This is a genomic window from Serratia sp. 22264, assembly GCF_052045345.1.
GTDB classification, from domain to species: Bacteria; Pseudomonadota; Gammaproteobacteria; order Enterobacterales; family Enterobacteriaceae; genus Serratia; species Serratia plymuthica.
Window position 1 is genome coordinate 283,955 of sequence record NZ_JBQEOY010000005.1, and the last position, 46,868, is coordinate 330,822.

Here is a 46,868-nt window from a genome sequence, read left to right on the forward strand (position 1 = left end):
ACGTGACCAGATGCTGTTGCCCGCCTGCCACTGTTGCGCCAGGGTGACTTTGTATTGGCCGTTGCGATCGCCGGTGCGCTGGGATTTCACGTTGTCGTAACCGGCTTCCAGCAAGGTGCTCATGATTGGCGTCCATTTGTACATCGGGCGCACGCCCACGGTGTACCAGGTGGTGCCGTTGTTGTTGTCGCGATCGATATCCTGGAACATGCCGACGTACATCAGCGCCCATTTATCGTTGAAGTCGATGGCGCCATGATCCAGCACGCGGATCAACTTGCCGTTATTGTCGATGGTGGCGCCCTGATTGCGGCCGTTGTTTTGCGAAGTCATCGAGTCGGTGGCGTATTGCAGCACGAACTTGTTGTAGCCGCTCAGGATGCTCTGGGTATGTTCCGCAGTGAACATCCAGCCGTCTTTGCTGGCGCCATCAGCCAGGCTGTAACCGTCCTGCACATTGGCTCGACCGTAGTCCACGCCGAGTTCCAGCGTGCCGCCCGGGTTCAGCTCCAGACCGGCCAGGCGCACGTCGAAGGTATCGTTGACGGTTGGGCGTTGATCCCACTCATTATCCAGGTAGCCGTAGGAGCCACCGGATTCGGAGTTGCGGGTCACGGCGGCAGACAGCTTGCCGAAGCCCAGATCGATGTTTTCCAGACCGGCGCCCGGGCCAGAGATATCCCAGTAGTAGAAGTCGATCATATGAACATCATGACGCTGATAGAAGCGCTTACCGGCCCACATGGTGGAACCAGGCAGCCATTCGATCAGGTTTTTACCCTGCACGTTCACTTCACGGAAGCCCGGAGTCACGTCTTCCCAGTCGGAACGTTGTGAAACGGAATAAGCCAGGTTGGTATCGAAGTAGAAGCTTTTATCCCCTTCTTTCCACACTTCCTGACCCAGCTTCAATTCAGCGTAGGTTTCACATTCGTTACCGAGACGGTATTTGCTCGAGGCGCCGGTGGCCTGGAAGCACTGTTGCTCACCGCCGCTGCCGGTCCAGCCGATGCCGGAACGTGCATAGCCTTTAAAATCAACGGCCATTGCCTGGGTGGTCAGCACACCTGCGGCGATTGCCAGTGCCAGAGGAAGTTTGCGCAGAGTAGTCATCATTATTCTCCTGTTATACAGACTGTGATGCTTTAAACGCCCGGCTCCTGGTGCAGCCGTTTACATGCCGTACCGTCTTCACGGAACAGATGGCAGCGGTGAGGCGGCAGGCCTATAGCGAATGTTGCACCTTCTTCTACCAGCACCACGTCGTTCTGGCGGTAAACCAGGTTCTGACGAATTGCCGGGATTTGGATGTGGATTTGCGTCTCGTTACCGAGTTGCTCCACCACCTGTACGTCCCCTGAAAGCTGAACTTCAGAGGCATTGCTGGGCAGCAGATGTTCCGGGCGGATGCCCAGAGACATGTTCGCGCCGGCCTGAACCTGCGTACCTTCCACCGGCAGCCATACCAGCTGGCGGTTAGGCAGTTCGACCTGCACCTGTTGCGGCTCTGCGGCGGTCACTTTGACCGGCAGGAAATTCATTTTTGGCGAGCCGATAAAACCGGCGACAAAGCGGTTGGCCGGATAGTGATACAGCTCCAGCGGCTTGCCGACCTGGGCAACTCGCCCGGCGTCCAGCACCACGATCTTGTCGGCCAGCGTCATCGCTTCCACCTGATCGTGAGTGACGTAAATCATGGTGCGCTGCAGGCGTTTATGCAGGCGGGAAATCTCGATGCGCATCTGCACCCGCAGCGCGGCGTCGAGGTTCGACAGCGGCTCGTCGAGCAGGAACACATCGGGTTCCGCCACCAGCGTACGGCCGATCGCTACCCGCTGACGCTGCCCGCCGGACAGCGCTTTGGGGCGCCTGTCGAGCAAGTGAGCCAGTTGCAACACTTCCGACACCTGATTCACCCGCTGGCTGATCTCCGCTTTCTTGGCGCCCGCCAGCTTCAGACCGAACGACATGTTGTCGGCGACGGACAGATGCGGGTACAGGGCATAAGACTGGAACACCATGCCGATGCCGCGCTCAGACGGCGGCACTTCATTCATGCGTTTATCGCCGATCAGCAGGTCACCGGAGGTAATGTCCTCCAGCCCGGCGATCATGCGCAGCAGCGTCGATTTGCCGCAGCCCGATGGCCCGACAAACACCACAAACTCACCGTCATCGATGGTCAGATTGACGTCTTTGGAAATCACAGCTTCGCCGAAGGCCTTATAAACGCTGCGCAGTGTGACGCTAGCCATGCGTTACTCCCCTGCTTTCGCAGTTAACATTTCGTGTAAAAATGGCGGACGCAAAACCCGCCAAAACCCATTGATGACCCTCTTGCTGCGCGCCGTGCTGCCATGCCAGTGGCAAGGTCGCCTCAGACGGCGCGGCCGCCTGAGTATAAGGCTGCAGATTAATCAGCGCTTCAAGGCATTGATCCTGATGGGTAATAAGTAAACGAATCACACCGTTCTTTTGGCTGACTGCGCTCAGCTCACCGCGCTGGATCACCGGCAAGCGACGCAGCGCCAAAAGCGACTGGCAGTAACGTAAAGTGGATTGGCTGTCATGCTGTTGACGACTAATCGCCAGTGCGCGGTGCTCTATCGCTACCTGCTGATACCAATGGATCTCACCGGCAGTCACCTGTTCCGGCGCCTCGTGCCACGGCATCGGCGTTTGCGCGCCAAGCGGATCCTGCAGGCCGGCGGCGTGCGGCAGGCCAAGTTCCTCGCCCTGATACAAGCAGACAGGCGCAGGCAACATCGCCAGCAGCGTCAAAAACGCATCGGCGGAGCGTAAATTCCCCTGTCCCCAATGGCTGACCACCCGTGGCTGGTCGGCATCGCCGGTGCTCCACAGGCTGTCCGCCAGCGTGGCGCGGCGAGCATGCAATACCTCAACCAGCCGCTCGATGCTGAAGGGCATGACCTCCAGCGCCAACGGGCTGCGGACGTAATGCTGCCGGGCGACAGAGTGCCGGACAGGGCTTTGCCCGTCGCAGTACCACAACCCCAGCCCCTGAGCGGCGACCGCAGCCGCGGCTTGCGCCGACAGCTCATACGGCAATACCAGCCCATCGATCGACAGCGTATTCAGATAAGGCAGCGCCGAAACCATGCCGTGTACGTCACCCACGCCGTCCCCGTTTCCATCACGGAAACTGACCGGATGGATCCGGTACAAGGTGGGTTGAGCGACGGTAGGCATTAGCGACATAAATCCGGTTCCCTGCTGCACGTGACGATGGAAAATCAATGTGGCCGATAGTGCGGGAATCCCCACAGGGGGTAATCATCCGTAACAAGATTTTTCATGGGGGAGGAGATGGGAGGATGAGAGAACGACCGTCGCGGCGAGAAGTTCAACGCTAAAAGCAAATCTGTGATCCGTTTGGCAAAAATCGTCACCCTATTTTGTGTCTTCCCCCACAGAATAGGGCGCAACGTTAACTGGATCACACTCCGCAGGCGTGGGGCGTAGAGGGGGGGAGGATGAGAATGTGTCGCTTTGTGACCCACTATTACTGCGAAACCTCTCTCCTTGATTTACGTGCCCACAAAAAAGAAGGATTGGATTATGACTCGCAGCTTTACCACCGCCCGTACGCTGGTGCTTTCCGCTCTGACCACCTTGGTGCTTTCCTCTTCCGCCTTCGCCAAGATCGAGGAAGGGAAACTGGTTATCTGGATCAACGGCGATAAAGGCTATAACGGCCTGGCCGAAGTCGGCAAAAAGTTTGAGAAAGACACCGGCATCAAAGTCACCATTGAGCACCCGGACAAACTGGAAGAAAAATATCCGCAGGTAGCCGCCACCGGCGACGGCCCGGATATCATCTTCTGGGCTCATGACCGCTTTGGCGGCTACGCGCAGTCCGGCCTGCTGGCCGAGATCCACCCTTCCAAAGCCTTCCAGGACAAGCTGTTCCCGTTCACCTGGGACGCGGTGCGTTATGACGGCAAGCTGATTGGCTACCCGATCGCGGTAGAAGCGCTGTCGCTGATTTATAACAAAGATCTGATCAAAGACGCGCCTAAAACCTGGGAAGAGATCCCGGCGCTGGACAAAGAGCTGCGCGCCAAAGGCAAGAGCGCCATCATGTGGAACCTGCAAGAACCCTACTTCACCTGGCCGATTATTGCCGCCGACGGCGGTTATGCCTTCAAGTATGAGAACGGCAAGTACAACATCAAGGATGTCGGCGTCGCCAACGCCGGTTCGCAGGCCGGCCTGCAGTTCATCGTCGATCTGGTGAAAAACAAACACATCAATGCCGACACCGATTACTCGATTGCCGAAGCGGCGTTCAACAAAGGCCAGACCGCAATGACCATTAACGGTCCTTGGGCGTGGGCAAACATCGAGCAAAGCAAAATCAATTACGGCGTAACCCTGCTGCCGACCTTCAAAGGCAAGGCGTCCAAACCCTTCGTCGGCGTGCTGACCGCCGGGATCAACGCCGCCAGCCCGAACAAAGAGCTGGCGACCGAATTCCTGGAAAACTACCTGCTGACCAACGAAGGCTTGGCGGACGTCAATAAAGACAAACCGCTGGGTGCCGTGGCGCTGAAGTCATATCAGGAACAACTGGCGAAAGATCCGAAGATTGCCGCCACCATGGCAAACTCGCAAACCGGCGAAATCATGCCGAATATCCCGCAGATGAGCGCCTTCTGGTACGCCGAACGCAGTGCGGTGATCAACGCCGTCAGCGGCCGCCAGACGGTGAAAGCCGCGCTGGACGACGTGAAAACCCGTATTACCAAGTAACAAACGACGCTGTGCGGGATTAGCATCCCCAAAATAATTGGAGTTACACCGCGACGGCAAGTACGCACATCCCCGGGAGCATAGATAGCTATGTGACCGGGGTGAGCGGACGCAGCCCACAAAGGTGTAACTTCAAGTATGAAGGGGAGAAGCGCCCCGCTGTTGATCTACAGAAAGGAACGCCCTATGCAATTAGCTCACGCCGGGTCGCCTGCGCGCAAGAAGTCGAAGTGGTGGCAGAGTGACGTACTGAAATGGCTGGTGATCGGCCTGTTCAGTCTGGTTACCTGCTACCTGATTGTGTTGATGTATGCACAGGGTGAATACCTGTTTGCCATTCTGACGCTGATTCTGGTCAGTGCCGGGCTTTACGTCTTCGCCAACCGCCGCGCTTACGCCTGGCGCTACGTCTATCCGGGCATCGCCGGCATGGGGCTGTTTGTCCTGTTTCCGCTGATTTGCACCATCGCCATCGCCTTTACCAACTACAGCAGCACCAACCAGCTCACCTTTGAGCGCGCCCAGTCGGTTCTGATGCAACGTCAGTTCCAGACCGGCAAGACCTTTACCTTCGGCCTGTATCCGGCGGAAAACCAACAATGGCGTCTGCAGTTAACCCACCCTGACAGCGGCCAACAGCTGATTTCCGGGCCGTTCAGCTTTAACGCCAACGCGCCGCAAACGCTGAAACTGACGGCGGAAAACGCCGAGCCGACAGGCGAACGCGCCACACTGCGGGTGATTACTCAGAACCGCCAGGCCCTGAGCCAACTGGTAGCGCAGTTACCGGAAGGCGGCGAGCTGCGCATGAGTTCACTGCGCCAGTTTTCCGGCACCTCTCCGCTGTACCTGCTGGATAAAGACAGCAAGGTGCTGACCGACCAACAGACCCATATTCAATACCGGCCGAACCCGGACATTGGTTTCTATCAGGCACTGACTGCCGACGGCAACTGGGCCAAAGAAACCCTTAGCCCGGGATATACCGTCACCATCGGCTGGAAAAACTTCCTGCGCGTTTTGCAGGATGAAGGCATCAAAAAACCCTTTGTGTCGATCTTTATCTGGACCATCGTGTTCTCGGTGATGACCGTGATCCTCACCGTGGCCGTGGGCATGGTGCTGGCCTGCGTGGTGCAGTGGGAAGCGCTGAAAGGCAAAGCGGTGTACCGCGTCATGCTGATACTGCCCTACGCGGTGCCGTCGTTTATTTCGATTCTGATTTTCAAGGGGTTGTTTAACCAAAGCTTCGGTGAAATCAACATGATGCTCAGCCACCTGTTCGGCATCAAGCCGGCCTGGTTCAGCGATCCTATTACCGCCAAAAGCATGATTCTGATCGTCAACACCTGGCTGGGTTATCCGTACATGATGATCCTGTGCATGGGGCTGTTGAAAGCGATCCCCGACGATCTGTACGAAGCCTCGGCAATGGACGGCGCCACCCCGATGCAGAACTTTTTCCGCATCACTCTCCCGCTGTTGATCAAGCCGCTGACGCCGCTGATGATTGCCAGTTTCGCCTTTAACTTTAACAACTTCGTCTTGATTCAGCTGTTGACCAACGGCGGGCCGGACATGATCGGTACTACCACGCCGGCCGGTTATACCGACCTGCTGGTCAGCTACACCTACCGCATCGCCTTTGAAGGCGGCGGCGGGCAGGACTTTGGTCTGGCGGCCGCGATTGCCACGCTGATCTTCCTGCTGGTAGGTGCCCTGGCGATCCTGAACCTTAAAGCCAGCAAGATGAACTTCGACTAGGGAGAAAAATAATGGCTATGGTCCAACCCAAATCCCAGCGCCTGCGCCTGTGGATGACTCACACCCTGATGCTGTGCTTTATTGCCCTGATTATGTTCCCGCTGCTGATGGTGGTGACGATTTCACTGCGCTCCGGCAACTTTGCTACCGGCAGCCTGATACCGGAACAGATTTCGTGGGATCACTGGCGCTTGGCGCTCGGCATGAGCGTGACGCACGCCGATGGCAGCGTCACCCCGCCGCCGTTCCCGGTGCTGCTGTGGTTGTGGAACTCGATTAAGATCGCGGTGATCACCGCCATCGGCATCGTCACGCTGTCCACCACCTGCGCCTATGCCTTTGCCCGCATGCGCTTTCGCGGTAAAAGTACGTTATTGAAAAGCATGCTGATTTTCCAGATGTTCCCGGCGGTGCTGTCGCTGGTGGCGCTGTATGCGTTGTTCGATCGCCTGGGCCAGTACATTCCGTTTATCGGCCTGAACACCCACGGCGGGGTGATCTTCGCCTATATGGGCGGCATTGCGCTGCACGTCTGGACCATCAAGGGCTACTTCGAAACCATCGACAATTCGCTGGAGGAAGCGGCAGCGCTGGATGGCGCCAGCCCGTGGCAGGCCTTCCGCCTGGTGCTGCTGCCGCTGTCGGTGCCGATTTTGGCGGTGGTGTTTATTCTGTCGTTTATCGCCGCGATTACCGAGGTGCCGGTGGCGTCTTTGCTGCTGCGCGACGTCAACAGCTACACGCTGGCGGTAGGGATGCAGCAATATCTGAACCCGCAAAACTATTTATGGGGCGACTTTGCCGCTGCGGCGGTGTTGTCGGCCATTCCAATTACCGCCGTATTCCTGCTGGCTCAGCGCTGGTTGGTGGGTGGCCTGACGGCCGGCGGGGTGAAAGGTTAAGGTTTTTGCCACTGCAATGCGCTTGATGTACTTCAGTTCTTTCCGATCAATACCTGTGTCTTCGGCGGCCCTAGGGGCCGCCATTTTTATAGCATACCCAAAATAATTGGAGTTGCAGCAAGGCGGCAAACGTGTAAATCCCCAGGAGCTTACTCAGGTAAGTGACTGGGGTGCACACGTGCAGCTAACGCTGCTGCAGCTTCAAGTATGAAGGGTATTTATTCGCGTTTTAAGCGGTCGGTGTTAGCCAAATAGAGAGTCACGACCAACAGCAATATCGCTCCGGCATAAATCAATGTATCGAATGGGTTTTTATGATCCACTATGATCAAACGAATAATCGCGGTAATGCCGATATAGATGAAATAGCGCAGCGGAAAATGATATCCCGATTCAAAATACTTGACGATCAAGGCGATGAACTCAAAATACAGGAAGTAAATCACGATGCCTTCGATCAACAGATAAGACGATGATTCCTCGCTGTTTACAAACAAGACTTTCGCCAAGTGAATAGTTTCTTTCACCAAAAAAACGATCAGGATCGCCGCCAGCAGCAGCAGCCCGACGTTCAGCACCCGCTGTAACCCCTTCGCAATCATTATCGAGCGCGATGTTTTCGCCATAAGAACCCCCCTTAAATACCGCTAAAATTATCCGCGCATCCTAACATAGGCATTATCTTAAAATTTATATCCTCAATGAAATCTCATTAAACTCAATTTAATTCAAAAGGTTACATTAGGACATTTCTGGTTGATATATTTGTAGCAAATTGAAATGTCAACTATGATGGGACATAGATCTTTACATAAAACTAATAACCTCGAATTAACAAGGGAATTCTTTATGCGCGCTAAACTTAACGGACTGGTCGCGGCGGGCCTGTTTACCTGTGCATTAACCGGCCACGCCGCCGGCCTGGTCACTCCTGATAACGATCTGCGTAACGATCTTGCCTGGTTGTCCGATCGCGGCGTGATTAACGTCAGCTTGTCCACCTGGCCGTTGAGCCAGGAAGAAATCAGCTCGGTTATTTCACAAGCCAAGCCGGTAACCAGTACCGAGAAAAGCGTCATTGACCGTGTTCAGCGCCGTGTCGATGCCCTGAAAGCCAATATTCGCGTCAGCGGTTACGCCTCTACCGACAAACCCGGCACCCCACAGGGCTTCGGCCAGAATGAATATGCTGATGACCGCCTGACTATCGGCGCAGGTGCCAACGGCGAGTTCTGGGACGTGCGCGTCCAGGGTTCTGTCGAGGGCGATCAACGCGTCAGCGACGGTTCAAAATTCAACCTGAATGGCTCCTACGGTGCAGTAAAAATCTGGAACCAATGGCTGTCCTTCGGTGAAGTCTCCCAATGGTGGGGCCCAGGTTACGACGGCAGCCTGATTCGCTCCGACGCCGCTCGCCCGGTGGCCGGCTTTATGCTGCAACGCGCCGACCAGTCTCCGTTTGAAACGCCTTGGCTGTCTTGGATTGGCCGCTGGCAGTACCAGCTGACCGCAGGCCAGCTGTCGCAATATGCTGCAGTTCCCCATACCAAGTTGATTGGCGGTCGTTTCACCATGATGCCGACCGACTTCGTGGAGTTGGGCGCCTCGCGCATCATGCAATGGGGTGGTGAAGGCCGGCCTCAGTCCTGGAGTTCTTTCTGGAATGCGTTTGCCGGCAAGGATAACGATGACTCTGGCAACGGCAACGATCCGGGCAACCAGCTTGCCGGCTTCGATTTCAAGCTGAAAATGCAGCCGCTGATTGGCCTGCCGGTAAGCTTGTATGGTCAGTTGGTGGGTGAAGATGAAGCAGGTATGTTGCCTTCACAAAACACCTATTTACTGGGGCTGGAAGGGCACCCTGAATGGGGCACGACCACCATCAACTGGTCTATCGAAGGGGCTGATACCCGCGCCGATATGAACCGCAAAAACTATGTGTATAACCATTACATCTACAAAGGCGGCTACTATCAGCAGGGTTATCCGCTGGGCCACGCGATGGGCGGCGATGGCCAAATGTTGTCCGGCCGTGTAGAGCTGGTGCTGGATGACAGCCAACGCTGGAGCACCCGTTTGGTGTACGCCAAAGTGAACCCGAACAGCCAGTCAATCAACCAGGCGTTCCCGAAATCCGACACGCTGAAAGGCATTCAGCTCGGCTGGGGTTATACCCTGGATTCCCAGCTCAAGTTTGATACCAGCCTGTGGTATACCGATAACAATGCCAGCAAAGCCGATGACGTGGGCGCAGGCATCAGCTTCGAAGTGCCTATCAATCTGTAAGCATCAGCATCCAGATGTAAAAAAACCCGCCGCGGCGGGTTTTTTGTTGGCATCAATCGGATACAGCTATTAACGCCATTCTTTAAAGCGGTTGATCAGCGCGTTGGTTGAGCTGTCGTGGCTGCTGACTTTCTCGTTACCCGCCAGCTCCGGCAGGATGCGGTTAGCCAGCTGTTTGCCCAGCTCTACGCCCCACTGGTCGAAAGTGAAGATGTTCAGGATCGCGCCCTGGGTGAAGATTTTGTGTTCATACAGCGCAATCAGGCTGCCCAGGCTGAACGGCGTGATCTCACGCAGCAGGATGGAGTTGGTCGGGCGGTTGCCTTCAAACACCTTGAACGGCGCCACGTGTTTGACTTCTTCCGCAGTCTTGCCCTGGGCGGCGAACTCTTCTTCCACCACTTCCAACGACTTGCCGAACGCCAGCGCCTCGGTCTGCGCGAAGAAGTTCGACAGCAATTTAGCGTGGTGGTCGCTCAGCGGGTTGTGGCTGATGGCCGGCGCGATAAAGTCGCAAGGAATCAGCTTGGTGCCCTGGTGAATCAGTTGGTAGAACGCGTGCTGGCCATTGGTGCCCGGCTCGCCCCAGATGATTGGGCCCGTCTGGTAATCCACCGGATTGCCGTTACGGTCTACGTATTTACCGTTCGATTCCATATTGCCTTGCTGGAAGTAAGCGGCAAAACGGTGCATGTACTGGTCGTACGGCAAAATCGCTTCAGTCTCTGCGCCGAAGAAATTGTTGTACCAGATGCCGATCAGCGCCAGCAGTACCGGCAGGTTTTGCTCCGCCGGCGTTTGCGCGAAGTGTTTGTCCATCTCGTGCGCGCCGCTCAGCAGCTGTTCGAAATTCTCATAGCCCAACGACAACGCGATAGACAGGCCAATCGCCGACCACAGCGAGTAACGGCCGCCGACCCAGTCCCAGAACTCGAACATATTGGCTGTATCAATACCAAACTCACCTACCGCCTTGCTGTTGGTGGACAGTGCCGCAAAGTGTTTCGCCACGTGCTTTTGATCGCCGGCGGTGTTCAGGAACCAGTCGCGCGCACTGTGAGCGTTGGTCATGGTTTCCTGAGTGGTGAAGGTTTTGGACGCCACCAGGAACAACGTGGTTTCCGGGTTCAGCGGTTTGAGCGTTTCGGCGATATGGGTGCCGTCAACGTTGGAGACAAAATGCATATTCAGGTGATTTTTGTAAGGACGCAGCGCTTCGGTCGCCATATAAGGGCCGAGATCCGAACCGCCGATACCGATATTCACCACGTCGGTAATCGCTTTGCCGGTGTAACCTTTCCAGTCGCCGCCAATCACGCGGTCGCAGAACTGTTTCATCTTGGCCAGCACCGCGTTCACTTCCGGCATCACGTCTTTGCCGTCAACGATAATCGGGCTGTTGCTGCGGTTGCGCAGGGCAACGTGCAGTACCGCACGGTCTTCGGTACGGTTGATTTTCTCGCCGGCAAACATCGATTTGATCGCGCTTTGCAGATCGGTCTCTTTCGCCAGTGCCTGCAGCTTCTCCAGCGTTTCTGCGGTAATGCGGTTTTTTGAGTAGTCCACCAGCATCTGATCGTTGAAGGTGGCCGAGAAGCGGGAGAAGCGCTCTTTGTCCTGAGCGAACAGATCGCTGATCCGGACGTCTTTCATCTGTTCAAAATGTTGCTGCAGGGCTTGCCAAGCAGCGGTTTGACTAGGATTGATATTTTTCATAGCAACACTCTTAGGCTTGAGAATAAATGTGACGTGGTTGCCCGATTGTAGCCTGTTCGACCGTGATTATGATCTCTTTTCTTGCGATAGGCGCTAACTGTCAAACGTCCCCTGCATCGTTTCAGCCATTCCCCTATACTTTTGGATAACAGCCTGTTATCGGGGTTGCCGAACTGTCACTGAAATGTGCCATTGTTGCTGATAACCAATTCGAGAAGGACCTCCGCCATGGAATTATCTGCCCCACTGATGTTGGTTGTCATCGGGTTAAGTTCACTGCTGGCGCAATGGCTGGCCTGGCTGTTGAGACTGCCGGCCATTTTGCCGCTGCTGCTGTTTGGCATCGTGCTGGGGCCGGCGGTGCATCTGGTCCAGCCGGACGCGCTGTTCGGCGATCTGCTGTTCCCGCTGGTGTCGCTGTCGGTGGCGATCATTTTATTTGAAGGCGCGCTGACGCTGCGGGTAGAGGAGATACGCGGCTTGGGCGGCGTGGTGCGTAACCTGGTGACCATCGGCATGCTGATGACCTTCCTGGTGATCGGCGTCGCCTGCTGGTGGCTACTGGACTTTCCGCCCGAGCTGGCAGCGCTGATCGGCGCGGTTACGGTGGTGACCGGGCCTACGGTGATAGCCCCGCTGATGCGCGTGGTGCGGCCCAATGCCAATATCAACCAGGTGCTGCGCTGGGAAGGGATAGTGATCGACCCGGTTGGCGCTATCTTCACCCTGTTGGTATTTGAATTTATCGTGCTGAAGCAGCATTCGGAGTCCTATACCCACCTGTTCTGGACGCTGGGTATCACCGTCGCCGTCGGCCTGGCGATCGGCGCGCTGTTCGGTTATCTGCTGGGGCTGGCGCTGCGCCGCGTCTGGCTGCCGCGCTACCTGCAAAACCTGGCGGTACTGGCGATCATGTTGACCGCCTTTGGCGTGTCCAACGCCATTGCCGACGAATCCGGCCTGTTGACCGTGACGGTGATGGGCATTTGGCTGGCCAATATGCGCGATGTGGATACCAGCGACATTCTGGCATTCAAGGAAGAGCTGTCGGCTATCCTGATTTCTGCGCTGTTTATCATTCTGGCGGCGCGGCTGGATATTCATGCGCTGTGGAACATGGGCTGGCCGCTGTTGGGCCTGCTGCTGGCGGTACAGTTTATCGCCCGGCCGCTGTGCATTGCGGTGTCGACCTGGCGTTCTTCACTGCATTGGCGCGATCGCCTGCTGCTGTGCTGGATCGCCCCACGCGGCATCGTCGCCGCCGCAGTCAGTTCGCTGTTTGCCCTGACATTGCAACGCAGCGGTTATCAGGGCGCCGATCGGCTGGTGACCGTGGTGTTCGCCGTCATCATCGGCACCGTGGTGTTGCAGAGCCTGACCAGCGGCATGATGGCGCGCTGGCTGCGAGTACAGCAGCAAAAACCGCGTGGCGTGCTGATCGTCGGTGCCAACAGCGTGGCGCGCATGCTGGCGCAGGCGTTGATAAAAATGAACATCCCGGTGCTTGTCACCGACAGCAGTTGGGAATATTACCGCCAGGCGCGGATGGAGGGCATTCCCGCCTATTATGGGCATGCTTACTCCGAACATGCCGAGAACTACCTCGATCTGAGCGATACCGCGCAGGTGTTGGCGCTCTCGCCCAATCGCCATCAGAATGCGCTGGCGGTGTACCACTTCGGCCATATCTTCGGTGACGAACAGGTCTTCGCCATCCGCTCCGGCGCACCGCTGAAAGGGCGTGGCAACAGCGCGGAAAGCTCGCGCTTCCGCCGGCACGAAATCCTGTTCAATCAAGAGGCTACCTACGGCCGGTTAAGCAGCCTGATCGCCAAAGGCGCCACCATCAAAGCCACCAAGCTGAACGAAAACTTTGGCTGGCTGGAATATCTGGAAAAACATCAGGGCGTTATTCCGCTGTTGTGTCAACGCGAGGACGGCAAGCTGCAACCGATAGGCACCGGTTTTGTCCCCGCCATACCCTGCACGCTGATAGCGCTAGTGCAAATTGAAAATACCTCAACGTCTGACCGTTGACACAAGCGCAATAACCGGCTATTCCTATCAGCCTACTTGCGCACCCGGTGCGCAAGCCAGAAGAGGCGCGTCGCCCAGGTAGAGTGTCAGAGGAGCCGTTTTCCCATGACGGCACTTGAGGGGGAGCGACGCCGAGGTAGGGTGATGTACGGCATTCATCGTATCGGCTACAGGGGCTGAATCCCCTGGGTTGTCACCAAAGTTTGCCCCGCAGGGGCAATCAGCAAGGTGGGGCGCTTCTGGGTGTATCGTAGTTTCAACCTCTACGTCTGCCCCCTGTTTATCGCTCTCCCCTTGTGCCAAGGCTATGGAAAAAAGTGCTCTCAAAATAGGGCAACCCTGACACGAGGTTTTACATGAACCAAGCAGCACCCCAAAATTCTACCGTTGTGGCTAAATTCGGCGGCACCAGCGTCGCCGACTATGCAGCCATGAACCGCAGCGCCGACGTCGTGCTCGCCAATCCGCAAGTGCGCCTGGTGGTCCTGTCCGCTTCGGCGGGCGTCACCAATCTGCTGGTCGCGCTGGCTGAAGGCTGCGATGGCGACAAACGCAGCGCCCGGCTCGATGAAATCCGCCGCATCCAGTACGCCATTCTCGACAGCCTCGACAAGCCGGCGGTGATCCGCGACGAAATCGACCGCATGCTGGAAAACATCGCCATGCTGTCCGAAGCGGCAGCGCTGGCGACCTCTACGGCGCTGACCGACGAGCTGGTCAGCCACGGCGAACTGATGTCCACCCTGCTTTTCGTTGAGATCCTGCGGAGCCGCAACGTGCAGGCTGAGTGGTTTGACGTGCGCAAAGTGATGCACACCGACGATCATTTCGGCCGCGCCACGCCGGACAGCGCCGCATTGCACGAACTCACCCAAACCCTGCTCAAGCCGCGCCTGCAGGAAGCGCTGGTGGTCACTCAAGGCTTTATCGGCAGCGAACCGAAGGGCCGCACCACCACGCTGGGCCGCGGCGGCAGCGATTACACGGCCGCCCTGTTGGGCGAAGCGCTGAACGTCAGCCGGGTAGATATCTGGACCGACGTGCCGGGCATCTACACCACCGACCCGCGCGTTGTCCCTACGGCGAAGCGCATCGACAGAATCACCTTTGAAGAAGCGGCTGAAATGGCCACCTTCGGCGCGAAAGTGCTGCACCCGGCGACCCTGCTGCCGGCAGTACGCAGCGATATTCCGGTGTTTGTCGGTTCCAGCAAAGATCCGTCCGCCGGCGGCACCCTGGTGTGCAATACCACCAAAAACCCGCCGCTGTTCCGTGCATTGGCATTGCGCCGCAAGCAAACCCTGCTAACGCTGCACAGCCTCAATATGCTGCACGCACGCGGTTTCCTGGCCGAAGTGTTCAGCATTCTGGCGCGCCACAATATTTCGGTGGATTTGATCACCACCTCCGAAGTCAGCGTGGCGCTGACCATGGACACCACCGGCTCCACCTCCACCGGCGGCAGCCTGCTGACCACCTCGCTACTGACCGAGTTGTCGTCGCTGTGTCGGGTAGAAGTGGAGGAGAACCTGGCGCTGGTGGCGATAATCGGCAACAAGCTTTCCCAGGCCTGCGGCGTGGGCAAAGAGGTGTTCGGCGTGCTTGACCCGTTCAATATCCGCATGATCTGCTACGGTGCCAGCAGCTACAACCTGTGCTTCCTGGTACCGGGCGATGACGCCGAACAGGTAGTACGTACTCTGCACCACAATCTGTTCGAATAACCGGATCTCATCCCATTGCGGGCGCAGCAGGCTGCGCCCCTACTTCTAAAAAAGGCCGTTCATCATTCGCAGGGGTCCTGCACGCTGAACCCGCAAAAAACACAACGCCATCCCACAGTTCTCTTTTTGGCTAAGGAAAACCACATTCATGCTGGCATTACTAACCCGATTATTCCCCCTGTGGGCGGTGCTGCTCGCCGCCGCCGCCTACGCTACGCCCACCACTTTCACCGGTATTGGCCCGTACGTCAGCCCGCTGCTGATGCTGATCATGTTCGCCATGGGCGTCACGCTGCGGCTGGATGACTTCAAGCGCGTGCTGTCTCGCCCCGCGCCGGTGGCTGCGGGCATCTTTCTGCATTACCTGATCATGCCGCTGGCGGCCTGGTTGCTGGCGATGCTGTTCCATATGCCACCGGATCTTTCCGCCGGTATGGTGCTGGTCGGCAGCGTCGCCAGCGGTACCGCTTCCAACGTGATGATCTATCTGGCAAAAGGAGACGTTGCGCTGTCGGTGACCATTTCGGCGGTCTCCACGCTGGTGGGCGTATTCGCCACGCCGCTGCTGACCCGCCTGTATGTCGATACCGAAATCAGCGTCGATGTCATGGGCATGCTGCTGAGCATCCTGCAGATCGTCGTGATCCCGATTGGTCTCGGCCTGATCGTGCATCACACCTTTACCAAAACCGTCAAACGCGTTGAGCCGTTCCTGCCGGCGCTGTCGATGGTCTGCATCCTGGCGATCATCAGCGCGGTGGTCGCAGGCAGCCAGAGCCACATCGCCTCCGTCGGGCTGGTGGTGATCATCGCGGTGATCCTGCATAACGGCATCGGGCTGCTGAGCGGCTACTGGGGCGGCAAGCTGTTCGGCTTCGACGAATCCACCTGCCGCACGCTGGCTATTGAAGTCGGCATGCAGAACTCCGGGCTGGCGGCGACGCTGGGCAAGATTTACTTCTCACCGCTGGCCGCGCTGCCAGGTGCCCTGTTCTCCGTGTGGCATAATCTCTCCGGCTCTCTGCTGGCAGGTTACTGGTCCGGGCGACCAATCAAGAAAAAATAATCTCACTCCGGGGCGCAGCCATTTGCGCCCCGCTCCACTTCTGCGAAATTTCGTATTTCCTCCCGGTTGGATTGTCATAATTATCCCCATCCCTTATTATCCCCCGACAAAATAAAATTCAGATTCTTCTTAATTCTGCCGATAACCGGGAGTAAGAGCGAAAAAGAAAAAACCCAACAAGTGGGTCTTATTACCTCATTTGGGGTAATTGACGGGCATGCATCGAAAAATAAAAACAAGCAGCCTAATTATTATTGGAAAGAATAAAAACCCACCTTCTTATTTGCCCAGAGCAATAAAAGAACCCCGCAATGTGATTGTCGCTCGCTGTTTCGGGCCGGCCGCCGGCCGTCCGTTATTGACCTCATGGATTGAGCAGGCTGCCCCCGGCGGCTTCTCATAATGGATTACAATGATTAAAAAAACTGCCGCCCTGGCGCTGCTGTTCAGCACCGCACTCCCCGCCGCTACCCTGCCCGAAATGGGCGATTTTTCACCGATGAGCGAATCACGTCGCGCCCTGCAAGACAGCACGCGTGAAGTGAATCAGCAGATAGAACAGCGCCGTTATCAGCAGCTCAAGCAGCAACAATTGTTGGCGGAACCTGCGCCTGCAGCCCCGACGCTACCGCATTCTGCGCAGTGCCTGCCGATCGCCGGCGTGTATTTACAGGGGATCACCCTGCTGTCTGCGAAGGATTTGGCGGCGCTGAGCGCACTGCCGCAACGCTGTATCAGCAGCAATGACATTAACCGACTGACGCGTGAATTAACCCGCTTATACGTTGATAAAGGCTACATCACCGCGCGCGTGCAATTTATTCGCCCTAATGCCGATGGCGAATTAGGGCTGCGGGTCACCGAAGGGTTTATCGAAAAAATAGAGGGCGGCGACCGCTGGGTGAATAGCCAATTATTATTCCCCGGGCTCGAAGGCAAGCCCTTGAAATTAACTCAGCTCGATCAGGGATTGGATCAGGCCAATCGTTTGCAATCAAACAAAACCCGGCTGGATATATTGCCCGGCACCCAAACGGGCGGTTCTATTATTCGCCTGAATAACCAGCACGCCAAGCCCTGGCAACTGACCGCCACGGCGGACAATTATGGACAAAAAACGACCGGTCAGTGGCTGGCGCGCACGACCGCCACGCTGGACAGCCCATTCGGCCTGTCGGATTTCGTCAGCCTGAACGCCACCAGCACGCTGACAAACCCGGCGCAGCGCTATAACCGCGCCTACACCCTGCTCTATTCCCTGCCCTATGGCGCTTTCACCTTCAGCGGATTCGCCAGCTATTCGGAATACGTGAACCATCAACAGCTGACGTTCAACCGCTATAAGCTGCACGGCCAGACTCAGCAATACGGCCTGCGCGGCGACTATGTTTTTTACCGCGACCGCGATCAGATCAACACCCTCAACGGCCAGCTCACCCATAAACGCATCGATAACTATTTCGACACCGTGCGCATCGGCCTCAATAGCCCAACGCTCAGCCTGTTTGAGCTGGGGATCAACCACCTGCAGATCCTGCCCACCGGCCTGATCAGCGCCAACCTCAGTGTGGAGCAGGGATTACCCTGGTTTGGCGCGGATCGCCACGCCGCTGCCGGGCTACCCGACGCTCAATTCACCAAGGGCAAACTGTTTGCCAACCTCAGCCAACGTGTGCAGCTTGCCGGTTCAACTTATCAGCTCAGCAACCTGCTGTATGGGCAATACAGCCGCGACAGCCTGCCTGGCGTGGAATGGCTCAGCCTGACCGACCGCAGTGCGATCCGCGGGTTCAGCCGCAGCACGCTGTCCGGCGACAACGGTTGGTATCTGCAAAATACCCTGTCGCGCAGCGTCAACCTGGGCCAGAGCACCCTTACCCCGCGCGTCGGCGCCGACGTCGGCCGGGTCCTGCCGCGCGACAACCGGCCATCAGGCTGGCAAAGCAGCGCCGGTCTGAGTACCGGTGCCACTCTGCGTTACCGGCGGGCAATTCTCGACATAGAAGCCAGCCGTGGCTGGATCCTCTCCGGGCACCCGATGCCCGATGATCCGATCCAGCTACTGGCACGCTTCTCATACACCTTTTAGTCAGCGCTTTTTTGCACAACCACAGCGATATAGGGAGATACATGGATGAAAAACAATAACTTCAGGCTTTCCGCAGCGGGCAAGCTGGCCGCGTCACTGGCGATTATTCTCGCCTCGTACGGCGCCGGCTACGCGGGGGAGATCGTGGCGGCCAACGGGGCTAATGGCCCCGGCGTTTCAACCGCCGCCACCGGCGCGCAGGTAATCGACATCGTGACGCCCAACGATCACGGACTGTCGCATAACCAGTATCAGGACTTTAACGTCAATCAACCCGGCGCCGTGCTGAATAACTCACGCGACGCAGGGCTGTCGCAGCTGGCCGGCCAACTGGGCGCCAACCCAAATTTGAATGGCCAGGCAGCCAGCGTGATCCTCAATGAAGTGATCAGCCGCAACCCGTCACTGTTGCACGGCCAACAGGAAATCTTCGGTATGGCGGCCGACTACGTACTGGCGAATCCGAATGGTATCAGCTGCGACGGCTGCGGCTTTATCAATACCAGCCGTTCATCGCTGGTGGTGGGTAACCCGTTGGTGGAAAACGGCATGCTGCAAGGCTACAGTACGCTGGGCAACCGCAATGTCTTGAGTCTTGAAGGTAAGCTGAACGCCGGTGGCGTGCTGGATCTGATCGCGCCGAAAATCGACAGCCGTGGCGAGGTGATCATCGCACCGGCATTCGATAAAAAAACCGGAAAAATGGTGTCGGATATTAATGCCATCAGCGGCAATAACCGCCTATCGCGCGATGCGCGAGTGCTCAGCAGCGAGCAGCCGCTGAGCGCGCTGGACAGCTACTACCTCGGCAGCATGCAGGCCGGGCGCATCAACATCATCAACACCGCGGCGGGCAGCGGCGTGAAGCTGGCAGGCAGCCTGCGGGGCAGCGACGAAATCAGCGTGAAAGCCTATGACATTCGCGCCGAGAGCAAGATCAGCAACGCAAGCACCCAGCATGACAGCAATGAGAACTACCAAAACTATCGCGGCGGCATCTACATCAACGACCGCAGCACCAACCAGAAACTGACCCGTACCGAGCTGGCGGGCAAAAATATCAGCCTGCTGGCCGATAACAGCAACCACCTGAGCGCCACCGATATTCGCGGCGATGAGATAAAGCTGCAAGGCGCCAGCCTGACGTTAGACGGCCAACAACTGAAGCAAACCCAGGGTCAGACCAACGACCGATGGTTCTATTCCTCGCAGTACGACGTTACGCGGGAAAATGAGCAGCTCCAGCAGGTTGGCAGCACCATTACCGCGACCAAAAACGCCACGCTGACTGCCACGGTGCAAGATGTGAAGTTGCTCGGCGCCACGGTTACAGCAGGCGACGCGCTAAAAATCGAAGCCAGGCGCGATGTGCAGATCGCCGGGTTGGTCGAGCGGGACAAAACCAGCGAACGCGGTTACCAGCGCAACCACACTTCCAGCCTGCGCACCGGCAATTGGAGCAACAGCAACGCAACCGAGAGCCTGAAGACCAGCGATTTGCGCGCCGGCGGTGAACTGGATCTGACGGCCGGCAATAACCTGGTCACTCAAGGAGCCAAGGTCCATACGAAGGGCAACCTTACGATAAACGCCAAAGAACGGATCAACATCGACGTACAAAAGACCGTCAATACGAAAACGGTTAGCGACAATACAACCTCATGGGGCGGGATCGGCGGCGGCAATAATCAAGACAACAGCAACCGTCGCGAGATCAGCAACGCCTCCGAACTGACCGCCGATGGCGTGTTGAGGCTCAACGGCAAACAGGGCGTGACCATTACCGGCAGCAAAGCGAGAGGCAAACAGGGCGGCTTCGTCGAAGCCACCGCCGGTGGCCTGCGTATTGATAACGCCCTCAGCACCACCGTGGACAAGATTGATGCCCGCACGGGCACCGTTTTCAACATCACCAGCAGCTCGCAGAAATCCAACAACAGCCACCAACAGACTATCGGCAGTGAGCTGGTTTCCGATACCAATCTGCAGTTGGTCAGCCATAAAGATACCGACGTGGTAGGCAGCCAGGTGAGCAGCGTCGGCAAACTGGACGTCCGCTCCGGCGGCAATATCAACGTCAAGGCCGCCGAACAGCAGCAAAACATCGACGAACAGAAAACAGCGCTCGCCATCAACGGCTATGCCAACGAGAAAAGCGATAAGCAATACCGTGCAGGTCTGCGCATCGAACATACCCGCGACAGCGAGAAAACCACCCGCACCGAGAACCAGGCCGCCATGCTGAGCGGCGGCAGCGTGGCGCTGAACGCAGATAAAGACGTGACCTTCAGCGGTTCCAAACTGGTCGCCACCCAGGGCGATGCCAGCATCAGCGGCGATAATGTCGCTTTTCTGGCGGCCGATAACAAAACCGCCTCTGACACCGAAAAAACCAACATCGGCGGCGGCGTCTATTACACGGGCGGCATCGACAAACTCGGTTCCGGCATCGAGGGGGGCTATGAGAACAGCAAAACCCATGCAGAAAGCAGCAAAGCCGTCACCTCCGGTACCCATGTCGCAGGCAACCTGACCATTACCGCTAAAAATCGGCTCACCCAGCAGGGCGCGCAGCATCAGGTAGGTGGGAAATATCAGGAAAACGTCGCCAACGTCTCCCATCTTGAGGCCACTAACAGCGAGAGCAGCACTACCCGCAAAACAGACGTCGGCGTGGATATCGGCGCTAACGTCGATTACAGCGCTGTCACCCGCCCGGCCGAACGCGCGGTGGGCAAAGTTGCCCAGTTGGATGCCAACGGCGTAATTAACGAAATCGGCGGTATCGGCGCGCCGAATGTCGGGCTGGATATCGGCGCCAAGGGCGGCAGCAGTGAAACACGCACCGGCGATTCAAAGGCGGTAGTCAGCAAAATTACCGCCGGGGAGATAGAGGTGTCCGCCACCGGCGAGGTCCACGATCGCGGTACCCAATATCAGGCGACTCAAGGTGCAGTCACGCTGACGGCGGACAGCCATCGCAGTGAGGCGGCGGAAAACCGCCAACAGGAAAACCACAGCGAAACTCACGGCAGCGCCGGCTTACGCGTCTATACCACCACCGGCAGCGATTTGACTGTGGACGCCAAAGGCGAAGGCGGCAGCAAACGCAGTGAAAGTTCGGCCAGCCAGGCGGTCACCGGCAGCATCGGCGCCGCCAAGGGTATCGACATCCGGGTTAAAAAGGACGCCGTTTATCAGGGCACCGCGCTGGACGCCGGTGACGGCAAAGTGCGGGTGAAAGCCGAAGAGGGCAACATCCGTTTTGATCAGGCCACCGATACCCACCATGAGAGCCACAGTGGCTTCACGGTCAAGGCCTCGGCCAAAGGCGGCTCCACGCCAGAAACCAAAAACGTTGGCGTCGGGTTAGGCGGTGGTCGCAGCCAGGGTGAAAGCGACGGCAGTAGCGCACACGTCAGCAACATCGGCGGTAAACAGGGCGTGGAGCTGGATGCAGGCCGCGATCTGTCGCTGCAAGGCAGCGTGCTGACCAGCGACGGTGACGTTACGCTCAAGGCGGGCAATCAGGTTGCACTGACGGCGACGGACGCCCACCAGAGGCGTAAAGATGACAGCCTGTCGGGCAATGTCGATCTCGGTGGCAACAGCACCGACTCCGCCAAAAAGAGCGGCGGCGGCATCTCCCTTGGCGGCGCATTTGATATCGCCAAGGTGGATGAATCCTCCACCACCCATCAGGGCGGCAAGATCACCAGCGGCGGTGCCGTGAAGATTACCGCCGGCGGCACGGAGAGTAACGCGTTGCATTTACAGGGGGCTGAAGTCACCGGTAATAGCACCACGCTCGAAGCAAAAAACGGCGGTATCGTGCTGGAGTCGGTGCAAAACCAGGAGCAGAAAAACAATCTGAACCTGGGGCTGAAGGCCAACGCCAAAGGCGGTCAATCCTTCAACAAGGATGCCAACGGCCAGGTTGACGCCACCAGCGGCAGCGACACTCACACCCTGGGTGCCGGCGTGAAGGTCGGCGTGGATAAACTGGAGAAAACCACTCAGGGCAATACCCTGATTAACGCCGGGAAAGTGACGCTCAACAGTGGTAAAGACACCCAGTTGGCCGGCGCCAGGGTGGACGCCGATCGGGTGCAGGGCAAGATCGATGGCGATCTGCGCGTCGAAAGCCGCAAAGACAGCGAAAGCAGCGTGAAGGTCGATGTGGATGTCGGTCTGAGCCACACCAACGATCCGACCAGCAGCATAACCAGCAAACTGTCGAAAGTGGGTACCCCGCACTACGCGGGTAAGGTGAAGGAGAAGCTGGAGGGCGGCATCAACAAGGTCGCTGACGCCACCACCGACAAGTACAACAGCGTAGCTCGTCGCCTCGATCCTAAGCAGGACACCACCGGCGCGGTCAGCTTCAGCAAGGCTGAGGGTAAGGTCACCCTGCCGGAAACGCTGGTCGGGGAAAAAGAGAAAGGCCCTTTGTGGGATCGCGGCGCTCGCTTCCTGGGCAACAAGTCCAAAGAAGCCCTGACCGGCCCTGCCGGGCTGCAAGGGCAATTCAAGGTGAACGCCGATGTGGTCGATAACGATGCGGTTGGCGTGCAGTCCGCCATCAGCGGGAAAAATGGCGTTGCGCTGAACGTGCAAGGCGAAACCCACCTGACCGGCGGTGAGATCCGCAGCCGGCAGGGCCAGGTAGCGCTGGGTAACGGCAAGGTGGAACAGCAGGACGTGGCGGGCAACCGCTATCAGGGCGGCGGGCACCTTGATGCGGCGGCGTCTGCCGGCGCGCTGCTCGGTATCGCCGGTAAAAGCGTCGTCAAACTGGAAACGCCGGTTGGCGGCTACATCAATAATCAGGCCGCCGATGCCAAGGCGGGGATCTTTTCGGGTAAATAAACCGCGGTAAATAAACCTGGCACTGCCCCCGGCTTAACCGGGGGCAGTTTTTTACAGGGTGCTCGGCGTATCGTCCCACTCACGCTCATCATCGCGTTCGTCCTGATCCAGCACGTTATACGCCACGGCGCAAAACAGCGAGTTCAGGCGTTTCATATCCCCCAACAGCCCCAGATGCAGCGAACTGGTTTCGATGCTTTGCACGTTTTGCTGATGCAGACGATCGACGTGCGCATGCGCGTAGCGGCGATCCAGAATGCGGAAACGGTGTTTGGAGCGTCGCAGCCGTTTGGCGCTGGTAAGATCGCCGGACAGGAACACCGACAGGCTCAGGCGCAGGTTGCCGACCAGCCGCTCATGCAGCGTATCCAGCTCCGCCAACCCTTCCGCCGAGAACGCCCGCCGCGCCGCGTGCGATTTCGCCGCCACATCGCCGGTCATGCGCTCAATGATGTCCCCGGCCTGCTCCAGGTTCAGCGCCATTTCGATGATTTCCGCCCAACGGCGCGAATCCTCTTCGCCCAAATCCTCTTTCTGGATCTGCGCCAGATACAGCTTGATGGCGGTATACAGCACGTCGACATCGTCGTCCAACCGGCGCACCTCTTTATCCTGCCCATTCTTGCCGTGCAGCACTTCGCGGTGCAGGATCATCATATGCTCCACCACGTCGCCCATGCGCAGGGTTTCACGCGCCGCATTGGCCAACGCCAGCGTCGGCGTATCCAACGCGCTGGCGTCCAGATGCCGCGGCCGCAGGCGGGGATCGTCGGCCGCCACATCGGCGATCAGGGTTTCGCATAAACGCGCCATCGGCCCGGCCAGCGGGATCAGTATCAGGCAGCGGATCAGGTTGTAGAAGACGTGAAAATAGATCACCAGTTCTTCGTTTTCGCCCGGCAATCGAGTCATTACCTCTGCCAGATAAGAGACAAACGGCAGCACCAGCACGCAGCCTATCAGCTTGAACAGCAGGCTGCCGAGCGCCACCCGACGGCCGGCGGCGTTCTGGCCGCTGGTATTGATGACCGCCAACAGGCCACTGCCGAGATTGGCGCCAATCACCAGACACAGCGCCACTTTCAGCGAGATCACGCCGGATGCGGTCAGGGTGGCGGTCAGCAACACTGCCGCCAGGCTGGAATAGCTGACGATGGCGAACAGCGCGCCGGTAAGGGCATCCAGCATCACGTCGCCGGTCAGCGACGAGAACAGCACTTTCACACCCGCCGCCTGGGTTATGGGCGTCGCGGCGGCCACGATCAACTCCAGCGCCAGTACGATCAGCCCGAGGCCGATGCACACGCGCCCCATTTGGCCAACCCGGGTTTGCTTGCGGCTGAGGAACAGGAAAACGCCGACCAAAATCAACAGCGGCGACAACCAGGAAAGATCGAAGGTCAGCACCCGTGCCATCAAGGCGGTACCGACGTCGGCACCCAGCATGATCACCAGCGCAGGCGCCAGCCCCACCAGCCCTTGCGCGACGAAAGAGGTGACCAGCAGCGCGGTGGCGTTGCTGCTTTGCACCAGCGCGGTTACGCCGATACCGGAGACGAACGCCAGCGGTTTTTTCTCGACGCTGTCGCTCAATACCCGGCGCAGGTTAGCGCCGTAAACCCGCATAATCCCGGTGCGCACGATGTGGGTACCCCACACTAGCAACGCCACGGAGGAAAGCAGGTGAAGAAGGGTCAACACGGAAAATACGCTCCATTAACGCCCGGCAGGAAAAATCAAATCCATACCCTATGAATTTCGGGCTGCAGGACGGCGGCAAGCGGGTCAATCCCCAGGAGCTTACCCAAGTAAGTGACTGGGGTGAGACCGCACGGCCAACACACCTGCTGCTTGAAAGGTGACGGGTATGGCAGGCTATCCTGCCTGCCGGGCGGTAGTCGGGCAGGACAGCGGTAACAGGCTGCAGACCGCATATTGGAGGGTTAACGCAACGGCAGGCATTACCCTGGAGTTATCATTGATTGCCGCAGCGAAGTCATGCAACTTCCCGTAATGTAACAGTTTCCAAGTGTAGCCCAATTTTGCTGCCGTCGGGCCGCAAATCCTCGACCGACCGGTTGAGCGCGTCAACCAGCAGCTCGACGCCACGAACCTGGACACGGTAGCGTACCACATTCCCCAGCAGGCTATGGCTGAGGATCACCCCCTCGATCCCCTGCCCGGCCGGCAGCAGTGCGATGGATTCAGGGCGTATCGCCACCTTGCCGGCGTAGCTGCGGCCGGTGAGTGCGCTCGCCTGTTCGGCGCTCAGCAAGTTGTAGTTACCGATAAACCCGGCGGCGAAGACGTTAGCCGGCTGGGTGTACAGGGTTTCCGCATCGCCGCTCTGCACGATTTGGCCCTTGTTCATCAGCACGATGCGATCCGACAACGTCAGCGCCTCTTCCTGATCGTGGGTGACGAAGATTGCCGTCAGATTCAGTTCACGCTGGATACGGCGAATCTGCTCGCGCAGGTGCTTGCGGATACGTGCATCCAGCGCCGACAGCGGCTCGTCGAGCAGCAGCAGACGCGGGCGGGTCACCAGCGATCGCGCCAGCGCTACCCGCTGACACTGCCCGCCGGACAGTTGATGCGGGTAACGCTTCGCCAGTTCGGTCAACTCCACCAGCGCCAGCACTTCCTGTACCCGCTGCTGGATCTGCCCGGCCGCCAGTTTCTGCATTTTCAGGCCAAACGCCACGTTGCCTTCAACGGTCATGTTCGGGAACAGCGCATAGCTCTGGAACACCATACCGATGCCGCGCTTTTGCGGCGGCACCGGCACCAGATCCTGGCCCTGCAGCAAGATTTGCCCGCTGTCGACCGACGTCAGCCCCGCCAGACAACGCAGCAGCGTGGATTTACCGCAGCCGCTCGGCCCGAGCAGCGTGACGAACTCGCCCTCCTCGGCGGTGAAATCGATATCCTGAAACACCTGGGTCTGGCCGTAGTGTTTGTTGAGGCGGGTGACGGTGAGATATGCCATGCGTTAACCCTTATTTTTATTCAGCAAATTCGCCAACCAGGTGACAATCAGCACCACGGCGAAATAAGAAATGACCAGTGCGCTGGTGAAGTGGCCGCTGCCGTTGCGCATGTTATAGAGATAAACCTGCAGCGTTTCATACTGGCTGCCCACCAGCAGGTTGGCGAAGACGAATTCGCCAATCAGGAACGAGAACGACAGCAGTACCGCAATCATCCCGCCCTTGCGCAGGTTCGGCAGCACCACCAGCAGCGCCGCCTGCCAGGTGCTGGCGCCCAATAGGTGTGCCGCATCCATCAGATCGCGCAGGTTGATCGCCTGCATGTTGTTGCTGATGGCGCGGTAAATAAACGGCAGAGCAATAGAGAAGTAGCAGCCGATCAGGATCCAGGGCGTACCGAGCAGCGGCAGCGGATCGGCGGCGAACAGCTGCATCAGCCCGACCGCCGACACCACCGGCGGTACGGCGAACGGCAACAGGATCAGCACGTTCATCACCGCGTCCAGTTTGGGAAAATAGTACGCAATCACGAACATCATCGGCAAAATCACCACCACCGCCAGCACCAGGGTGCCGAAACAGATCAGCAATGAGTGCCACAGCGCCAGCAGGAAACGGGGATCGCTCCACAACGCCGTCACCCACTTCAGGGTAAAACCGTCCGGCAGGATGGTGGCGCCCCACTGAGTGGCCAGCGCGTAAATCAGCGTCGCCGCCAGCGGTAGCAGCAGGATCAGCAACAGCAGACTGGTCACCACGCGGTGGTAGCCGGTTTCAAAACGGGACATGGCCGCCCTCCGCAACATTATGAGCGCGCATTCAGGTAACTCCTGCGCAACAGCCATTGGTGGATCAGGGTAATGAACGCCATCATCGCCACCAACAGCATCGCCAGCGCGCTGGCCAGGTTCGGGTCGAGGGAAATATCCCCCGCCACCAGCGACGAAATACGTATCGGTATCACGTTGAAATTGCCGGTGGTCAACGCATATACCGTGGCATAGGCGCCCAGCGCGTTAGCTAGCAGGATGACAAAGGTGCCCATCAGCGCCGGCGCCAGCACCGGCAGGCCGATATGCCGCCAGTAGCGCCACGGGCTGGCGCCGAGCAGCGATGCCGACTCGCGCCAGTCCTCACGCAGCGCGTCGAACGCCGGGTACAACAGCAATACGCCCAGCGGGATTTGGAAGTAGGTGTAAAGCACGATCAGCCCGGTTTTGGAGTAAAGATTAAAACTCTCCATCAGGCCGTACTTGCGCAGCAGCAACGTCAGGCAGCCGTTCAACCCCAACAGGATGACAAAGGCGAAGGCCAGCGGCACCCCGGCAAAGTTGCTGGTCATATTGGTAAACGACATCACAAAATCGTGGAACCGCGTCTGGCCCAATTGACGCAGCGAGTAACTGCCGACCAGGGCAATCAGCAGCCCGTAAACGCTCGACCAGAGGGAAATCTCCAGCGAGAACTGAAACGCCTGCAAATAGAACGGCGAGGTCAGGACGTCAACGTAATTGCCCAGCCCCCAACCGCTGGTCTGGCTGAAAAAACTGCTGACCGCAATCCACACCAGCGGCGCGATTTGAAACGCGCCGAACAGCAGAATAAACGGCAGCAGGCACAGCGCGGCAATCCACTTAGCTTTCATGTTCACCCTTATGCCAACAGCGCACGGCAGCGCGGCTTGTCGTGCGCCACCTGCAGCACCTCGCACAGCGTGCCGCACAGGTCGGTTTGCTGCGGATTGGCGTCGTTCTGGCTGAAAGCCGCACCGAACACGAACAGCGGCACCTGTCGCTCCTCCGGCAATACACCACCGTGGCTGCGGTCGTCATTCATGCCGTGATCGGCCGTCACCATCACCTGATATCCGGCCCTTAACCAGTCGCCCAGATAGCGCGACAGCACGCCGTCGGCATTGCGCGCCGCGTTACGGTACTGCGATGAAGACAGGCCGAAGCGGTGCCCGGCATCGTCGATGTTCATCGGATGGATCAGCAGAAAATCGGGCTGATGACGGCGGCGCAGGCTTTCGGCGTCGTCAAACAGATGGGAGTCCGGGTAGCGGTCGTCGTAATAAAAATGGCCGTGCTGAATGGGCAGTTCGGCATCGTCGGTATGGCGATCGCGCGCGGCGTCGAACGGGGTACGGTTATACAGCTCACTGAACCAATGGTAGGCGGCCGCAGCGGTAGTCAACCCTGCGGCGCGCGCATAGTGAAACACGCTTTGTTGATGCGAGAGGCGCGATACCTGGTTATGCACCACGCCGCTCTCCACCGGCGGCACGCCGGTGAGGATGCATTCATACAGCGGCCGAGAGAGCGAAGGCAGCTCGCTCTCCAGCTGATACAACCGTCCGCGCCCTGCCGCACACTCGGCCTGCAGATACCCCATGGCATCATGCGCCACCTGATAGTTCAGGCCGTCCAGCAGTACGAGGATCGTTTTCATGATGGTTTAACTCACTGCTGCATAAACATAATGACGTTTTCCTGCCACTGGCGCGGCAGCGTTTTGGCGCTTTGCTCCCAGGCCGCCGGATCGGCGATCGGGTGGGCGTTTTTATACTGTTCGGCCGGCAACAGCTTGGCTTTTACGTCGTCCGGCAGCGTCAGGTGTTCCGCACGGATCGGGCGAGCATAGCCGCGTGCCAGGTTGATCTGACCGGCGTCGGAGAAGATGTATTCACGCGCCAGCTTGGCGGCGTTTGGGTGTTTGGCGAATTTGTTGATGATGGTGGTGTAGCCTGACGTGATTGAGCCGTCGGACGGGATCAACACTTCAAAACGGGTTTTGTCGATCTGGTCGCGGTAGTTCAGGCCGTTAAAGTCCCACACCACGCCGACCTGCACTTCGCCTTTTTCCAGCGAGGCGATCACCGGGTTGCTCAGGCTCAGGCGCCCTGCCTTGGCCAACTTGCCGAAGAACTCCAGACCCGGCTTCAGGTTTTTCTCGTTGCCGCCCATGGCGTAAGTGGCCGCCAGCACGCCGCTTGCCGCCTGCGAGGCGGTACCGACGTCACCGATGGTGACCTGATAAGTGCCTTTCAGCAGATCGGCCCAGCTGTGCGGGATCTCTTTCACCTGCTGTTTGTTGATAATGAAGGCGATGGTGCCGGTATAGGCCAGTGCCCAATGGCCATCCTTGTCTTTCGCCCAGCCAGGCACCTGCTCCCAGGTGGACGGCTTATAAGGTTGGGTTACCCCTTTTTGCACCGCGATGGGGCCGAATGCCGCGCCCACGTCACCGATATCCGCCGTGGCATTGCCCTTTTCCGCGTCGAACTTGGCGATTTCCTGCGCCGAGCTCATGTCGGTATCGAGATGCTTCAAGCCGTACTTGCTCTGCAGATCCTGCCAGGTGTCTTTCCAGTTGGCCCAGCTGTCCGGCATGCCGACGCTGTTGACTTCACCTTCCTTCTTGGCGGCCTGCTCCAACGCAGCCAGATCGGGATCAGCGGCCCAGCTCATCTGGCTGGTCAGTACAATGGCACTGGTTAACACAGAAGCGCACAAACGTTTCATAACAGATGCTCCAGGTGGTAGTGTGGGAGTGTCTGGACTAGTCCAGCAAGAACCAAGCCAATCTAACGGACGAATGTGATAATTATATGTCAGCCCAAAAAAGCAGCAGTTTTATCTCATTTACGCCTCAAGAGGCCGCCCGCTGGTCTACCTTAACGGGAGCAATACGCACTGAAATGGGGCATTTGTGGCATGAGTGAAGTATCGACTACCGTGTCGACCATCTGTCAGGCGTTGAACGCCCGTATTGTCGCGGGGGAATTTAATACTGGCGGCAAACTGCCTTCCGAACGCGCCCTGAGCGAGCAGTTTTCCACCACCCGCATTACGCTGCAGGAAGCGCTCGGCCAGTTGGAGGCGCAAGGGGTGATTTACCGTCAGGTGAGGCGCGGCTGGTTTATCTCACCGCCGCGGTTGGTGTACAACCCGTTGCAGCGCAGCCACTTCCACGCCATGGCCCAGCAGCAGGGGCGCGACGCCCACACCCTGGTGATCGACAGTGGCCACGTGCAGGCCGACGCCGCCCTGGCGCGGCGGCTGGAGCTGCCGGAGGGCGCAGAGGTTTACCGCATCCGCCGGCTACGCTTTATCGACGGGCGTGCAGTGCTGTATTGCGAGCACTACCTCAACCCGGCCTACTTCGCCGGTATCCTGGATGCCGATTTGACGCAGTCGCTGACCTCGCTGTACGCAGAGCGCTACGGTATCCGTTATGGCCGGGTGCGCTTCGATATGCTGCCGACCCTGTTACCGCAAGAGGCAGCCACGATGCTGAAGGTCACCTACGGCAGCCCGTCGCTGTTTATTACCCGGGTGAACCGGGATCAACACGATCGGGTGATTGATTGCGATTTGGAGTATTGGCGCTACGACGCGCTGCACATTGATGTCGAGGCGGTGGCGAACGACGAGGGATAAGAAGGGGCCAACATGTTGGCCCCTTACGAGAGGAACTGGCTGACAAGGGCGCCGTGTGCAGCGCCCCTGCGTCATCAGTCGGCGTCGTAGCCCAGGTTAGGCGCCAGCCAGCGTTCAACTTCGCTGGTGCTCATGCCTTTGCGCGCCGCATAGTCTTCCACCTGATCGCGCTGGATCTGCGCCACCGCAAAGTACTTGCTCTCCGGATGGCTGAAGTACCAGCCCGACACCGCCGCTCCCGGCCACATGGCGAAGGATTCGGTCAGCTCCATGCCGGTGTGGCGGTTAACGTCCAGCAGGCGCCAGATCTCCGCTTTCTCGGTATGCTCCGGGCAGGCCGGGTAGCCCGGCGCCGGGCGGATGCCCTGGTAATTCTCGCGTATCAGCTCTTCGTTGCTCAGGTTCTCGTCAGCGGCAAAGCCCCAGTGCAATTTACGCACCTGCTCATGCAGGTACTCGGCGAAAGCTTCCGCCAGGCGATCGGACAACGCCTTGATCATGATTTTATTGTAATCGTCATGCTGCGCATCATAGGCCGCCGCCAGCTCATCCTCTTCCAGACCGCCGGTCACGGCGAAAGCACCGAAATAGTCGGCCTTGCCGCTGCTTTTCGGCGCGACGAAGTCCGCCAGGCAGTAGTTCGGGAAGTCGGTTTTCTCGGTCTGCTGGCGCAGGTGACGGCTGACCACCAGCACCTCGTCGCGGTTTTCGTCGCGATACACCTCGATGTCGTCGCCGACGCGGTTGGCCGGGAACAGGCCGTAGACGCCGCGCGGGTTGAGGCTGCCGTTGGCGGCCAGCATATCCAGCATCTGGTTGGCATCGGCGAACAGGCGCTTGGCCTCCTCACCCACCACCTCGTCTTCCAGAATCCGCGGGTATTTACCTGCCAGCGACCAGGTCATAAAGAACGGTGTCCAGTCGATGTACTGGCGCAGCGTCTCGATGCCGGCCTCCACCGCATGTACCCCAAGCTGCTTCGGCACCGGCGGCCGGTAGTTTTCCCAATCCAGCGCCATGGCGTTATCACGCGCTTTCTGCAGGCTGACCGGCGGGGTGCGCGGTTTTTTGCGCGCATGCTGGATACGCACGGTTTCGTATTCTTTGCGGGTACGCGCCACAAAATCGTCGCGCTGAGTATCGGACAGCAACGCCGACACTACGCCCACGGTGCGGGAGGCATTTTGCACGTAGGTGGTCGAGCCGCTGTAGTTCTGTTCAATCTTCACCGCGGTATGCGCTTTGGAAGTGGTCGCGCCGCCAATCAGCAGCGGCAGGGTAAAGCCCTGGCGCTCCATCTCTTTCGCCACGTTGACCATTTCATCCAGCGACGGGGTGATCAGCCCTGACAAGCCGATGATGTCCACGTTCTGTTCGCGTGCGGTTTTCAGGATTTTCTCCGTCGGCACCATCACGCCCAGATCGACGATTTCGTAATTGTTGCACTGCAACACCACGCCGACGATGTTTTTGCCGATGTCATGCACGTCGCCCTTCACCGTCGCCAGCAGGATTTTGCCCGCCGTGGTGCCTTTCTGCTTGCTGGCCTCGATGTAGGGTTCCAGATAGGCCACCGCCTGCTTCATCACGCGGGCGGACTTCACCACCTGCGGCAGGAACATCTTGCCTTCGCCGAACAGGTCGCCGACCACGTTCATCCCCGCCATCAGCGGCCCTTCGATCACTTCGATCGGGCGTTCCGCACGCTGGCGGGCCTCTTCGGTATCCAGCTCGATAAACTCGGTAATGCCTTTCACCAGCGAGTATTCCAGCCGCTTTTCCACCGGCCAGCCGCGCCATTCCGCCTGCTGCACCGCCACTTCGTTGTCTTTGCTGCCGCGATATTTTTCCGCCAGATCCAACAGGCGTTCGGTACCATCGTCACGGCGGTTGAGGATCACGTCCTCCACCGCGTTACGCAGTTCGTCACTCAGATCGTCGTAGATCGCCAGTTGCCCGGCGTTGACGATGCCCATGTCCATCCCGTTGCGGATCGCGTGGTACAGGAAGACCGCGTGGATCGCTTCGCGCACCGGATCGTTGCCGCGGAACGAGAACGACACATTGGACACCCCGCCGGAGATCATCGCGTACGGCAGGTGGGTTTTGATGTCGGCGCAGGCCTCGATAAAGTCGACGGCATAGTTGTTATGATCTTCGATACCGGTGGCGACGGCAAAGATGTTCGGGTCAAAAATAATGTCTTCCGGCGGGAAGCCGACGCGTTCGGTCAGAATTTTATAGGCGCGGCGACAGATCTCGAACTTGCGCTCGCGGGTATCGGCCTGGCCAACCTCGTCAAACGCCATGACCACCACCGCCGCGCCGTAGCGGCGCACCAGTTTGGCATGGTGAATAAAGGCCTCTTCGCCTTCTTTCATCGAGATGGAGTTAACGATGCCTTTGCCCTGAATGCACTTCAGGCCTTTTTCGATCACCGACCATTTGGAGGAGTCGATCATGATCGGCACCCGGGCGATGTCCGGCTCGCCGGCAATCAGGCTGAGAAAACGCACCATCGCCGCTTCGGCGTCCAGCATCCCTTCATCCATGTTGATATCTATTATCTGCGCGCCGCTTTCCACCTGTTGGCGCGCCACGGCCAAGGCTTCGTTATATTTTTCTTCTTTAATCAGCCGTTTGAAGCGCGCAGAGCCGGTGACGTTGGTCCGTTCACCGACGTTGACGAACAGCGTTTTGGCGTCGATATTCAGCGGTTCAAGGCCGGCCAAACGGCAGGCTACCGGGATATCCGGCAAGGGGCGCGGCGGTACGCCCGCCACCACATCGACCATTGCGGCGATATGCTCCGGCGTGGTGCCGCAACAACCGCCGATAATATTGAGGAAACCGGCATGCGCCCACTCGCCCACCTGTTTCGCCATCTCTTGCGCGTCCAGATCGTACTCACCGAAAGCGTTGGGCAAACCGGCGTTAGGGTGTGCGGTGACGTAGGTTTCCGAGATGCGCGACAGCTCGGCAACGTATTGACGCAGCTCGTCCGGCCCCAACGCACAGTTCAGGCCAAAACTCAGCGGCTTGACGTGGCGCATCGAGTTATAGAAGGCTTCGGTGGTTTGGCCGGACAGGGTTCGGCCGGAGGCGTCGGTGATGGTGCCGGAGATCATGATCGGCAACTCCACGCCCAACGCTTCGAATTCGGTTTCCACCGCAAAGGCGGCCGCTTTGGCGTTCAGGGTATCGAAAATGGTTTCGATCATGATCAGATCGACGCCGCCTTCCACCAGCGCGCGCGTTGATTCGCGGTAAGCTTCCACCAGTTCGTCGAAGGAGACATTGCGGAATGCCGGATCGTTGACGTTCGGCGAAATGGAAGCGGTGCGGTTGGTCGGGCCAAGCACCCCGGCCACGTAGCGCGGTTTATCCGGCGTGCGCGCGGTCCATTCGTCGGCGCAGGCGCGTGCCAGACAAGCGGCCTGATAGTTAATCTCGGCTGACAGCGACTCCATGTGGTAGTCGGCCATGGCGATGGTGGTGGAGTTGAAGGTGTTGGTTTCGAGAATATCGGCGCCCGCTTCCAGATAACCGTAGTGGATCGCGGTAATCACTTCCGGCTTGGTCAGCACCAGCAGGTCGTTATTGCCTTTCAGATCGCTCTGCCAGTCGGCAAAACGTTCGCCGCGAAAATCGCTCTCTTCCAGCCGGTAGCTCTGGATCATGGTGCCCATGCCGCCGTCCAACACTAAAATGCGCTGTGCTAACTGCCGGCGCAGCTGTTCTACTCGATTTGTCACTGTAACCCCTTCAATTGCCATCCAGCCCATCGCTTAACTGCCGCAAAAACCAACGAGTCATCCTAGCACAGCTTGTGGGGCCAAAGTGGCGCGCGGCAATTGAGAGTTTTTCAGGTTGCCCGACAACACATCCGATGAGATGACAGACGGCTTGCAATTCATCTGCAAAAAACGAAAATGAATTCCATCATACGGAAAGAGGAATGCGAATTATGGTCACCCCCGCTCCCGCCAAACGCGGCAAAAAGCCCCGCGCCGCCTCGCCGGCCGCCAGCGCGGCGACCGGTCAGGTTCAATCGCTGACCCGTGGCCTGAAACTGCTGGAATACATTGCCGAAGCCCAGGGAAACGTGGCGCTGACCGATCTGGCCCAGCAGGCCGGGCTGCCGAATTCCACCACTCACCGCCTGCTCACCACCATGCAACAGCAGGGATTCGTGCGGCAGGTGGGCGATCTGGGCCTGTGGACCATTGGCTCACACGCCTTTGTGGTCGGCAGCAGCTTTCTGCAAAGCCGTAATCTGCTGGCGATGGTGCACCCGACGCTGCGCCGTCTGATGGAAGAATCCGGCGAGACGGTCAATCTGGCCGTGCTGGATACCAGCGAGTATCAGGCCATCATTATCGATCAGGTGCAATGCACCGCGCTGATGCGCATGTCGGCGCCGATCGGCGGTAAACTGCCGATGCATGCCTCCGGCGCGGGGAAGGCTTTTCTCTCTACCCTGTCGGATGAGCAAGTCACCAAACTGCTGCATAAAAAGGGCATGCAGACCTACACCCAACATACGATGACGCCGCATAACCTGAAGGAAGGGCTGGCGCAGATCCGCAAACAGGGCTTTTCCTTCGACGACGAAGAGCATGCCCTCGGCCTGCGCTGCGTGGCGGCCTGCATCTTCGACGAGCACCGGGAAGCCTTCGCCGCCATTTCCATCTCCGGCCCGGTGTCGCGCATCACCGATAACCGCGTAATTGAGCTGGGCGCGCTGGTGATCCACGCCGCGAAAGAGATCAGTCTGGAGTACGGCGGCGTACGCTGAAGTGACCCCGTGGCGCCGCCAGCGGCGCCCCGTATCCCATGCTGTTGTCAGCATGTAAAACTCTGTAGGCAGAGTGTTTCCAGCCCCGAAAAAACCTTGAAGCCGATCACAGTTAACGATCCTCACCGCTAAAGCCCATTGCAACCGGCCAAACTTCCTTCGACAATGTTACCGATAACATGTTACCGGTAACAACACCTGTCAACTAACCCTGTTTGCCGTTTTGGAGCTAAGCCATGACCAACAATCAAAACCGAATCTACGTCATCATGGGCGTTTCCGGCAGCGGCAAATCCGCCGTGGCCGCGGCGACCGCCCGCCAACTGTCCGCCGGGTTCCTCGACGGCGATTTCCTGCACCCACGCAGCAATATCCTGAAAATGGCCGCCGGTGAGCCGCTCAACGATGATGACCGCGCCCCGTGGCTGGCCGCGCTCAACGACGCCGCCTTCGCCATGCAGCGCACCAATAGCGTGTCGATCATCGTCTGCTCTGCGCTGAAAAAGCATTACCGCGATCGCCTGCGCGCCGGCAACGGCAACCTGTCATTCATCTATCTGCACGGTGATTTCCCGGTGATCGAAGCCCGCCTGGCGGCGCGCAACGGCCACTTCTTCAAACCGCAAATGCTGGTCACCCAGTTCGCCGCGCTGGAACAGCCGGGCGTCGATGAAAGCGACGTGATGGCCGTCGACATCAATCAACCGCTGGAAGGCGTAATTGCCGATACGGTGCGCCATATCCAAAGCTTCCTGCCACAGGACGTGTGCGCGTGAGTACGATAACGCTGGTCGGTACCGCAGTCGGCTCGGTTTTACTGCTGTTATTCCTGGTGATGAAGGCGCGCATGCACGCCTTCGTCGCGTTAATGCTGGTGTCTATCGCCGCCGGTATCTTCTCCGGCATGCCGCTCGACCGCATCGCCGACACCATGCAGAAAGGCATGGGCGATACGCTGGGGTTTCTGGCAATTGTGGTGGCGCTGGGAGCCATGTTCGGCAAGATCCTGCATGAAGTCGGCGCGCTGGACCAAATTGCGGCGCATTTACTGAAACGTTTCGGTCAAAGCAAGGCGCATTATGCCCTCGGCATCGCCGGTTTGATCTGCGCCCTGCCGCTGTTCTTTGACGTGGCGGTGGTGCTGCTGATCGGCATCGTATTTGCCGTGGCGCGCCGCACCGACGGCAATATCGTCAAGCTGGCTATTCCTCTGTTTGCCGGGGTCGCGGCAGCCGCTTCGTTCCTGCTGCCGGGGCCAGTGCCGATGCTGCTGGCTTCGCAGATGAAGGTCGATTTCGGCTGGATGATCGCCATCGGGCTGGTCGCCGCCACTCTCGGCATGCTGATTGCAGGTCCGTTGTACGGCAGCTTTATCAGCCGCTTCGTTAACTGGCCAATGCCGGCGGAGGAAAACGAACCTACGCTCAATAAAGGCAATCTGCCGTCATTTGGCTTTAGTCTGGCGCTGGTACTCTGCCCGCTGGTGCTGGTCGGCATGAAAACCATTGGCGCGCGACTGGTTACGCCCGGCTCGCAATTGCAGCAGTGGCTGGAGTTTATCGGCCACCCGTTCACCGCCATTCTGATCGCCTGTCTGATCGTGATTTACGGCCTGGCGAAACCGCGCGGCATGACCAATGAACAAACGCTGGCCATCTGCTCTGCGGCGGTGCAACCCGCCGGGATTATTCTGCTGATGACCGGCGCGGGCGGCGTGTTCAAACAGATCCTGGTGGATTCCGGCGTTGGCCCGGCGCTGGGTGATGCCATGATCGGCGCCGGCCTGCCGATCGCCGTAGCCTGTTTCGCGCTGTCCGCCGTAGTGCGGGTGATTCAGGGGTCTGCGACCGTCGCCTGCCTGACTACCGTCGGCCTGGTGCTGCCGGTCACCAGCCAACTGGGGCTGGGCGGTGGACAACTTGCCGCGCTGGCTATCTGCATCGCCGGCGGCTCGATCGTACTCAGCCACGTGAACGACGCCGGTTTTTGGCTGTTCGGTAAATTTACCGGCGCCAACGAACTGCAAACGCTGAAAACCTGGACGGTGATGGAAACCATTCTGGGCAGCGTGGGTGGGATCATCGGCATGGTCGCCTTCACCCTGTTTTAAAAAATATAACGACATAACCCGCCCCCGGTCATTGCACATCAGGGCTGCAATCAACCCCCGGGGGCAGCGCCACTGGCGACGTCAATAACAACAGCAATGTGAGGAAGGTATGCTTAATCCAACCCTATCTCGTGTCACACAGCGCATCATCGAACGCTCCAAAGAGAGCCGAACCGCCTATCTGGCGCGCATCGAGGCCGCCCGCTCCCAAACCGTGCACCGCGCCCAACTGGCCTGCGGCAACCTGGCGCACGGCTTTGCCGCCTGCCAGCCGGATGACAAAACCGCGCTGAAAAATATGGTGCGCAGCGATATCGCCATCATCACCGCCTATAACGACATGCTTTCCGCCCACCAGCCGTATGAGAACTACCCACAGCGGCTGAAACAGGCGCTGCACGCGGTAGGCGCTGTCGGCCAGGTAGCCGGCGGCGTACCGGCGATGTGCGACGGCGTGACCCAGGGGCAGGACGGCATGGAGCTGTCGCTGATGAGCCGCGACGTAATCGCTATGTCTTCAGCCATCGGGCTGTCGCACAACATGTTCGACGGTGCGCTGTTCCTCGGCATCTGCGACAAAATCGTGCCGGGTCTGGTGATGTCCGCTCTGTCCTTCGGCCATTTGCCGGCGCTGTTTGTGCCCGCCGGCCCGATGAGCAGCGGTCTGCCGAACAAAGAGAAAGTGCGCGTGCGCCAGCTGTACGCCGAAGGCAAGGCTGACCGCCTGGCGCTGCTGGAAGCGGAGGCCGCCTCTTATCACGGCATCGGCACCTGCACCTTCTACGGCACCGCCAACACCAACCAGATGGTGATGGAAGTGATGGGTCTGCACCTGCCGGGCGCGTCCTTTGTTCACCCGGCCACGCCGCTGCGCGACGCGCTGACCGACGCCGCCGCACGCCAGGTCACCCGCCTGACCGAAACCGCCGGCAATTATCTGCCCGTCGGCCAACTGGTGGATGAGAAAGTGGTGGTGAACGGCATTGTTTCGCTGCTGGCCACCGGCGGCTCCACCAACCTGACCATGCACATGGTGGCGATGGCGCGCGCCGCAGGCATCATCATCAACTGGGACGATTTCTCAGAACTGTCGGATGCGGTGCCGCTGCTGTGCCGTATCTACCCGAACGGCCCGGCAGACATCAATCAGTTCCAGGCTGCGGGCGGCGTAGCCTTGGTGGTACGCGAGCTTTTGAAGCATGGCCTGCTGCACGAGGACGTGCACACCGTGGCCGGTTTTGGCCTGGCGCGTTACACCCAGGAGCCGTGGCTGGATAACGGCCAACTGGCCTGGCGTGAAGGGGTGGAAAGTTCGCTCGACGCCAAGGTTATCGCCAGCCTTGCCCAACCGTTCGAGCATCACGGTGGCACCAAGGTGCTTTCCGGCAACCTCGGCCGGGCGGTGATGAAAACCTCGGCGGTGCCGACCGACAATCAGATTATCGAAGCGCCGGCGGTAGTCTTCGAAAGCCAGCACGACATCGTACCGGCGTTCGAGGCCGGCAAACTGGACCGCGACTGCGTGGTGGTCGTGCGCTTCCAGGGGCCACAGGCCAACGGCATGCCGGAGCTGCACAAGCTGATGCCGCCGCTGGGCGTGTTGATGGATCGCGGTTTCAAGGTGGCGCTGGTGACCGACGGCCGCCTGTCCGGCGCTTCCGGCAAGGTGCCTTCCGCCATCCACGTGACTCCGGAAGCCTACACCGGGGGCCTGCTGGCGAAAGTGCAAAACGGCGACCCGATCCGCGTTAACGGCCGCACCGGCGAGCTGGAGTTGTTGGTCGATGCCGATGTGCTGGCGCAGCGCGCCCCTTCTCAGCCGGACCTGAGCGCGGAACACGTCGGTTGCGGCCGCGAACTGTTCGGTGCCTTGCGCAGCCAGCTTTCCGGCGCTGAACAAGGTGCCTGCTGCATCAAATTTTAATCGTTAGCATGGCCGCGGCGGCCATAACTGGAGAACATCGTTAATGAACAATTGGAAGACAAGCGCAGAGCAAATCCTGATGGCCGGGCCGGTCGTACCGGTGATCGTCATCAACAAGCTCGAACATGCGGTTCCGCTGGCAAAAGCCCTGGTCGCCGGCGGCGTGCGGGTGCTGGAAGTGACGCTGCGCACCGCCTGCGCGATGGACGCGATCCGCGCCATTGCCCAGGAAGTGCCGGACGCGATTATCGGTGCAGGCACCGTGATTAACCCTCAGCAGTTGCAGCAGGTGACCGACGCCGGCGCACAGTTCGCCATCAGCCCGGGCCTGACCGACGCGTTGCTGAAAGCGGCCACCGCCGGTTCGATCCCGTTAATTCCCGGTATCAGTACCGTGTCTGAACTGATGTTGGGTATGGATTATGGCCTGCGCGAGTTCAAGTTCTTCCCGGCGGAAGCCAACGGCGGCGTGAAAGCGCTGCAGGCGATCGGCGGCCCGTTCCCGCAGGTGCGCTTTTGCCCCACCGGTGGCATTTCACCGGGTAACTACCGCGACTATTTGGCGCTGAAAAGCGTGCTGTGCATCGGCGGCTCCTGGCTGGTGCCGGCGGATGCGCTGGAAAACGGCGACTACGCGCGCATCACCGAATTGGCGCGCGCAGCCGTTGCGGGTGCCGTGGCTTAATCGTATCGGGCGCGGCTTGCCGCGCCTCTACGCGGTGGCGGATGTCGCGGGCAGCGCCGTGCCGCTGCGCTGGCTGAAACGCCGCTTCTTGCGGTAAGCGAACACATCTTCCACATGTCCATCGCGGATACGCTGTTGCAACCCGCGCCAGTAGTCGGCCTCGAACAGGTCACTGTGCATCTCTTCAAACACTTGGCGAATGCGTCGATCGCCACACAGGAAATGCCTGAACTCCTCCGGAAACACGTCGTTCGGCGACACGCTGTACCACGGCTCGCTGGCCAGTTCGTCCTCCGGATAGCGCGGCGGCGGGATATCGCGGAAATTCACCTCGGTCATGTAGCAAATTTCATCGTAATCGTAGAACACCACCCGCCCGTGACGGGTCACGCCGAAATTCTTGAACAGCATATCGCCGGGGAAGATATTGGCCGCCGCCAGTTGCTTGATGGCGTTGCCGTACTCCTCAATCGCATCGCGTATCTGCTGCTCACTGGCCTGCTCCAGATACAGGTTCAGCGGCGTCATGCGCCTTTCCATATACAGATGCTTGATCACGACGCGATCGCCCAGATCCTCCAGCTTGCCCGGCACTTCGCGCTGCAACTCCGCCAACAGTTCCGGGCTGAGACGCGCCTTGTCGACGACAAAATTCTCGTATTCCTGGGTATCCGCCATACGCCCGACGCGATCGTGCTCTTTCACCAGTTGGTAACAGGCCATCACCTGCGCCTGCGTCACCTCTTTTTGCGGTGCGAACTGATCTTTGATCACTTTGAACACCCGATCGAACGACGGCAGAGTAAACACCAGCATCACCATGCCCTTAACCCCTGGCGCGATGATGAACTGCTCCTGCGAGCGGGCCATGAACCTAAGGTATTCGCGGTAACACTCTGTTTTACCGTGCTTCTGGCAGCCAATCGCCATATACAACTCGGCGGTGGTTTTACCCGGCAGGATCTCGCGCAGCCACTCGACCATAGCCGCCGGCAAGGGTGCATAAACCATGAAGTACGAACGGGCGAAGCCGAACACGATGCTGGCCTCGGCCTTGCTGGTCAGGCAGGTGTCGATAAACAGCGCGCCGGAATCGCTGTGATGAATAGGCAGCAGGAAAGGATAAACGCCGTCTGGCAACCGCAGTTTGCCAACCAGCCAGGCGGCCTTGTTGCGATAAAACAGTTCATTGGCGATCTGGAACGTTGCCCCCGCCAGTTGCTGTGCACTGAAGCTTTGCTGCAATGCCAGGGTGATGTAATGAATATCGCGCGGCAAGTTCTCCCACGGCAGGCGCAGGGGTAAATCGGTCAGCAGGGTGTGCAGCATCGCCGGGACGTCGCCGCCGGCGGTAAAATTGCGCGATAGCGGGCGCGGGATGTCGCGAAAACGCCCTTCCGGCTGCGAACTGAAAACAAACAGCTTTTCCGGCGTCAGATCGCGGTGCCGGAACAGACGGCAATAGACCGAATTGAAGAAGCTCTCGGCAATCTCAAAACGCGGGTACTCCGGCAACAGATCGGTATAGACCGCTTTCACCCGGCAAGGGAAATCCGCATCAAAATATTTTTGCCCGGTGATGCACTTGAGTTGCTCCACCACCAGACCGACATGATGATCATACAGATGGATACGCTTTTTCATCGCCTGCTGTACGGCAGGCCAATCCGCCCGCTCAAAGCGCTGCTGCGCGCCGGCGGTCACCTCGAGGAAACGGCCGTATTGCGCATCAAAGCCCTGCAGGATCGTCTGTGCGATCAACAACTCCAGTTTTGCCGCCATCCTTACCTCCCGCCAGAAAACAGAGCCTGCATAAGCAGGCTCCGGAATACCCGTTATCAGCGCAGTTCCATCAGAACTGTTGCTCTTCCGTCGAACCGGTCAGCGCGGTCACCGAGGATGCGCCACCCTGAATGATGGTGGTGACTTTATCGAAGTAGCCGGTGCCCACTTCCTGCTGGTGTGAGGCAAAGGTGTAGCCACGCGCAACGGCGGCGAATTCCGGCTCTTGCACCTTCTCGACGTAGTGTTTCATGCCTTCACCCTGCGCATAAGCGTGTGCCAGATCGAACATGTTGAACCACATGCTGTGGATGCCGGCCAGGGTAATGAACTGGTATTTGTAGCCCATCGCGGACAGCTCTTCCTGGAAGCGAGCGATAGTCTGATCGTCCAGGTTCTTTTTCCAGTTGAACGACGGCGAGCAGTTGTAGGCCAGCAGCTTGCCCGGGAACTTGGCATGGATCGCGTCGGCGAAACGCTTGGCCGCTTGCAGATCCGGGGTTGAGGTTTCACACCACACCATGTCCGCATAAGGGGAGTAGGCCAGCCCGCGGCTGATCGCCTGTTCGATGCCGGCATGGGTGCGGAAAAAGCCCTCGGCGGTGCGTTCACCGGAAACGAATTCGCTGTCGTAAGGATCGCAATCGGATGTCAGCAAATCAGCCGCATCGGCATCCGTACGCGCAATCACCAGCGTTGGCACGCCGAGTACGTCGGCTGCCAGACGCGCGGCAACCAGCTTTTGGATCGCTTCCTGGGTTGGCACCAGCACTTTGCCACCCATATGGCCGCATTTTTTTACCGCCGCCAGTTGGTCTTCGAAATGCACCCCGGCGGCACCGGCTTCAATCATCGCTTTCATCAGTTCGTAGGCGTTCAGTACGCCGCCAAAGCCGGCTTCCGCATCGGCGACGATCGGCAGGAAGAAATCGGTGTAACCTTTGCTGCCCGGTTCAATCTTGTTGGACCACTGGATCTGATCGGCGCGGCGGAAAGTATTGTTGATGCGCTCAACCACCGTCGGCACCGAGTCCACCGGGTACAGCGACTGGTCCGGGTACATCGCGGTCGCGGTGTTGGCATCCGCCGCCACCTGCCAGCCAGACAGGTAAATCGCCTCGACGCCCGCTTTGGCCTGCTGCAACGCCTGGCCGCCAGTTAGCGCCCCCAGGCAGTTAACGTAGCCTTTACGTGATTTGCCATTCAGCAGATCCCAAAGTTTGGCAGCGCCGTTCTGCGCCAGAGTGCAAACCGGGTTGACTGAGCCACGCAGGTTGATCACGTCTTCGGCGCTGTACGGGCGAGTGATGCCTTTCCAGCGGGCCGATTTCCATTCCTGTTCCAGCTGTTGAATCTGTTGAGTACGTGAGGTAGACATAATTTTTATCCTTTTCAATAATGTAGGGTTAATGTTCAGGAATGTTTTCAGGCCAGTAATTCGTAGCCGGGCAATGTCAGGAAATCGATCAGCTCATCTGAAACGGTGATTTTCTCCATCAGGCGCGCGGCCTCGGTAAAACGCCCGTGGCTGAAACGTTGCTCACCGAGTTCTTCTTGAATAACGAGAACTTCTTCGGCAAGCATCTTACGAAACAGCGCTTTGGTGACCAGTTGGCCGTCGCTGAGGGATTTTTCATGGTGGATCCACTGCCAGATCGAGGTACGGGAAATTTCTGCCGTCGCCGCATCCTCCATCAGCCCGTAAATCGGTACGCAGCCGTTGCCTGAGATCCAGGCCTCGATGTATTGCACCGCCACGCGAATGTTGGCACGCATACCGGCTTCGGTCCGCTCGCCGTCGCAAGGCTCCAGCAGCTGCGCGGCACTGATCGGCGCATCGCTTTCACGCAGCACTTCCAACTGGTTGCGGCGCTCGCCGAGTACCCGGCTGAACACTTCCATCACGGTGTCCGCCAGCCCTGGGTGCGCCACCCAGGTGCCGTCGTGACCGTTATTGGCCTCCAGCTCTTTATCAGCCCGCACCTTGTTCAGCACCCAGGCATTTTTCTCGGCGTCTTTGCTCGGGATAAACGCTGCCATGCCGCCCATCGCGAAGGCGCCACGTTTATGGCAGGTTTTGATCAGCAAGCGGGAATAGGCGCTGAGGAACGATTTGTCCATCGTGACCGACTGACGATCCGGCAACACTCGGTCAGCATGGTTTTTCAGCGTTTTTATGTAGCTGAAGATGTAATCCCAACGACCGCAGTTCAACCCGACGATATGGTCGCGCAGGTGATACAGGATCTCATCCATCTGGAAGACCGCCGGCAGCGTTTCAATCAGTACCGTGGCTTTGATGGTGCCGCGCGGCAGATCAAAGCGATCCTCGGTAAAGCTGAATACCTCGCTCCACCAGGCCGCTTCCTGCCAGGACTGGGTTTTCGGCAGATAGAAGTAAGGGCCGCTGCCTTTTTCCAGCAGTTGGCGGTAGTTGTGAAAGAAATACAGTGCGAAATCAAACAGGCCGCCGGGGATCGCTTCCCCTTGCCACTGCACGTGTTTCTCCGGCAGATGCAGGCCGCGTACACGGGCGATCAATACCGCCGGGTTTGGCTTCAACTGATAAATCTTTCCGGCTTCGTTGGTATAGGAGATGGTGCCGTTCACCGCATCATGCAGGTTGATTTGCCCCTCGATCACTTTGTCCCAGCTAGGTGCAAGCGAGTCTTCGAAATCGGCCATAAACACCTTCACATTGGCGTTCAAGGCATTGATCACCATCTTGCGTTCAACCGGCCCGGTGATTTCTACCCTGCGGTCGCGCAGATCATCGGGAATACCCAGGATCTTCCACTCACTCTCACGAATGGAAGTGGTTTCCGAAATAAATCCAGGAAGATCGCCTTGATCGATCTTCTGCTGCCAGCAGGCGCGCGCAGCCAATAGCTTGTTGCGCTGTGGAGTAAATTTACTCACCAGTTCCGCCAGGAATTCGACCGCGTCATCCGTTAACACCTGTCGCTCAGCAGCGGTAAAACCCTGCGTAAACGTTAACTCCGTGCCTACTATCTGTTGCGTCATTGTCTTACTCCTTCCCATTGTTGCGCACCCGCCGTCGCCAGAAGACAGGCGCTTCTTCATCAGAAATCAATGTGGATCAGGGCATGCAAAACGATCTCGGCTGGTCAGATCTCAACCCCATTGGATCTAAGAATACTCAACTAAAAATAAAAATCAAAAACGATTTCCATTTTAATATTAAATATTTTATTAACCTATAATTATCAATAAGTTAATTTGAATAACGAATTTAACCGACAAGGAAACCGGTTCCATTAAATATCAGAATATAAAATAAGTGTTTGTTAATGAATGGATTTTATTGAGAATTTGGAGTGGAAAATGGGTTCTGGCCAGGAGGGAAAGACATCGGCGGCCTCGATTCAGCCGCCGGTAAAGGTAAAAAACGTTACTCGAGAGTGGGGTTCATATGGCGCAGATCGTACGGCGTGATCTGGTAGACATAGTAGTTCAGCCAGTTGGCGAACAGCAGATGGCCATGGCTGCGCCAGGAGGCTTTTGGAGTGAGTTCGGGGTTATCATCGGGGAAGTAGTTTAGCGGAACGACAGGGTTAAGGCCGGCCTCGTTATCGCGACAATACTCCCCCGCTAACGTCAACGCATCATATTCAGGGTGGCCTGTCACAAATGCCAGTCGCTTGTCTTTGCTGGCGAATAAATAAGCCCCGGTTTGCTCCGACTCGGCCAGAATGTCCAGATCCGTGTATTGACGAATAATCTCTGTAGGGAAGTCCGCATAGCGTGAATGCGGTGCCAGGAAGGTCTCATCAAAGCCACGAGTCAGCAGTGCATGCTGCTGCAATGTCTGATGCTGATAAACGCCCGAGAGCTTCTCCTCACGCGTCATCTTCGGGATGCCGTAGAGGATATTCAGCGCGGCCTGGACCGCCCAGCACACGAACAGCGTGGAGGTGACGTGGTTCTTCGCCCAGTCGATAACGCGTTCTATCTGCGGCCAGTAGGCAACGTCACAGAAATCAACTAACCCCAGCGGCGCGCCGGTCACGATCAGGCCATCGAAGTTCTGATCCTGAATGTCTTCAAAATCACAGTAAAAATTGTTCAGATGCTCCGCCGGCGTGTTCTTCGACTCACGGCTGTCGATGCGCAGCAGCTGGATGTCAATTTGCAGCGAAGAGTTGGAAAGTAGACGCAAAAACTGGTTTTCCGTCTCGATCTTCTTTGGCATCAGGTTGAGGATCAGTACTTTCAACGGCCTGATTTCCTGTGTTTTTGCCCGAGAGGATGTCATCACAAAGACATTCTCATTGCGCAAGAAACTGACTGCAGGTAACTCATCAGGAACACGAATCGGCATTGCTTAATCCTCACACATCCGTTTATACGTTTAGACTTCTAGATGCCCGAAGATAGCGTTTTTTTGGCTCAATGTCGAGTGTTCAACGGTAAGGTGAAAATGTTTCATTGCTGAGAACCTAGGGGGATGAAGCACCGTTATCGGGCAAATGCTGAAAAGCAAAAAGGCCATCCTTTCGGATGGCCTCTCGGCTTAATTGATGCTTGGCAGTGTCCTACTCTCGCATGGGGAGACCCCACACTACCATCGGCGCTACGGCGTTTCACTTCTGAGTTCGGCATGGGGTCAGGTGGGACCACCGCGCTATTGCCGCCAAGCAAATTCTTTTAATTCTTTTTGCCGAACTTCTAAACCCACTTTAAATAAAGTGGTGCTGATACCCAGAGTCGAACTGGGGACCTCACCCTTACCAAGGGTGCGCTCTACCAACTGAGCCATATCAGCACACTAATTTGATGCCTGGCAGTGTCCTACTCTCGCATGGGGAGACCCCACACTACCATCGGCGCTACGGCGTTTCACTTCTGAGTTCGGCATGGGGTCAGGTGGGACCACCGCGCTATTGCCGC

At 58.3% G+C, this 46,868-nt stretch carries 31 protein-coding genes, 1 tRNA gene, 2 rRNA genes and 1 riboswitch (1 of these 35 cut by a window edge); of the genes, 15 read left to right on the plus strand and 19 right to left on the minus strand.

Going from position 1 to position 46,868, the window contains the following annotated elements; genetic code table 11:
• The 3 genes in view from ACTJJ1_RS18670 to ACTJJ1_RS18680 are tightly spaced (at most 32 nt apart) and all read right to left on the minus strand, a layout consistent with a single transcriptional unit that may run on beyond the window.
• Window positions 1-1,113 carry the 5' portion of a maltoporin gene (locus ACTJJ1_RS18670; protein WP_037431838.1) on the minus strand. The gene continues 180 nt to the left of window position 1, outside the view, so the window shows 1,113 of its 1,293 coding nt (coding positions 1-1,113); the start codon lies at window positions 1,111-1,113; its stop codon lies off the left edge, out of view.
• Window positions 1,114-1,145: 32 nt separating this feature from the next.
• Window positions 1,146-2,255 carry a maltose/maltodextrin ABC transporter ATP-binding protein MalK gene (malK, locus tag ACTJJ1_RS18675; RefSeq protein ID WP_004948818.1) on the minus strand — a complete coding sequence of 370 codons (1,110 nt, stop codon included), beginning with the start codon at window positions 2,253-2,255 and terminating at the stop codon, window positions 1,146-1,148.
• Window positions 2,248-3,219 carry an alpha-amylase family glycosyl hydrolase gene (locus tag ACTJJ1_RS18680; RefSeq protein WP_440834803.1) on the minus strand — a complete coding sequence of 324 codons (972 nt, stop codon included), beginning with the start codon at window positions 3,217-3,219 and terminating at the stop codon, window positions 2,248-2,250. The genes malK and ACTJJ1_RS18680 overlap by 8 nt, the downstream gene beginning before the upstream one ends.
• A 360-nt stretch (window positions 3,220-3,579) precedes the next feature.
• Here ACTJJ1_RS18680 and malE point away from each other — a divergent pair, with 360 nt between their 5' ends.
• The 3 genes from malE (at window position 3,580) to malG (ending at window position 7,439) form a co-directional block, all read left to right on the plus strand.
• Window positions 3,580-4,773, plus strand: coding sequence for a maltose/maltodextrin ABC transporter substrate-binding protein MalE (malE, locus tag ACTJJ1_RS18685; protein WP_004948823.1), 1,194 nt, complete (start codon window positions 3,580-3,582; stop codon window positions 4,771-4,773).
• Window positions 4,774-4,959: 186 nt separating this feature from the next.
• Window positions 4,960-6,537, plus strand: coding sequence for a maltose ABC transporter permease MalF (gene malF, locus ACTJJ1_RS18690; RefSeq protein WP_440834805.1), 1,578 nt, complete (start codon window positions 4,960-4,962; stop codon window positions 6,535-6,537).
• An 11-nt stretch (window positions 6,538-6,548) separates the two neighbouring features.
• Window positions 6,549-7,439 carry a maltose ABC transporter permease MalG gene (gene malG / locus ACTJJ1_RS18695; protein ID WP_004948829.1) on the plus strand — a complete coding sequence of 297 codons (891 nt, stop codon included), beginning with the start codon at window positions 6,549-6,551 and terminating at the stop codon, window positions 7,437-7,439.
• Window positions 7,440-7,657: 218 nt separating this feature from the next.
• Here the strand turns inward: malG and psiE are convergent, their stop codons facing one another.
• Window positions 7,658-8,065, minus strand: a complete 408-nt coding sequence (gene psiE / locus ACTJJ1_RS18700; protein WP_004948831.1) for a phosphate-starvation-inducible protein PsiE — start codon at window positions 8,063-8,065, stop codon at window positions 7,658-7,660.
• Between the two features lie 223 nt (window positions 8,066-8,288).
• Between psiE and ACTJJ1_RS18705 the strand changes: the two genes are divergently transcribed.
• Window positions 8,289-9,725, plus strand: coding sequence for a capsule assembly Wzi family protein (locus ACTJJ1_RS18705; RefSeq protein ID WP_004948834.1), 1,437 nt, complete (start codon window positions 8,289-8,291; stop codon window positions 9,723-9,725).
• Between the two features lie 69 nt (window positions 9,726-9,794).
• On the opposite strand, the gene pgi is transcribed toward ACTJJ1_RS18705, so the two are convergent.
• The gene (pgi, locus tag ACTJJ1_RS18710) at window positions 9,795-11,441 is read right to left on the minus strand and encodes a glucose-6-phosphate isomerase (RefSeq protein ID WP_006328370.1); all 1,647 of its coding nucleotides are present in this window, start codon (window positions 11,439-11,441) and stop codon (window positions 9,795-9,797) included.
• Window positions 11,442-11,669: 228 nt separating this feature from the next.
• Between pgi and ACTJJ1_RS18715 the strand changes: the two genes are divergently transcribed.
• The 5 genes from ACTJJ1_RS18715 (at window position 11,670) to ACTJJ1_RS18735 (ending at window position 23,226) form a co-directional block, all read left to right on the plus strand.
• Window positions 11,670-13,478 (plus strand): cation:proton antiporter, encoded by a 1,809-nt coding sequence (locus tag ACTJJ1_RS18715; RefSeq protein ID WP_004948840.1) that lies wholly within the window; start codon window positions 11,670-11,672, stop codon window positions 13,476-13,478.
• A 52-nt stretch (window positions 13,479-13,530) separates the two neighbouring features.
• Window positions 13,531-13,725: riboswitch (Lysine riboswitch) on the plus strand.
• A gap of 109 nt (window positions 13,726-13,834) precedes the next feature.
• Complete coding sequence (gene lysC, locus ACTJJ1_RS18720; protein ID WP_004948843.1) at window positions 13,835-15,202, plus strand: lysine-sensitive aspartokinase 3; 1,368 nt, start codon at window positions 13,835-13,837, stop codon at window positions 15,200-15,202.
• A 148-nt stretch (window positions 15,203-15,350) separates the two neighbouring features.
• On the plus strand, window positions 15,351-16,268 hold the full coding sequence (gene panS, locus ACTJJ1_RS18725; protein ID WP_440834809.1) for a ketopantoate/pantoate/pantothenate transporter PanS: 918 nt from the start codon (window positions 15,351-15,353) through the stop codon (window positions 16,266-16,268).
• A 412-nt stretch (window positions 16,269-16,680) separates the two neighbouring features.
• Complete coding sequence (locus ACTJJ1_RS18730; protein WP_440834810.1) at window positions 16,681-18,357, plus strand: ShlB/FhaC/HecB family hemolysin secretion/activation protein; 1,677 nt, start codon at window positions 16,681-16,683, stop codon at window positions 18,355-18,357.
• A gap of 45 nt (window positions 18,358-18,402) precedes the next feature.
• A complete protein-coding gene (locus tag ACTJJ1_RS18735) occupies window positions 18,403-23,226 on the plus strand; it encodes a hemagglutinin repeat-containing protein (protein WP_440834812.1) in 4,824 nt (1,607 codons plus the stop codon).
• Window positions 23,227-23,277: 51 nt separating this feature from the next.
• Here ACTJJ1_RS18735 and ACTJJ1_RS18740 read toward each other — a convergent pair whose 3' ends face one another.
• The 6 genes from ACTJJ1_RS18740 to ACTJJ1_RS18765 form a co-directional block, all read right to left on the minus strand.
• Window positions 23,278-24,927 (minus strand): Na/Pi cotransporter family protein, encoded by a 1,650-nt coding sequence (locus tag ACTJJ1_RS18740; RefSeq protein ID WP_004948863.1) that lies wholly within the window; start codon window positions 24,925-24,927, stop codon window positions 23,278-23,280.
• A gap of 295 nt (window positions 24,928-25,222) precedes the next feature.
• The gene (locus ACTJJ1_RS18745; RefSeq protein ID WP_440834814.1) at window positions 25,223-26,215 is read right to left on the minus strand and encodes an ABC transporter ATP-binding protein; all 993 of its coding nucleotides are present in this window, start codon (window positions 26,213-26,215) and stop codon (window positions 25,223-25,225) included.
• Window positions 26,216-26,218: 3 nt separating this feature from the next.
• Window positions 26,219-27,004, minus strand: coding sequence for an ABC transporter permease (locus tag ACTJJ1_RS18750; RefSeq protein WP_006328385.1), 786 nt, complete (start codon window positions 27,002-27,004; stop codon window positions 26,219-26,221).
• Window positions 27,005-27,021: 17 nt separating this feature from the next.
• A complete protein-coding gene (locus ACTJJ1_RS18755) occupies window positions 27,022-27,861 on the minus strand; it encodes an ABC transporter permease (RefSeq protein ID WP_013814769.1) in 840 nt (279 codons plus the stop codon).
• Between the two features lie 8 nt (window positions 27,862-27,869).
• The gene (locus ACTJJ1_RS18760; RefSeq protein ID WP_119805419.1) at window positions 27,870-28,667 is read right to left on the minus strand and encodes an alkaline phosphatase family protein; all 798 of its coding nucleotides are present in this window, start codon (window positions 28,665-28,667) and stop codon (window positions 27,870-27,872) included.
• 11 nt (window positions 28,668-28,678) lie between these two features.
• Entirely contained in the window at window positions 28,679-29,740 is a 1,062-nt protein-coding gene (locus tag ACTJJ1_RS18765; protein ID WP_004948876.1) for an ABC transporter substrate-binding protein, read from the minus strand.
• 192 nt (window positions 29,741-29,932) lie between these two features.
• Between ACTJJ1_RS18765 and ACTJJ1_RS18770 the strand changes: the two genes are divergently transcribed.
• Window positions 29,933-30,658 carry a UTRA domain-containing protein gene (locus ACTJJ1_RS18770; protein WP_440834818.1) on the plus strand — a complete coding sequence of 242 codons (726 nt, stop codon included), beginning with the start codon at window positions 29,933-29,935 and terminating at the stop codon, window positions 30,656-30,658.
• 74 nt (window positions 30,659-30,732) lie between these two features.
• Here the strand turns inward: ACTJJ1_RS18770 and metH are convergent, their stop codons facing one another.
• The gene (gene metH / locus ACTJJ1_RS18775) at window positions 30,733-34,443 is read right to left on the minus strand and encodes a methionine synthase (RefSeq protein ID WP_440834820.1); all 3,711 of its coding nucleotides are present in this window, start codon (window positions 34,441-34,443) and stop codon (window positions 30,733-30,735) included.
• 182 nt (window positions 34,444-34,625) lie between these two features.
• Here metH and iclR point away from each other — a divergent pair, with 182 nt between their 5' ends.
• The 5 genes from iclR (at window position 34,626) to ACTJJ1_RS18800 (ending at window position 40,175) form a co-directional block, all read left to right on the plus strand.
• Window positions 34,626-35,456 carry a glyoxylate bypass operon transcriptional repressor IclR gene (gene iclR / locus ACTJJ1_RS18780; protein ID WP_004948889.1) on the plus strand — a complete coding sequence of 277 codons (831 nt, stop codon included), beginning with the start codon at window positions 34,626-34,628 and terminating at the stop codon, window positions 35,454-35,456.
• Window positions 35,457-35,692: 236 nt separating this feature from the next.
• Window positions 35,693-36,232 (plus strand): gluconokinase, encoded by a 540-nt coding sequence (gene gntK, locus ACTJJ1_RS18785; RefSeq protein WP_004948892.1) that lies wholly within the window; start codon window positions 35,693-35,695, stop codon window positions 36,230-36,232.
• Entirely contained in the window at window positions 36,229-37,566 is a 1,338-nt protein-coding gene (gene gntU, locus ACTJJ1_RS18790) for a gluconate transporter (protein WP_440834823.1), read from the plus strand. The genes gntK and gntU overlap by 4 nt, the downstream gene beginning before the upstream one ends.
• A 109-nt stretch (window positions 37,567-37,675) precedes the next feature.
• Entirely contained in the window at window positions 37,676-39,490 is a 1,815-nt protein-coding gene (gene edd, locus ACTJJ1_RS18795) for a phosphogluconate dehydratase (RefSeq protein WP_004948899.1), read from the plus strand.
• Window positions 39,491-39,533: 43 nt separating this feature from the next.
• Window positions 39,534-40,175 (plus strand): bifunctional 4-hydroxy-2-oxoglutarate aldolase/2-dehydro-3-deoxy-phosphogluconate aldolase, encoded by a 642-nt coding sequence (locus tag ACTJJ1_RS18800; protein WP_004948904.1) that lies wholly within the window; start codon window positions 39,534-39,536, stop codon window positions 40,173-40,175.
• 27 nt (window positions 40,176-40,202) lie between these two features.
• Here ACTJJ1_RS18800 and aceK read toward each other — a convergent pair whose 3' ends face one another.
• The 7 genes from aceK to rrf (ACTJJ1_RS18835) form a co-directional block, all read right to left on the minus strand.
• Window positions 40,203-41,957, minus strand: a complete 1,755-nt coding sequence (aceK, locus tag ACTJJ1_RS18805) for a bifunctional isocitrate dehydrogenase kinase/phosphatase (protein ID WP_004948906.1) — start codon at window positions 41,955-41,957, stop codon at window positions 40,203-40,205.
• A gap of 70 nt (window positions 41,958-42,027) precedes the next feature.
• Window positions 42,028-43,335, minus strand: a complete 1,308-nt coding sequence (gene aceA / locus ACTJJ1_RS18810; RefSeq protein ID WP_004948909.1) for an isocitrate lyase — start codon at window positions 43,333-43,335, stop codon at window positions 42,028-42,030.
• Window positions 43,336-43,382: 47 nt separating this feature from the next.
• Entirely contained in the window at window positions 43,383-44,981 is a 1,599-nt protein-coding gene (gene aceB, locus ACTJJ1_RS18815) for a malate synthase A (protein WP_004948910.1), read from the minus strand.
• A gap of 388 nt (window positions 44,982-45,369) precedes the next feature.
• A complete protein-coding gene (gene metA / locus ACTJJ1_RS18820) occupies window positions 45,370-46,299 on the minus strand; it encodes a homoserine O-acetyltransferase MetA (RefSeq protein WP_004948912.1) in 930 nt (309 codons plus the stop codon).
• A gap of 201 nt (window positions 46,300-46,500) precedes the next feature.
• A 5S ribosomal RNA gene (gene rrf, locus ACTJJ1_RS18825) occupies window positions 46,501-46,616 on the minus strand.
• A gap of 51 nt (window positions 46,617-46,667) precedes the next feature.
• Window positions 46,668-46,743 (minus strand) — tRNA-Thr (locus ACTJJ1_RS18830).
• A gap of 13 nt (window positions 46,744-46,756) precedes the next feature.
• Window positions 46,757-46,868 (minus strand): 5S ribosomal RNA (gene rrf, locus ACTJJ1_RS18835); the annotation flags it as partial.

Coding starts and splice junctions, on each gene's coding strand:
- gntK (WP_004948892.1), top strand. CDS start 35,693: ATGACCAACAATCAAAACCGAATCTACGTCATCATGGGCGTTTCCGGC.
- ACTJJ1_RS18760 (WP_119805419.1), bottom strand. CDS start 28,667: ATGAAAACGATCCTCGTACTGCTGGACGGCCTGAACTATCAGGTGGCG.
- aceB (WP_004948910.1), bottom strand. CDS start 44,981: ATGACGCAACAGATAGTAGGCACGGAGTTAACGTTTACGCAGGGTTTT.
- malE (WP_004948823.1), top strand. CDS start 3,580: ATGACTCGCAGCTTTACCACCGCCCGTACGCTGGTGCTTTCCGCTCTG.
- edd (WP_004948899.1), top strand. CDS start 37,676: ATGCTTAATCCAACCCTATCTCGTGTCACACAGCGCATCATCGAACGC.
- ACTJJ1_RS18680 (WP_440834803.1), bottom strand. CDS start 3,219: ATGTCGCTAATGCCTACCGTCGCTCAACCCACCTTGTACCGGATCCAT.
- pgi (WP_006328370.1), bottom strand. CDS start 11,441: ATGAAAAATATCAATCCTAGTCAAACCGCTGCTTGGCAAGCCCTGCAG.
- ACTJJ1_RS18735 (WP_440834812.1), top strand. CDS start 18,403: ATGAAAAACAATAACTTCAGGCTTTCCGCAGCGGGCAAGCTGGCCGCG.
- iclR (WP_004948889.1), top strand. CDS start 34,626: ATGGTCACCCCCGCTCCCGCCAAACGCGGCAAAAAGCCCCGCGCCGCC.
- ACTJJ1_RS18745 (WP_440834814.1), bottom strand. CDS start 26,215: ATGGCATATCTCACCGTCACCCGCCTCAACAAACACTACGGCCAGACC.
- malF (WP_440834805.1), top strand. CDS start 4,960: ATGCAATTAGCTCACGCCGGGTCGCCTGCGCGCAAGAAGTCGAAGTGG.
- lysC (WP_004948843.1), top strand. CDS start 13,835: ATGAACCAAGCAGCACCCCAAAATTCTACCGTTGTGGCTAAATTCGGC.
- aceK (WP_004948906.1), bottom strand. CDS start 41,957: ATGGCGGCAAAACTGGAGTTGTTGATCGCACAGACGATCCTGCAGGGC.
- ACTJJ1_RS18765 (WP_004948876.1), bottom strand. CDS start 29,740: ATGAAACGTTTGTGCGCTTCTGTGTTAACCAGTGCCATTGTACTGACC.
- ACTJJ1_RS18750 (WP_006328385.1), bottom strand. CDS start 27,004: ATGTCCCGTTTTGAAACCGGCTACCACCGCGTGGTGACCAGTCTGCTG.
- ACTJJ1_RS18705 (WP_004948834.1), top strand. CDS start 8,289: ATGCGCGCTAAACTTAACGGACTGGTCGCGGCGGGCCTGTTTACCTGT.
- metH (WP_440834820.1), bottom strand. CDS start 34,443: ATGGGCTGGATGGCAATTGAAGGGGTTACAGTGACAAATCGAGTAGAA.
- ACTJJ1_RS18800 (WP_004948904.1), top strand. CDS start 39,534: ATGAACAATTGGAAGACAAGCGCAGAGCAAATCCTGATGGCCGGGCCG.
- ACTJJ1_RS18715 (WP_004948840.1), top strand. CDS start 11,670: ATGGAATTATCTGCCCCACTGATGTTGGTTGTCATCGGGTTAAGTTCA.
- ACTJJ1_RS18755 (WP_013814769.1), bottom strand. CDS start 27,861: ATGAAAGCTAAGTGGATTGCCGCGCTGTGCCTGCTGCCGTTTATTCTG.
- ACTJJ1_RS18770 (WP_440834818.1), top strand. CDS start 29,933: ATGAGTGAAGTATCGACTACCGTGTCGACCATCTGTCAGGCGTTGAAC.
- metA (WP_004948912.1), bottom strand. CDS start 46,299: ATGCCGATTCGTGTTCCTGATGAGTTACCTGCAGTCAGTTTCTTGCGC.
- psiE (WP_004948831.1), bottom strand. CDS start 8,065: ATGGCGAAAACATCGCGCTCGATAATGATTGCGAAGGGGTTACAGCGG.
- panS (WP_440834809.1), top strand. CDS start 15,351: ATGCTGGCATTACTAACCCGATTATTCCCCCTGTGGGCGGTGCTGCTC.
- malK (WP_004948818.1), bottom strand. CDS start 2,255: ATGGCTAGCGTCACACTGCGCAGCGTTTATAAGGCCTTCGGCGAAGCT.
- aceA (WP_004948909.1), bottom strand. CDS start 43,335: ATGTCTACCTCACGTACTCAACAGATTCAACAGCTGGAACAGGAATGG.
- ACTJJ1_RS18730 (WP_440834810.1), top strand. CDS start 16,681: ATGATTAAAAAAACTGCCGCCCTGGCGCTGCTGTTCAGCACCGCACTC.
- malG (WP_004948829.1), top strand. CDS start 6,549: ATGGCTATGGTCCAACCCAAATCCCAGCGCCTGCGCCTGTGGATGACT.